At 64.7% G+C, this 52,150-nt stretch carries 62 protein-coding genes; 41 read left to right on the top strand and 21 right to left on the bottom strand.

The genetic code is table 11. The features are described from left to right. Positions 1-159 precede the first annotated feature (159 nt). On the bottom strand, positions 160-1,119 hold the full coding sequence (locus HYR72_15765; GenBank protein ID MBI1816435.1) for an ABC transporter permease: 960 nt from the start codon (positions 1,117-1,119) through the stop codon (positions 160-162). Next, positions 1,116-2,516, bottom strand: a complete 1,401-nt coding sequence (locus HYR72_15760) for a sugar ABC transporter ATP-binding protein (protein MBI1816434.1) — start codon at positions 2,514-2,516, stop codon at positions 1,116-1,118. The genes HYR72_15765 and HYR72_15760 overlap by 4 nt, the downstream gene beginning before the upstream one ends. Positions 2,517-2,604: 88 nt before the next feature. On the opposite strand from HYR72_15760, the gene HYR72_15755 reads away from it, so the two are divergent. From HYR72_15755 to HYR72_15735, 5 genes are all read left to right on the top strand, one after another. Continuing rightward, the gene (locus HYR72_15755; protein ID MBI1816433.1) at positions 2,605-3,537 is read left to right on the top strand and encodes a DUF2333 family protein; all 933 of its coding nucleotides are present in this window, start codon (positions 2,605-2,607) and stop codon (positions 3,535-3,537) included. Between the two features lie 275 nt (positions 3,538-3,812). After that, positions 3,813-5,165 carry a magnesium transporter gene (gene mgtE / locus HYR72_15750; GenBank protein ID MBI1816432.1) on the top strand — a complete coding sequence of 451 codons (1,353 nt, stop codon included), beginning with the start codon at positions 3,813-3,815 and terminating at the stop codon, positions 5,163-5,165. Then, on the top strand, positions 5,162-5,956 hold the full coding sequence (gene thiD / locus HYR72_15745; protein MBI1816431.1) for a bifunctional hydroxymethylpyrimidine kinase/phosphomethylpyrimidine kinase: 795 nt from the start codon (positions 5,162-5,164) through the stop codon (positions 5,954-5,956). Before mgtE ends, thiD begins: the two co-directional genes overlap by 4 nt. Before the next feature lie 7 nt (positions 5,957-5,963). Beyond that, entirely contained in the window at positions 5,964-6,284 is a 321-nt protein-coding gene (locus tag HYR72_15740) for a rhodanese (protein MBI1816430.1), read from the top strand. Positions 6,285-6,356: 72 nt separating this feature from the next. Further along, positions 6,357-6,533, top strand: coding sequence for a hypothetical protein (locus tag HYR72_15735; GenBank protein ID MBI1816429.1), 177 nt, complete (start codon positions 6,357-6,359; stop codon positions 6,531-6,533). A 31-nt stretch (positions 6,534-6,564) separates the two neighbouring features. Here the strand turns inward: HYR72_15735 and HYR72_15730 are convergent, their stop codons facing one another. After that, the gene (locus HYR72_15730) at positions 6,565-6,798 is read right to left on the bottom strand and encodes a hypothetical protein (GenBank protein ID MBI1816428.1); all 234 of its coding nucleotides are present in this window, start codon (positions 6,796-6,798) and stop codon (positions 6,565-6,567) included. A gap of 166 nt (positions 6,799-6,964) precedes the next feature. Here HYR72_15730 and HYR72_15725 point away from each other — a divergent pair, with 166 nt between their 5' ends. From HYR72_15725 to HYR72_15700, 6 genes are all read left to right on the top strand, one after another. Beyond that, complete coding sequence (locus HYR72_15725; protein MBI1816427.1) at positions 6,965-7,489, top strand: hypothetical protein; 525 nt, start codon at positions 6,965-6,967, stop codon at positions 7,487-7,489. Positions 7,490-7,532: 43 nt separating this feature from the next. Then, complete coding sequence (locus tag HYR72_15720; GenBank protein ID MBI1816426.1) at positions 7,533-9,122, top strand: AAA family ATPase; 1,590 nt, start codon at positions 7,533-7,535, stop codon at positions 9,120-9,122. Between the two features lie 90 nt (positions 9,123-9,212). After that, complete coding sequence (locus tag HYR72_15715) at positions 9,213-9,497, top strand: HU family DNA-binding protein (protein MBI1816425.1); 285 nt, start codon at positions 9,213-9,215, stop codon at positions 9,495-9,497. Between the two features lie 226 nt (positions 9,498-9,723). Continuing rightward, a complete protein-coding gene (locus HYR72_15710) occupies positions 9,724-10,116 on the top strand; it encodes a hypothetical protein (GenBank protein MBI1816424.1) in 393 nt (130 codons plus the stop codon). A 98-nt stretch (positions 10,117-10,214) separates the two neighbouring features. Beyond that, complete coding sequence (locus HYR72_15705; GenBank protein MBI1816423.1) at positions 10,215-10,814, top strand: dephospho-CoA kinase; 600 nt, start codon at positions 10,215-10,217, stop codon at positions 10,812-10,814. Further along, the gene (locus HYR72_15700; protein ID MBI1816422.1) at positions 10,811-11,452 is read left to right on the top strand and encodes an HAD family hydrolase; all 642 of its coding nucleotides are present in this window, start codon (positions 10,811-10,813) and stop codon (positions 11,450-11,452) included. The genes HYR72_15705 and HYR72_15700 overlap by 4 nt, the downstream gene beginning before the upstream one ends. 12 nt (positions 11,453-11,464) lie before the next feature. Here the strand turns inward: HYR72_15700 and HYR72_15695 are convergent, their stop codons facing one another. Next, complete coding sequence (locus HYR72_15695) at positions 11,465-11,761, bottom strand: hypothetical protein (GenBank protein ID MBI1816421.1); 297 nt, start codon at positions 11,759-11,761, stop codon at positions 11,465-11,467. 172 nt (positions 11,762-11,933) lie between these two features. After that, positions 11,934-12,920, bottom strand: coding sequence for a hypothetical protein (locus HYR72_15690; protein ID MBI1816420.1), 987 nt, complete (start codon positions 12,918-12,920; stop codon positions 11,934-11,936). Between the two features lie 48 nt (positions 12,921-12,968). Here HYR72_15690 and HYR72_15685 point away from each other — a divergent pair, with 48 nt between their 5' ends. The 6 genes from HYR72_15685 to HYR72_15660 all read left to right on the top strand — a co-directional run bounded on the left by HYR72_15685 (position 12,969) and on the right by HYR72_15660 (position 17,804). Next, complete coding sequence (locus HYR72_15685; protein MBI1816419.1) at positions 12,969-13,784, top strand: SDR family oxidoreductase; 816 nt, start codon at positions 12,969-12,971, stop codon at positions 13,782-13,784. 205 nt (positions 13,785-13,989) lie between these two features. After that, complete coding sequence (locus HYR72_15680; GenBank protein MBI1816418.1) at positions 13,990-14,193, top strand: hypothetical protein; 204 nt, start codon at positions 13,990-13,992, stop codon at positions 14,191-14,193. Between the two features lie 15 nt (positions 14,194-14,208). Then, entirely contained in the window at positions 14,209-15,426 is a 1,218-nt protein-coding gene (locus HYR72_15675) for a 2TM domain-containing protein (protein MBI1816417.1), read from the top strand. An 11-nt stretch (positions 15,427-15,437) separates the two neighbouring features. Continuing rightward, positions 15,438-16,838, top strand: coding sequence for a sigma-54-dependent Fis family transcriptional regulator (locus HYR72_15670; protein ID MBI1816416.1), 1,401 nt, complete (start codon positions 15,438-15,440; stop codon positions 16,836-16,838). Positions 16,839-16,856: 18 nt separating this feature from the next. Then, the gene (locus HYR72_15665) at positions 16,857-17,588 is read left to right on the top strand and encodes a PspA/IM30 family protein (protein ID MBI1816415.1); all 732 of its coding nucleotides are present in this window, start codon (positions 16,857-16,859) and stop codon (positions 17,586-17,588) included. Positions 17,589-17,657: 69 nt separating this feature from the next. Continuing rightward, the gene (locus HYR72_15660; protein ID MBI1816414.1) at positions 17,658-17,804 is read left to right on the top strand and encodes a hypothetical protein; all 147 of its coding nucleotides are present in this window, start codon (positions 17,658-17,660) and stop codon (positions 17,802-17,804) included. 59 nt (positions 17,805-17,863) lie between these two features. Here the strand turns inward: HYR72_15660 and HYR72_15655 are convergent, their stop codons facing one another. Beyond that, complete coding sequence (locus tag HYR72_15655) at positions 17,864-18,613, bottom strand: glutathione S-transferase family protein (GenBank protein ID MBI1816413.1); 750 nt, start codon at positions 18,611-18,613, stop codon at positions 17,864-17,866. 171 nt (positions 18,614-18,784) lie between these two features. Between HYR72_15655 and HYR72_15650 the strand changes: the two genes are divergently transcribed. Next, positions 18,785-19,444, top strand: a complete 660-nt coding sequence (locus HYR72_15650; protein ID MBI1816412.1) for a TVP38/TMEM64 family protein — start codon at positions 18,785-18,787, stop codon at positions 19,442-19,444. A 33-nt stretch (positions 19,445-19,477) separates the two neighbouring features. Here HYR72_15650 and HYR72_15645 read toward each other — a convergent pair whose 3' ends face one another. Further along, complete coding sequence (locus HYR72_15645) at positions 19,478-19,672, bottom strand: hypothetical protein (GenBank protein ID MBI1816411.1); 195 nt, start codon at positions 19,670-19,672, stop codon at positions 19,478-19,480. A gap of 91 nt (positions 19,673-19,763) precedes the next feature. On the opposite strand from HYR72_15645, the gene HYR72_15640 reads away from it, so the two are divergent. Further along, positions 19,764-20,054, top strand: a complete 291-nt coding sequence (locus HYR72_15640; GenBank protein MBI1816410.1) for a ribbon-helix-helix protein, CopG family — start codon at positions 19,764-19,766, stop codon at positions 20,052-20,054. Beyond that, the gene (locus HYR72_15635; protein MBI1816409.1) at positions 20,002-20,457 is read left to right on the top strand and encodes a PIN domain-containing protein; all 456 of its coding nucleotides are present in this window, start codon (positions 20,002-20,004) and stop codon (positions 20,455-20,457) included. The genes HYR72_15640 and HYR72_15635 overlap by 53 nt, the downstream gene beginning before the upstream one ends. Here the strand turns inward: HYR72_15635 and HYR72_15630 are convergent, their stop codons facing one another. After that, entirely contained in the window at positions 20,458-20,925 is a 468-nt protein-coding gene (locus HYR72_15630; GenBank protein ID MBI1816408.1) for a hypothetical protein, read from the bottom strand. Between the two features lie 12 nt (positions 20,926-20,937). Further along, positions 20,938-21,351 (bottom strand): prepilin-type N-terminal cleavage/methylation domain-containing protein, encoded by a 414-nt coding sequence (locus tag HYR72_15625; protein MBI1816407.1) that lies wholly within the window; start codon positions 21,349-21,351, stop codon positions 20,938-20,940. A 201-nt stretch (positions 21,352-21,552) separates the two neighbouring features. On the opposite strand from HYR72_15625, the gene rlmD reads away from it, so the two are divergent. Beyond that, positions 21,553-22,713 (top strand): 23S rRNA (uracil(1939)-C(5))-methyltransferase RlmD, encoded by a 1,161-nt coding sequence (gene rlmD / locus HYR72_15620; protein ID MBI1816406.1) that lies wholly within the window; start codon positions 21,553-21,555, stop codon positions 22,711-22,713. Positions 22,714-22,715: 2 nt separating this feature from the next. On the opposite strand, the gene HYR72_15615 is transcribed toward rlmD, so the two are convergent. Then, entirely contained in the window at positions 22,716-23,264 is a 549-nt protein-coding gene (locus tag HYR72_15615) for a carboxymuconolactone decarboxylase family protein (protein MBI1816405.1), read from the bottom strand. A 111-nt stretch (positions 23,265-23,375) separates the two neighbouring features. On the opposite strand from HYR72_15615, the gene HYR72_15610 reads away from it, so the two are divergent. The 5 genes from HYR72_15610 to HYR72_15590 all read left to right on the top strand — a co-directional run bounded on the left by HYR72_15610 (position 23,376) and on the right by HYR72_15590 (position 28,357). Beyond that, entirely contained in the window at positions 23,376-24,353 is a 978-nt protein-coding gene (locus HYR72_15610) for a hypothetical protein (protein ID MBI1816404.1), read from the top strand. Next, positions 24,350-25,684 (top strand): neutral/alkaline non-lysosomal ceramidase N-terminal domain-containing protein, encoded by a 1,335-nt coding sequence (locus HYR72_15605; GenBank protein ID MBI1816403.1) that lies wholly within the window; start codon positions 24,350-24,352, stop codon positions 25,682-25,684. The genes HYR72_15610 and HYR72_15605 overlap by 4 nt, the downstream gene beginning before the upstream one ends. Beyond that, positions 25,681-26,421: an SIS domain-containing protein gene (locus tag HYR72_15600; protein ID MBI1816402.1), complete on the top strand. Its 741-nt coding sequence runs from the start codon at positions 25,681-25,683 to the stop codon at positions 26,419-26,421. Before HYR72_15605 ends, HYR72_15600 begins: the two co-directional genes overlap by 4 nt. Before the next feature lie 7 nt (positions 26,422-26,428). Continuing rightward, entirely contained in the window at positions 26,429-27,610 is a 1,182-nt protein-coding gene (gene nagA / locus HYR72_15595; protein ID MBI1816401.1) for an N-acetylglucosamine-6-phosphate deacetylase, read from the top strand. 99 nt (positions 27,611-27,709) lie between these two features. After that, positions 27,710-28,357 carry a hypothetical protein gene (locus HYR72_15590; GenBank protein ID MBI1816400.1) on the top strand — a complete coding sequence of 216 codons (648 nt, stop codon included), beginning with the start codon at positions 27,710-27,712 and terminating at the stop codon, positions 28,355-28,357. A 13-nt stretch (positions 28,358-28,370) separates the two neighbouring features. Here HYR72_15590 and HYR72_15585 read toward each other — a convergent pair whose 3' ends face one another. Further along, positions 28,371-29,270 (bottom strand): serine protease, encoded by a 900-nt coding sequence (locus HYR72_15585; GenBank protein MBI1816399.1) that lies wholly within the window; start codon positions 29,268-29,270, stop codon positions 28,371-28,373. A 180-nt stretch (positions 29,271-29,450) separates the two neighbouring features. On the opposite strand from HYR72_15585, the gene pabB reads away from it, so the two are divergent. After that, the gene (pabB, locus tag HYR72_15580) at positions 29,451-30,818 is read left to right on the top strand and encodes an aminodeoxychorismate synthase component I (GenBank protein MBI1816398.1); all 1,368 of its coding nucleotides are present in this window, start codon (positions 29,451-29,453) and stop codon (positions 30,816-30,818) included. A gap of 5 nt (positions 30,819-30,823) precedes the next feature. Beyond that, positions 30,824-31,699 carry an aminotransferase class IV gene (locus tag HYR72_15575; protein ID MBI1816397.1) on the top strand — a complete coding sequence of 292 codons (876 nt, stop codon included), beginning with the start codon at positions 30,824-30,826 and terminating at the stop codon, positions 31,697-31,699. On the opposite strand, the gene HYR72_15570 is transcribed toward HYR72_15575, so the two are convergent. Further along, on the bottom strand, positions 31,696-32,910 hold the full coding sequence (locus HYR72_15570; GenBank protein ID MBI1816396.1) for a S8 family serine peptidase: 1,215 nt from the start codon (positions 32,908-32,910) through the stop codon (positions 31,696-31,698). The genes HYR72_15575 and HYR72_15570 overlap by 4 nt on opposite strands. A gap of 259 nt (positions 32,911-33,169) precedes the next feature. On the opposite strand from HYR72_15570, the gene HYR72_15565 reads away from it, so the two are divergent. The 6 genes from HYR72_15565 to HYR72_15540 all read left to right on the top strand — a co-directional run bounded on the left by HYR72_15565 (position 33,170) and on the right by HYR72_15540 (position 36,886). Continuing rightward, positions 33,170-33,367, top strand: a complete 198-nt coding sequence (locus HYR72_15565) for a DNA gyrase inhibitor YacG (GenBank protein ID MBI1816395.1) — start codon at positions 33,170-33,172, stop codon at positions 33,365-33,367. A gap of 30 nt (positions 33,368-33,397) precedes the next feature. Continuing rightward, a complete protein-coding gene (gene lpxA / locus HYR72_15560) occupies positions 33,398-34,213 on the top strand; it encodes an acyl-ACP--UDP-N-acetylglucosamine O-acyltransferase (protein ID MBI1816394.1) in 816 nt (271 codons plus the stop codon). A gap of 256 nt (positions 34,214-34,469) precedes the next feature. Beyond that, positions 34,470-34,670 (top strand): cold shock domain-containing protein, encoded by a 201-nt coding sequence (locus tag HYR72_15555; protein ID MBI1816393.1) that lies wholly within the window; start codon positions 34,470-34,472, stop codon positions 34,668-34,670. A gap of 229 nt (positions 34,671-34,899) precedes the next feature. Then, complete coding sequence (locus tag HYR72_15550) at positions 34,900-35,766, top strand: alpha/beta hydrolase (protein ID MBI1816392.1); 867 nt, start codon at positions 34,900-34,902, stop codon at positions 35,764-35,766. Next, positions 35,763-36,170 carry a VOC family protein gene (locus tag HYR72_15545; GenBank protein ID MBI1816391.1) on the top strand — a complete coding sequence of 136 codons (408 nt, stop codon included), beginning with the start codon at positions 35,763-35,765 and terminating at the stop codon, positions 36,168-36,170. Before HYR72_15550 ends, HYR72_15545 begins: the two co-directional genes overlap by 4 nt. Beyond that, entirely contained in the window at positions 36,167-36,886 is a 720-nt protein-coding gene (locus HYR72_15540) for a CDP-diacylglycerol O-phosphatidyltransferase (GenBank protein ID MBI1816390.1), read from the top strand. Before HYR72_15545 ends, HYR72_15540 begins: the two co-directional genes overlap by 4 nt. A gap of 7 nt (positions 36,887-36,893) precedes the next feature. Here HYR72_15540 and HYR72_15535 read toward each other — a convergent pair whose 3' ends face one another. Together HYR72_15535 and HYR72_15530 are read right to left on the bottom strand one after the other, a co-directional pair. Next, a complete protein-coding gene (locus tag HYR72_15535; GenBank protein MBI1816389.1) occupies positions 36,894-38,732 on the bottom strand; it encodes an exo-alpha-sialidase in 1,839 nt (612 codons plus the stop codon). Between the two features lie 14 nt (positions 38,733-38,746). Beyond that, a complete protein-coding gene (locus tag HYR72_15530) occupies positions 38,747-39,907 on the bottom strand; it encodes a M48 family metallopeptidase (GenBank protein MBI1816388.1) in 1,161 nt (386 codons plus the stop codon). Between the two features lie 110 nt (positions 39,908-40,017). On the opposite strand from HYR72_15530, the gene HYR72_15525 reads away from it, so the two are divergent. From HYR72_15525 to HYR72_15505, 5 genes are read left to right on the top strand one after another with little or no spacing between them, the layout of a single operon-like run. Continuing rightward, a complete protein-coding gene (locus HYR72_15525) occupies positions 40,018-41,034 on the top strand; it encodes an ABC transporter ATP-binding protein (GenBank protein MBI1816387.1) in 1,017 nt (338 codons plus the stop codon). Continuing rightward, positions 41,006-41,746: an ABC transporter permease subunit gene (locus tag HYR72_15520; protein ID MBI1816386.1), complete on the top strand. Its 741-nt coding sequence runs from the start codon at positions 41,006-41,008 to the stop codon at positions 41,744-41,746. Before HYR72_15525 ends, HYR72_15520 begins: the two co-directional genes overlap by 29 nt. A 21-nt stretch (positions 41,747-41,767) precedes the next feature. Then, positions 41,768-43,162, top strand: a complete 1,395-nt coding sequence (locus tag HYR72_15515) for a GldG family protein (GenBank protein ID MBI1816385.1) — start codon at positions 41,768-41,770, stop codon at positions 43,160-43,162. Further along, positions 43,162-43,710, top strand: coding sequence for a DUF4340 domain-containing protein (locus tag HYR72_15510; protein ID MBI1816384.1), 549 nt, complete (start codon positions 43,162-43,164; stop codon positions 43,708-43,710). The genes HYR72_15515 and HYR72_15510 overlap by 1 nt, the downstream gene beginning before the upstream one ends. Positions 43,711-43,759: 49 nt before the next feature. Further along, a complete protein-coding gene (locus tag HYR72_15505; protein ID MBI1816383.1) occupies positions 43,760-44,185 on the top strand; it encodes a hypothetical protein in 426 nt (141 codons plus the stop codon). Positions 44,186-44,258: 73 nt separating this feature from the next. Here the strand turns inward: HYR72_15505 and HYR72_15500 are convergent, their stop codons facing one another. From HYR72_15500 to HYR72_15485, 4 genes are read right to left on the bottom strand one after another with little or no spacing between them, the layout of a single operon-like run. Then, positions 44,259-44,615 (bottom strand): VOC family protein, encoded by a 357-nt coding sequence (locus HYR72_15500; protein ID MBI1816382.1) that lies wholly within the window; start codon positions 44,613-44,615, stop codon positions 44,259-44,261. 28 nt (positions 44,616-44,643) lie between these two features. Further along, positions 44,644-45,843 (bottom strand): MFS transporter, encoded by a 1,200-nt coding sequence (locus tag HYR72_15495; protein MBI1816381.1) that lies wholly within the window; start codon positions 45,841-45,843, stop codon positions 44,644-44,646. A 44-nt stretch (positions 45,844-45,887) separates the two neighbouring features. Beyond that, positions 45,888-46,193 (bottom strand): hypothetical protein, encoded by a 306-nt coding sequence (locus HYR72_15490; protein ID MBI1816380.1) that lies wholly within the window; start codon positions 46,191-46,193, stop codon positions 45,888-45,890. Then, positions 46,190-47,353: an acyl-CoA dehydrogenase gene (locus HYR72_15485; protein ID MBI1816379.1), complete on the bottom strand. Its 1,164-nt coding sequence runs from the start codon at positions 47,351-47,353 to the stop codon at positions 46,190-46,192. The genes HYR72_15490 and HYR72_15485 overlap by 4 nt, the downstream gene beginning before the upstream one ends. Positions 47,354-47,508: 155 nt before the next feature. On the opposite strand from HYR72_15485, the gene HYR72_15480 reads away from it, so the two are divergent. Together HYR72_15480 and HYR72_15475 are read left to right on the top strand one after the other, a co-directional pair. Beyond that, a complete protein-coding gene (locus tag HYR72_15480; protein ID MBI1816378.1) occupies positions 47,509-48,396 on the top strand; it encodes a LysR family transcriptional regulator in 888 nt (295 codons plus the stop codon). Positions 48,397-48,459: 63 nt separating this feature from the next. Continuing rightward, positions 48,460-49,515 carry a right-handed parallel beta-helix repeat-containing protein gene (locus HYR72_15475; GenBank protein MBI1816377.1) on the top strand — a complete coding sequence of 352 codons (1,056 nt, stop codon included), beginning with the start codon at positions 48,460-48,462 and terminating at the stop codon, positions 49,513-49,515. A gap of 155 nt (positions 49,516-49,670) precedes the next feature. Here HYR72_15475 and HYR72_15470 read toward each other — a convergent pair whose 3' ends face one another. The 3 genes from HYR72_15470 to HYR72_15460 all read right to left on the bottom strand — a co-directional run bounded on the left by HYR72_15470 (position 49,671) and on the right by HYR72_15460 (position 51,817). Next, positions 49,671-50,450, bottom strand: coding sequence for a PAC2 family protein (locus HYR72_15470; GenBank protein MBI1816376.1), 780 nt, complete (start codon positions 50,448-50,450; stop codon positions 49,671-49,673). Between the two features lie 73 nt (positions 50,451-50,523). Next, the gene (locus HYR72_15465; protein ID MBI1816375.1) at positions 50,524-51,405 is read right to left on the bottom strand and encodes a hypothetical protein; all 882 of its coding nucleotides are present in this window, start codon (positions 51,403-51,405) and stop codon (positions 50,524-50,526) included. A 133-nt stretch (positions 51,406-51,538) separates the two neighbouring features. Continuing rightward, the gene (locus tag HYR72_15460; protein MBI1816374.1) at positions 51,539-51,817 is read right to left on the bottom strand and encodes a hypothetical protein; all 279 of its coding nucleotides are present in this window, start codon (positions 51,815-51,817) and stop codon (positions 51,539-51,541) included. Positions 51,818-52,150 lie beyond the last annotated feature (333 nt).

Genomic DNA, 52,150 nt, shown 5'->3' with positions numbered 1-52,150 from the left:
TGCACTACCTTGGTCATGGGAGCCTCCCTTCTTGGTGCAACAATCTTGCGGCCACGTTTGGCGTGTCCCGCGTGCACAAGGTGAGGCTCCCATCTTTCTCAGCTCACTCCAACCGAACACATGGTAACTCTGCGGTGAAGCCCGATTCCGCTCTTCTCTTCAAGCGCCGCGCTTCGCCGCCACCCGATCCATCACTGCGATCACCAACACCGCGACGCCGATGATCAGCCGGTCGGCGTAGGTGCCGCCGGGGATCTGCGGCAACGCGTTGCGCAAGACGCCGAAGATCAGCGAGCCGAGCACAGCACCGACAACCGAGGCGCGACCGCCGCTCAACGATGCGCCGCCGATTACCGCGGCGGCGATGATATCGAGCTCGTAGCCAGTCGCGAGATCGGCCTTGCCCTGGCCCTGCACGACCGCGAGCACGACCCCAGCGAGTGCGGCGAGCGTACCGCCGGCAACGTAGACGAAGGTCTTGACTCGATTCACGCGCACCCCGGCGTAGCGCGCCGCGGTCTCGTTGCCGCCGACGGCGAGCAGATGGCGGCCGAGCGCGGTGTATTGCAGCACGATGTGGAACGCGATCGCGGCGACGAACATCAACATGCCCGGCCACGCCCCGAGCGGAATTGCGAGCGGTGCGAACTCGGCCGGCAGCCGCCCCGACAAATCGTAGAACCGTCCTTCGGTGACCAGGAAGCCGGCGCCGCGCGCCATGCCCATCGTGCCGAGGGTCGCGATGAACGGCGGCAATTGCGCTCGTACGATCAAGGCGGCGGCGACACTGCCAACCAGCGTGCCGGTGAGGAGCCCCGCGGCGATCGCCACGACCAACGGCCAACCTTCGACGACGAACAAATGTCCGGTGACCACAGAGGCAAGCGCAATCACCGATCCGGCGGCGAGATCGATGCCGCCGCTGCCGATGATCAGCGCCGCGCCGATCGCGCCGATGCCATAGATGCTGGAATACTTCAGGATCAGGCTGATGTTGCCGAGATTGGCGAAGGTGTTCGCGCGGCCGTCGTGCGGCGCTAAGACGACGGCGAACAACGCGAACTCGAGCGTGAGAATGAGCGCGGCACTGGCGCCGGAGACCAACCGCCAACGCCTCACGCCGCCCCCGTGATGAGCGCCGCGAGGCGCGGCTCATCCGCGTCGCCGATGGCGAGGGTGCCGACTTGCGCACCTTGGCGCAGCGCGATGACGCGATCGCACAACGCCAGCAGCTCGAGCAGCTCACTCGACGCGATCACGACTGCAGCACCCGTTTCGGCTTGCGCACGGATGATGGAGTGAATGTCGGCCTTCGCGCCGACGTCGACTCCGGCGGTGGGGTCGTCGAGCATCAGCACATCGGGTGCGCGGCGCAGCGCGCGGGCCAACAACACCTTCTGCTGATTGCCGCCCGAGAGCGCCGCCGGCAGCGCGTGCGCGCCTCGTGTACGAACGCGCAGGCGCTCGATCCACTGATCTGTTTCCATCTCTTCGCGGCGCGCCCGCAGCCAACGCGCGGGCGCGGGCAGAAAAATGTTTTCGCGCAACGACAGCGTCGGGATCAATCCGTTGCGCAGACGATCCTCCGGAACCAGCGCCATTGTGCCGCGGACTTCAACATCGCCAGCAGATCGCGGAGAGGCGCCGGCGATGCAATCGAGCAGTTCGCTGCGGCCGGCACCGACGAGTCCGGCGAGCCCGACGATCTCGCCCGCAGCGACCACGAAAGAGATGTCGCGCAGCGGCGGGGCGAACAATCCGCGCACCCGCAGTGCGACACCCGCTCCCTTTGGGACAGGGGACCTTTTCGCGCTCGCAGCCAGTGGCCGTCCCACCATCCGCGTCACGATCGTCGCCGCGTCGATGGCTGCGACCGGATCGGTCGACACATGCTGGCCATCGCGGAGGACAGTGACGGTGTTGGAGATCGCCAACACCTCGTCGATCTGATGCGACACGTAGACGATCGCGGTGCCGGCGTCGCGCGCCCGACGAATCGCAGCGAACAGCAGATCGGATTCCGCGCGGCCGAGCACGGCGGTCGGCTCGTCGAGCAGCAACACGTCGGCGGGTACTGCGAAGGCGCGCGCCAGTTGCACCTGCTTACGCACCGGTGCACTCAGCTCGCCGACGCGTGTGGTCGCCGACGCAGTGCAGCCGATCTGGGCAAGCGCCGCGCGCGCCTTGCGCTGCATCGCCGTGCGACGCAGCAGACGTGTTGCGTTCCGCAACTCGCGACCGAGGAAGATCGTCTCACTAACGGTCAGATCGAGTGCCAGCGCCAACTCTTGCGGCACCCACTCGATGCGCAGCGGCCGCGGCGACGCAATCGTGCCGCGATCGAGCGGCGTCACGCCGGCGATCGCCCGCAGCAGGGTCGACTTGCCCGCGCCGTTCTCGCCGATCAGCGCGTGGATCGTGCCGGCGCCAATCGCGAGCGAGACGCCGTCAACCGCGACGGTCTCGCCGTAGCGCACCAGGGCGTCTGAGATCGTAAGCACCGCCGCCTCCGGCATGCGTTGTCCTTACAATGAGAGATAGGAAGTTGACAGCCGAAAGCGCTTGGCGGTTCACTCGCCGTTGCGCTCGTGCTAGCCACACGGCATGGCTGACAACGGGACACTGCTTCCGCCTCCGCGCCGTGGCTTTCCGTTCGGCGTGATCATTGCGATCATCGTGGTGCTCGCGATTGCGGCCGGACCGCTGGTGCTGCACTTCGGACAGAAGCGCCACAATCAGCTGCCGTTCGATTTGGCGGCGCGCTTTCCGGACAGCGAGCCGCTGGTTGGTGGCGAGGCGTTTGCCACCACCGTCGCCGAGATCATGGATCACGAGCTGCACGGCGTCACCGGCTGGCGGCCGAACGACTTCATCCTTTGGGGCCCCAGCCTGTGGGCCGACAACAACGCCAATCGCCAGCTCGGCATCCTGCAAGCGCTGCGCGAGAGCGTGCGCGTGCTCAAAGACCATCTCACCAAAGTGTCGAGCGATCCGTACGATGACAACTTGGTGGCTGCGGACACGGCATTGCGCAACGACGCGTTCAAACTCTGGCTCCCGTCGGCCGAAAGCAAGTACGCCGAAGCCGTGCAGCGGCTGCGCGCCTATGTCGACGGTTTGCGGGCGAAGCCGCCGCGATCGAAGCCGATCAATCAGCGCAACATGGAACTGATTCGCCTCATTCAGGCGTGGACGGATTTGCTCGGCGATGCGCATGCGGCCTTGTACCGCAGCCCCGAGAGCGTGTGGCGCACCGACGACGACTTTTACCATGCCCAAGGCGTGGCGCATGTGATCTTCCATCTCGTGCGGGCGATCGAGCGCGAGTATCGTCACGGCGAGGAGACCAAGCCGATCATTCGCACCTTGTTCGACGAAGTGGCGACCGCGCTCGGCCAGGCGGCCGCGTTCAAGCCCTTCATCGTGTTCGACGGCAGCCCTAGCGGACTGTTCGCCAACCATCGCCGCAACCTCGATGCGTACATCAGCGAAGCGCGCCAGAAGCTCTACTCGGTGCGCGAGGAACTGGAGAAGTGACCGAGCGCACGCGCCGGCTGGTGCTGTGGCTGGCGCTCGGCGTGCTGCTGGCCGCTTTTGTCGGCATCGATTTGGTCTACACGCACGGGCATTAGCCGGAAGCCGCTGGTCCGCGGATTTCTCTGGCACCTTGGCGGAAACTACGCTAAGAGAAATTTCGCACTTGAGATGGGCATAGAAGGCGACCCGCGGCCCGAGCCGCACAGTAGATACTTGGTATTGGTTCTTCCCGCCTAGACCTCCGTGGAGGTCCCGGCGCGCTGAACGGGATCTTCATGGCGACGGCAAACGTTACAGTCGGAATTTTACGCAAGTTGCTCGCCGGTGGTGTCACCGGCCGCGCTGAACGCTTGCTTGCGCGCCTGCATCCCGCCGATCTCGCCCCCCTGCTCAGCGGGCTCGAACCGGACGAGATCCGCACCGTCGTCGATCTACTGTTCAGCAGCCAGCGCGCCGCGAACACGCTCAAAGAGCTACCGCCAGAGTTGCTGCCGCAAGTCATTGAATCGCTCAGTGACGAACGCCTGGCCGAGGTCATGGCCCGGCTCGAAATCGACGACTTGCTCGAACTGATCGGTGCGGTACCCGAAGAGCGTCGCGCCGCGGTGGTGGCACGCTTACCCGAACCCAAGCAGGCGGAGTTGCGCAAAGCGGAAATGTATCCGCCCGAGAGCGCAGGCCGCGTGATGACCACGCGCTTCGTGGCGCTCGAAGAGACCATGGCCGCGCAGGCCGCCATCGATCGCTTGCGCGCCGCCGGTGACGACAGCGAAGCCATCATGTACCTCTACGTCGTCAACGGCGAGAACCGCCTGCGCGGTGTAGTGCCGATCCGCCGCCTGGTATCGGCGCCGCCGAACAAGCTGTGCGGCGAGTTGATGATCCCCGATCCCGCGAGCGTCAACGTGCGCGCGGATCAGGAAGAAGCCGCGCGCTTGGTGGCGCGCTACAACTTGCTGGCGATTCCGGTCACCGACGACGACGGCCGCATGCTCGGTGTGATTACGGTCGACGATGTCATCGACGTGATCACCGAAGAGGCCACGGAAGACATGTATCAGATGGCCGGCTTGTCGGAGGAGGATCGTGTCTTCAGTCCGGCCGCGCAGTCCATCCGCAAGCGGCTGCCGTGGATGCTGATCAACCTGGCGACGGCATTCCTCGCCGCCTGGGTGGTGGGGTTGTTCGAGCATTCGATTGCGCAGATCGTCGCGCTGGCGACGTTCATGCCGATCGTCGCCGGCATGGGTGGCAACGGCGGCACGCAGGCGCTCACCGTGATCACGCGCGGCATCGCGCTGGGCGAAATAGAGTTCTCCAGCGGCCTGCGCGCGGTGGTGAAGGAGGTCATGGTTGGCTTCGCGATCGGCGCCGCAACGGGACTGGTCAGCGCGGTCGCCGCGTTCCTCTGGCGCGGCAATCCGTTTCTCGGCCTCGTGCTGTTCCTGGCGATGGTGATCAACATGGGCGTCGCCGGTCTGTCGGGTGCAGCGATTCCGATTCTGCTCAAGGCGGTCCGGCAAGATCCGGCCCTCGGTTCCGGCGTCATCGTCACCACCTTCACCGACGTGTTTGGCTTCCTGTCGTTTCTCGGCATCGGGACGCTGCTGATCGATCACTTGAAATGACTGCGCGCGCCTTGACCATCGCGGGGTCGGACTCCGGCGGCGGGGCGGGGATTCAAGCGGATCTCAAAACGTTCATCGTCTTCCGTGTCTACGGCATGACCGCGGTCACCGCGCTGACGGCGCAGAACACCACCGGCGTGAGCGGCATCGAGGCGGTTGCGCCGGCGTTCGTGCGGCAGCAGATCGATGCGGTGATGAGCGACATCGGCGCCGATGCGGTGAAGACTGGCATGCTGGCGAATGCAGCGATCATCGAGGTGGTCGCTGCCGCCGTGCGCGATTGGCGCATCGACAACCTCGTCGTCGATCCGGTGATGGTGGCGCAGAGCGGCGCACCCCTGTTGGAACCGTCCGCGCGCGACGCGCTGCTGGCGACGTTGATTCCGCTCGCTCGGTTGGTGACACCGAATACGCACGAGGCCGTGGCGCTTACTGGCCTCCCAGTCTCCAACGTACCCGAGATGAGGGCCGCGGCGCGGACGTTGATTCAGCGCGGCGCCCGTGCGGTTCTACTCAAGGGCGGCCATTTGATGGGCGACGAATCCGTCGACGTCTTCGACGACGGCAAAGCCGTACGCGAGTTGCGCGCCCCGCGCGTCGACATCCGACACACCCACGGCACCGGTTGCCAACTCTCCGCCGCGATCACCGCCAATCTTGCGCTTGGCCGTACGCTCGACGATGCGATCGATGTCGCCAAGCGCTTCATCACCGCCGCGATTCGCAGTGGTCTCGCTATTGGTCACGGCAACGGACCGGCGAATCCGCTGGCGTGGTTGGACGAGGCATAGGACGGCTATGCCGTCACAGATCACACCACGCGAACTCAAGCAGCGACTCGATCGTGGTGACGACTTGATTGTGCTCGACGTGCGCGAGGCCGAGGAGTTGGCGCTCGCGCGCCTCGTCGGTGCGGTCCACATTCCGATGGGCGAGATCGCGGGGCGATTGCACGAGATCGACTCCGACGCCGAGATCGTGGTGGTGTGTCACCACGGTGTGCGCAGCGCGCAGGTTGCGAGCCTTCTCGCGCAGCGTGCGTTCGTCCGCGTCGTCAATCTCACTGGCGGCATCGACGCGTGGTCGCAGACGGTCGATCCGACCGTGCCGCGGTACTGATGGCGGGCGGTACCGCCAATACTCGGCGACGAAACGGTTGCAGCGGACGGTAGCATCTGAGAGACTTTGCCCATGCGCGCGATTGCTTCGGTGCTGGCTGTGATCGGATTGCTGCTGGCGATCAGCGCGTGCAGCGGCGGCAGCGAATCGAGTACGCCGGAAATTTCGTCGAGTGGTGCGCAGCTTGCGGCCGCACAACAGACTCCCGTGTTTCGCAATCTGGGCAAGCGCGGCGACTCGAAGCTTTGAGCAAGAGATTTCCGTCTGATCGTCGACCCATCTAGCGGGGCCGGGGCGGAGTCCACTCGCCGCCCCATTGGTGAAATCGGCACGGTTCGCCGTCCCAGCGGGGATTGCCGACAATGCGCGAACAGCAGGGATAGCGATGGTGTGGATGGTGGCGATAGTAGTTGCGCGGCACAGACCACCAGGCGGCGGCGCTGGTAGTCGTCAAGGTGAGCGTCACTGCGCCGATTGCCAAGACGAGTGCGACCGCACGAACAATCTTCGACATGGAATTCTCCGATGACGGGGTGTTGAACGCGAGGGTGGTGCCGAAGTTGCGCCCGCGTCTCTTCGCGGACGGCACACTTCTGTGTTGACTTTCCCGTTCATCCCTTCGATACACTGTGGACGGAGCGCCACCGCGCTGTGAGTCTGGGTGAGGTTGGGGTGGGGCCATGCCGAACTTTCGCCATCGTCTGCCACGCAGTCAGCAGAAGGTCTACGACCGGAGCAATACGATTCCGGCCGTCCCGGTGCGGGTTAGCCCGCGCCTTGCGCGCGCGACCACACTGTTAATCGGCGCGCTCGAATCGGGCGAGCAGCCAGCGATCGAGCGGCTGGCACAAGCGATCAGCGACGAGATTTGCGGCGCGCTGCGCGTGCCGGTGGTGCGCGTGTTGGTGCGCGGAACGCGTCCGTCCGATACCCGGGGCGAATTGCACGGGCTGTACAGTCCGGGGCTGCGGCAGGACAAGATCGAAGTCTGGATGATCACCGCCAAGCGCGGCCAAGTGGTCGCGTTCAAGACGTTCCTGCGGACCTTGTTGCACGAGATTTGCCATCATCTCGACTACGAGCTGCTGCACCTTTCGGTTTCGTTGCACACCGACGGATTCTTCAAACGGGAGTCGAGTTTGTTCGCGCAGCTGACGCGGGCCGCGTCGCAGCGGCCGCCGGAGCCGGTGGCCGAATATGCATAGCGACCGTCGCGCGTGTGGTGCGCTCCCTTCGAGGTGAGGTTACATGGCCGAGTCGCGCATTGAAATCACCGATAACCTGGACCTGTTGCTGGCGGTGCTCCCGCCACGCGTGCGACAGCAACTCGAAGCCGCCCCGGTGCTCGATACGCTGATCGAGATCGTCCTCGACCTCGGCCGGCCGCCGGAAGCGCGCTTTCCCAGCGGTGTGATGCCGTTGAATCAAGGACAGGTCACGCGCGAGGACCTCGACTACATGGTCGCGCGCATCGGCGCCTTCACCAAGGACAACCGCGCCGGGATCGAGCGGACGCTGCACCGCATTTCGGCGCTGCGCAATCGCTTCGGCGAGATCATCGGGCTGACCTGCCGGGTGGGGCGTGCGGTGTATGGCACGGTGGAGATCGTGCGTGACGTGATCGAAGCGGGCAAGAGCGTGTTGATCCTCGGCCGGCCGGGCGTGGGGAAGACGACGCTGTTGCGCGAAGCGGCGCGCGTGCTTGCCGATGATCTGGGGCGGCGCGTAGTGATCGTCGACACCTCCAACGAGATCGCCGGCGATGGCGATATCCCGCACCCGGGCATCGGCCGGGCGCGTCGCATGCAGGTACCGACGCCGGACCTGCAGCACGCGGTGATGATCGAGGCGGTGGAGAATCACATGCCCGAAGTCGTCGTCATCGACGAGATCGGTACCGAAGCGGAAGCGCTCGCCGCCCGCACGATTGCCGAACGCGGCGTGCAGCTGATCGCGACGGCGCATGGCAATACGCTGGAGAACTTGATCACCAATCCGACGCTGGCCGATCTGATCGGGGGTATTCAGTCGGTCACATTGGGTGATGATGAGGCGCGCCGGCGTCGCACGCAGAAGACGGTGCTCGAACGCAAGGCGCCGCCGACCTTCGACATGCTGATCGAGATTCACAGCCAGGAACGCTTCGCGGTCCATTCGGACGTCGCCAAAGTCGTGGATGCCTTGCTGCGGCAGGCGCGCGCGCAACCGGAGCTGCGGCTGCGCCGGCCGGACGGCGGCTTCGATCGCGAAGCGCCACGAGTCGAGTCACCCACTCCGATGCGGCGGAACGTTGAAGAGACGGGTTCATCGCGCCGGCCCGTCCGGATCTTTCCGTACGCGATCAGCCGCGACCGGTTGGAGCGCGCCATCCATGAGTTGGATGCCGCGGCCACGGTCTGCAGCCATCCGCGTGACGCTGATCTCGTGCTGACGCTCCGCGCCTTGTCGCGCAAGCATCCGAAGAAGCTGCGCGAGTTGATGACGCACAACGTGCCGGTTCATGCGGTGAACGCCAATACGGTGGGCAAGTTGATGGATTTCTTACGCGAGCACCTCGAGATCAAGAACGAAGAACTCGATCCCGATCAGCAGGCTGCACTGCGCGAGGCCGAAGATGCGATCGCCTGCGCCATTGCGGAGCGCCGGCCCGTGGAGTTGGGACCGCAGAATGCCTACGTGCGCCGCCTGCAGCATCAACTCGTCGAGGCCTACGGCTTGGCATCGGAGAGTGTGGGGGCGCAACCCTTCCGCCGCCTGCTGATTCGGCCGACGCGGACGCCGGCCAGCGCGGTTGGTGAGCGGCAATTCACCGACCCGTCGCGGCAAGATTTTGCTTGACATCTTAGGGTCACTCGTTGCACTTATAGCGCGATTTTCAACGGTTCTGTGGCCGTTGAGCAACTTGTTTGAAAGAGGGGAGGACGGTTGATGACGAAGTCACAATTGGTGCAGAAGATAGCCGAATCGGCGGACTTGGCGAAGAAGCAAGCCGACTCGGTGTTGGATGGATTGGTGAAGATCATCGTCGGCTCACTCAAGAAGGGTGATCCGGTCAAGATCCCTGGTCTGGGAACTTTCAAGAAGGTACAGACCAAGGCCCGTATGGGCCGCAACCCGCAAACTGGCGAAGCGATCAAGATTCCGGCCCGCAAGAAGGTCCGCTTCTCGGTTGCCAAGCCGCTCAAGGAAGCCGTCCTCGGCGCGAAGAAATAGCTTGGTCCCGGCGCATGGCCGGGCCACGCGATGGACATAACTCCCTGCTCCGGTCAGAATCTGACCGGGGGAGGGAGTTGTGTATCATCTGATGACCTTGGCCGGCTTCGGCGCGACGGAGATAAGCGGCTATCACCACGGTGGACAGATTTTTTCATTTGGCTAATGGCGCGCGGTGCGGCATTTTCAGCGTCCGTAGCCTGTTTCACCGAAGGAGAGGCACACCATGAATGACCGCTCGTTTGGTCTCTTCGAGCCCGACGCGTTACTGCCCGCCCAGTTCTATGCCGCCTTTCGCGGCGGTTCCGGAGTTTCGGGGGAAAAGCGGTTGATGTTGGCGGTGCTTCAGGACGCGCTCGATTGCTTCCAGAAGTATGCCTTTGCCAAAGATGGGCAGGGGCAGCAGATGTTCTCCGATGCGAGCGACTGGATCTGCAACGAGGACCGCGCGTGGTATTTTTCTTACGAGAACATTTGCGAGATCCTGGAGATCAATCCCGAGTATCTGCGCCGCGGGGTGAAACTCTGGCGGCAGCGGGTGGGAAGCGCGGCCGGCCAGGCTGCACTTCAGACCCCAATCGCGGCCACCAGTGAAGCCCCGCTGCGCGCGGTAGGCTGAGCACTGGCGCCGCCGAAGCGGCCGGCTTCGGCAGGGCAACCGCGTCGCTTCCCTGACTTAAATTGGAAGTCACCGGGGGCGTCGGCTAAGCACGCGAAATGCTCATAATCGGACTAACCGGGGGCATCGGCTCGGGCAAGAGCACGGTGGCGAAGTTGCTCGCTCAACTCGGCGCCGAGGTCATCGATGCCGATATCGTTGGGCACGAAGTGTACCGGCCGGGGTCCGACGGCTGGCAGCAAGTGGTGGACGCGTTTGGGCGCGATATTGTCGCGGCAGACGGGTCGATCGATCGCAAGCGGCTCGGCGCCGTGGTGTTTGGCGATCCGACCGCGCTCAAGCGCTTGACGGCCATCGTCCATCCTTTGATCCACCGCGAAGTTGAGCGCCGTATCGCGGCGCGCCGCACCGCCGGATTTCGTCAGCCTATCGTGGTCGAGGCGGCTGTTCTCATCGAGGCCAATTGGCTCGATCTCGTCGACGAAGTGTGGCTTGTCGTGGCGAGCCGCCACTCGGTTTTGACTCGTCTGCAGGCCGATCGCGGCATGCAGGCCGCGCACATCGAGGCGCGCATCGCTGCCCAGCTCAGCGATGGCGAACGCCGGCAGCACGCCGACGTCGTGATCGAGAACGATGATTCGCTCGGCGACCTCGAAGCGCACGTACGCACCGCATGGGCGCGCGCAGTGGCGGCATGAAGGTTCGCGCCGTCATCTTCGACCTCGACGGCACGCTGGCCGACTCGGTGGAGTTGTTCTACGGCTTTGCTTGCGACGTGGCGGCGGATCTCCAGCTACCACAACCGGAACGTGAGGTAGTCTACGATTTGATGCGGACTGGACGATCGACGACGACGCATCTCGTACCAGCTTCCATTCCGCGTGATCGCGTGGCCGCCGTATTCGCCGAGCGCGGCCGGTACTGGTTGCGCCGCTACTATGAGGAGACCCAGCCGATATCCGGCGTCCTCGCGGCGGTGCGGTCGCTGCACTCTGCGGGCCTAATGCTCGGCATCGCCACCTCGTCAGGCCGCGATATCCAATTTCTGGCTCGCTGGGGAGTGCGTGAGCTGTTTGCGTCAGTGGTCGGGCGCGAGGATGTCGTCGCGCGTAAGCCGGCGCCGGACGTGATTGTGCAATGTTTGGCACGACTCGGGATGGCGCCACACGAAGCGGTCTACGTCGGCGACTCGCCGATCGACATTCAAGCCGGGAAAGCTGCCGGGGTAGCGACTATCGGCGTCCTCAGTGGCGCGAGCCCGGCGGCCATCCTGGCGGTGGAGGCACCGGACGCGATCGTATCCGGTGTGGCCGATGTGCCCGCGTTGTTGAGCTGAGGTGGTGTGCGGTTACGCTGCCTTGTTGACGAGCGCTGAAAGCCCGCGGCGCGGGCTGCGATCCTTACGCCGGATCTCGCGCCGGATGGCGGATTGCGAGAGGGCGAACTGACTACACACGGCTTCAAAACTGAACGCGCTCGACTCTGGGCTGTAGTTGAAGAAATACGCTTCGGCGTCTGCCCGTACCGCCGGGCAGTGGTTGTCTAGATCGGCTAGGGCTTGTTCGAGCACCGCGATCATCAGCAGCTCCTCCGACATCAACGTCCGCCCCTCAGTCTCCGGCCGCAATGGTTTGATTCGAATCATGCACTAACCCCTTTCGTCACTCGGACGGAAGGGGTGAGCAATGGCGATGCCAGGTGCCGCAATGCCGGACCGCTCCCTTCTCACCCCGCAACCGCGTGGGGGGATGCCATACCAACGTTCAGTTTCGTCAACGACGAGGCAAAAAAGTACGATGACCGCGCACCGTACCGCGCTAGCGATCGCGGCCCTCGGTGAGTGCGGCGGCGAGCTGGCGCGTCAGCTCGCCCGCCAAGTGACGGCGCAGGTCCGGCAGTTCGCACCCGGCGGCCGCGGCGTGCCCACCACCGCCGAAGGCGCGGGCCAGATGCGAAAGGTCGACATCGCAGTCTGGTGAACGCCGTAAGCTGACGGAGAGGCTCTTCGCATCGAATAGCGCGAACACCGTGCGCGACGCCTGCTTTCCCCACTTGTCGGCGATCTCGCTCGGGTAGCCATCGCACACGGCCGCAACCAGGGTCACGTCGCGCCCGGTGATTGGTTGCGCGACGCGGCTCGCGTCGGCGACGGCAAAGCTGTGCGTGAGTTCCGCCGTCAGCCGGGTCGCGGCGTCGCGCATGCGCGGCGTATAGGTCACGGCGCGATCGATCGTGAGCAGATCTTCGTACGCCGGCAGGCCGCCCATCGCCCGCACCGTCAGCGCCAACTCGCGCGACCCCGGCACTTGATGCAGCCAGCGATCGTTGTCGTCGGCCATCGCGATCACCGGGGCGAGGTCGTCGAAGGCGGCGTCGCGTACCCCGCGCGCTGCTTGCTGCGCGGACAGGTACTCGTAGGTGAGGCGCGATGCGGCGTAGTCATCACGCACGACGGAGTCGGCGAACGGGACGTTGACGCCGCCGGCGGCGACGCGTTCGATCGCGGTGCGATGGTGATCGATCCAGTAGACCTTCACTCCGCGCTCGGCCAAGTGGCGCAGGTGCGCATCGGCCTCGCGCGTAGTCCACGAGATGTCGGTGATCCAGATCTCATGGTCAGACTCCGCGGGCTCGCAGCGCAGCTCGAGAATTGTTTCGTCGATCTTCTGATTGCTCGCGAAGCACGGGATCACCGTTGCGTCTCGATGAAAGCGGGCGACGGCTACCGCAGCTGCAACCCCATCGAGGCAGTGCGGGCCATGGCTGACGACGTGGACAATCTTGCGCCTCTTCTCTACGCTCATGCGCCATTATAGACAGAGCGGCATGGCAGCGGGAAGGAGACAGGCAGTATGAAGTTGGCGGGACGAGTGGCGCTGATCACCGGCGCGGGGAGTGGTTTGGGGCGCGAGATCGCACTGACCTTCGCGGCTGAGGGCGCCTCCATCGCGATCAATGACGTCGACAAGCTGAACGCGGCGAAAGTGGTGAAGGAGATCGAGGCCACCGGCGGCAAGGCCCGCGCATACATCGCCGATGTTTCCGACAGCGTCGAAGTGGCGGCAATGTTCGAGCACCTGGTCGACGAACTCGGGACCATCGACATTCTCGTCAACAATGCCGGTGTAGCCATCATGAGTGACGAAGTGAAAGCCAACTTCAACACCGCGGTACAGGAAATGATGACTACGGGCAAAGCCACGACCTCGGCGGGAGCGACCCGCCTGATGTCCGATTCGCAGTGGCGGCGCACGCTGTCGATCCACCTTGACGGCACATTCTATTGCACGCGCGAAGCGCTCAAGGTGATGGAGCCCAAGGGCGCGGGAAAGATCATCAACATGGCCTCAGTGGCCGGCACGACCGGGCTGGCCGGCTCGCCGGACTACTCGGCGGCGAAGGGCGGCATCATCGCGCTGACCAAGTCAATCGCGCGTGAGGTGATCGGCCGCGGCATCTACGTCAACGCGATCGCGCCGGGCTACGTCGACACGCCGCTGCTCGATGTGATGGACGCGACCATGCGGCAGATGGCGATCATGCAAACCCCCATCGGACGCCTCGGCACGCCGGCCGAGATCGCAGCCGTTGCGCTCTATCTCGCTTCCGCCGACTCCAGCTACACCGTGGGGCAAGTGATCAGCCCGAACGGTGGGTATCATATGTAAGCCTCCGCAGTGGCCGGGCTGCACTGCGAGCGCGGCGATGCAGCACCGCTCATGCGCGCGGCCATCGATTTGGATGGGACCGGTAGCATTCCACGGCGGCTGCGCCTTGATTTTCCTGGCCCTTTTCCGCCCTTCCCGCGATTGCCTGGTTTCGAGTACAATTGGCATCCGACTTGCCTTCTCCCCTAAACAAGAGGAGGCACGAATGGATCTGTTCAACATGATCGCCATGAACGCAGCGTTGCCGCAGGGCATGTACGACGCATCGGTCGCGCCCGTACTACTCGGCCTGGTTGCCGTCGTGTTCGCCATCGGTTCCGCTCTGGCGTTGGTCGGGGCGCGTCCCACTGCAGCGCCCCGTCGCCGGCTTGCGATGGTCCAACCGCCCGCGTTTGGAGTCGCACGCTAACGAGGCTTTCGCTCCATGCCGTTCATTGGTCTTATCATCGCCGTGCTGCTGTTCATGCACTTCAAGCGGCAACATCGGCGTCTGCGCACGCGGTCGCGTTTCGGGCGGCACACCGCGATCGACGTGACCGCGCGCGATGCGACGCACGACTGGAAATCCGAACGCGAGCTGTGGCGCGAGCGCATGAGGGAAGAACGGCGACGGTGGCAGCAACTCGCCGACGAAGAGCGGCACCGCTGGCGCGACGCCGCGCGCGAATGGAAGCGCGGCCACTTCGTACCACCCAAGCGCGATCCCGAGCAGGAGGCGCTGCGGCGCGCGCGCCGGCGGGCTGCCGCGGTGGCCGGTTTCTACGCGCACCTGATGTGGTACCTCGCGGTCATCGCGCTGCTCGCTTTCATCAATCTCATGACTACCTCCTACCCGTGGTTCCTGTGGCCGGCGATGGGTTGGGGGATCGGACTGTTTTCGCACTACATGGCGGTGTTCGGTTCGCACTTCGTCCGCGAGCACTACTTCGATCCGGTGGTCGAGCGCGAGGTGCGCCGCGAGAAGCAGGCGATGACCACCGAGAAGCAGGCGTCGATCGAAGAGCTGTCGGCCACCATCGCGCACGAGATCCGCAATCCGATTGCGGCCGCCAAAAGTCTGGTGCAGCAGATGGGGGAGGACCCTCACTCGGTGGAAAACGTCGAGTATGCCAAGGTCGCAATCGATGAGCTCGATCGCGTTGAACGCCGCGTGTCGCACTTGCTCAAATACGCGAAGGAAGAAGAGTACACCTTCGCCCACGTCAACCTCGCCGGCGTGGTCGATGCCGCGCTGACGCAACTCAAGAGCAAGCTCGACGCGGCCAAGGTGCAGGTCGCGCGCAACTACATCGCCGGTCCGAGCGTGTGGGCCGATGCCGAGAAGCTGCAACAGGTGTTTGGCAACATCATCGACAACGCCATCGACTCGTTGGCCGCCGTGCCCGAGACGCGCCGCATCGATCTGTTCATCGAAAACGGCACGCCCAAGACCGCCACCGTGCGCGTGCACGACAACGGCTGCGGCATTCCCGAAGCCAAGGTTGCGAAGATCTTCAATCCGTTCTTCACCACCAAAGAGAAGGGTACCGGTCTGGGGATGGCGATCGCCAAGAAGATCGTCGATTCCCATCAAGGTCAGATCAGCGTCGACAGCGCGGAAGGGCGCGGTACCGAGTTTCGCGTCACCTTGCCGACGCCGTGAAGAGTCAGAACATGAAGGGTCGTATCCTAGTCGTGGACGATGAGCGCGCGATGCAGTTGGCACTGCGCGGGTTGCTCAGCAAGGAAGGCTACAGCGTCGACACCGCCAGCAGTGGCGAAGAGGCGGTGCGCAAGATCGAGGGCGGCGACTTCCATCTCGTCATCACTGACCTCAGCATGAGCGGGATGGACGGTCTCGGGGTACTCGCCCGCGCCCGCGCCTTCGATCCCGATCTCGCCGTGGTGATGATCACCGCCTACGGCTCGGAGAAAATCGCGGTCGAGGCGATGAAGACCGGTGCGGCGGACTACATCCCCAAGCCGTTCGACAACGACGAGATGCGCGTGCTGGTGGGCAAAGTGATGGAGAACACCGTGCTCCGCCGCGAGCACCGACGTCTGTTGGCGCAGGTGCAGGACAGCTACAGCTTCGACCAGATCATCGGCAAAAGCCCGGCGATGCAGCGCGTGTTCGAGACCGTGCGGCGGGTGGCCGATACGGATGTCACCGTGTTGATCCGCGGCGACAGCGGCACCGGCAAAGAGCTGGTCGCCAATGCGCTCCACTACCACAGTCCGCGCCGCACCAAGGCGCTGGTCAAAGTGAATTGCGCCGCCTTCAGCCGCGAATTGGTGGAGAGCGAACTGTTCGGTCACGAGAAGGGCGCGTTCACCGGCGCGATCGCGCAACGTGAGGGCAAGTTCGAGGCCGCCGACGGCGGCACGCTCTTCCTCGATGAAGTCGGCGACATGCCGCTCGAAACCCAAGCCAAGCTGTTGCGAGCGATTCAAGAGAAGGAAGTCGAACGCGTCGGCGGCAACACGCCGATCAAGGTGGACGTACGCCTGATCGCGGCGACCAATCACGACCTCGAGGCGCTCGTTCGGCAAGGTCGCTTCCGCGAGGACCTTTACTATCGCCTCAAGGTCGTCGAGCTGGTGATCCCACCACTGGCCGAGCGCCGCGAAGACATTCCCCTGCTGATCCAACGCTTCCTCACCGACGCCGCGCAACGGTTCAATCGACCGGTGAAGCCGTTGGCCGATGACGCGTTGCGCGCCTGCATGACGCATCCGTGGAAGGGCAATGTGCGCGAGTTGAAAAGTGTGGTCGAGCAAGCGCTGCTGCTAGCCGTGGGCGACGAGATCACGGCGGCCGATCTGTTGGGCGGTGTGGCCACAGCGCGCCCCGCCGATGGCCGTGCGACCGCCGCGCTGCCGGCCAATTTCAAGGACGCCAAGCAACAGATCGTCGAAGAATTCGAGCGCGGCTTTCTCACCAGCGCGCTCGCTCGTCACGGTGGCAACATCACCAAAGCCGCCGAAGAGGTCGGCATGTACCGCCAGAACCTGCAACAGAAAATGCGCGAGCTCGGTATCACCGTGTCTGACGACGGCGACGCCGCGGCCTGACGCACAAAGGAGATCCCCATGCGATTCTTTGCCCGCTTGACGAACCTGATCACCGGCACACTGCGCGAGTGGATGGGCACGCGCGAGCGCCGCAACCCCGCCGCGGTGTACGAAGCCGCCATCGGCGAGCGCGTGACGCAGTATGCCAAGCTCCGCGAGGCTGCCGCCAGCATCCTCTACTTGCGCAACAAGCTCGGCAAACAGCTCGACGACGCGACCCGCGAACTGGTCACGACGCAGGAGCAGATCGCGCTCGCGGTCGATCGCAATGATGATCCGGCGGCGCTGTTTCTCATCGGGCGCAAGGATCGTCTGACCGCCGACATCGAGCGTGTCACCGGCGAGTTGACGGAGTTGACCAACGAAGCCGAGGGCGCCAAGCGCAATCTCATTGCGTTCCAGAGCGACATCCAGCGCCTGCGCGAGGAGAAGGCCCGCATGCTGGCGCGGCTCGCCAACGCGCAGGCGCGTCTGCGCCTGCAACGCGCGATCAACGGCATCGCCGGCCTGACGCCAGACGCCGACATTCAGGCGCTCGAGTCGGTGCGGGAATACATTGAACGCAGCGTGACCGCCGTGGCCACGAGTCACGAAACCGGTGACGCGACCCTCGATGCACGCCTCGAAGCGATCCGCAGCGATCAGGCCGACCGCGCCGCGCGCGCGCAGCTCGACGAATTGAAGCGCAGCCGCCGGCGCGTGCTGTTGCCGATGGTCATGCCCAATGGTGCGGGTATCGCCGCTGGCTGAGGGCGTGAGTCATGACGCGTGATTCGTGACTCGTGAGTCGTCGAACTAGAACTGCGAGAGGAGGCAATCATGTTCTGGATGGGATTTGTTTTCGGGGCCGCGGCTAGTGCGTGGTTCATCTTGCATCGCAACGGCGATCTGCTGATTCGTCTGAGCGAGAAGACGCGCGAGGTCGCCCGCCGCTACCACGAGTGGGAAGAGTCGGGCCACGTCTAAGTCGCCGGTGAGTGCATACCCATTGACCGGCAAGGTCGCACTCGTGTCGAGAGTGATCTTCAGACCCGCATCACGCCGCGGCGCGGGGTCGTGGTGCCGCAGGTCTCGGCCGTCAATGGCGCGCCCATCTCGGCCAGCACGGCGCGGTGTTGCGCGACCGGCGTCCGCATCATCCGGTCTTCGAGTGGCTTGAGTTTAGCGAAACTATCAAGACGCAAGACGCGCTCCACGAACGCCGCGGTAGTCGGCCAGCGAGTGGGATCGACAGAAAAGTGGGCAAAGGCGGCGTTGCGGAAGAACACGGCAATGCTGATGTCGGCGATCGAGACGCTGCCGAACAGAAAGCCGTCGCGCGGCAGTTCCGCTTCGAGGTAGTCGAGCACGCGCGGGATCTCATCAGTCAGCGTCTTCTGGAGCGCCTCCTTGTCGGTCTTCTCGCCCCATATGAAGGGGTTGATTGCGACCTGGTTGAACAGTCGCCAGATGAAGACCTCGCCCATGCGGGTGTCGGCGAACTCTTCGAACCACCGCGCCCGCGCGCGATCGGCGATGTCGGCCGGATAGAGCGCTGGCCGGGGATAGCGATCCTCCAAGTACTGGCAGATCACCGACGAGTCGGCGAGCACCACGCGGTCGTCGCGCAACACGGGAATGCGGCGCACCGGGCTCAGTTGCGAGAACCGCTGGTCTCCCATGAACGGGATAATCGGGTCGATCTGGTAGGCGATGCCCTTGAGGTCGAGACACACGAGAACCTTGCGAACATAGGGCGAGATGTACGTGCCGATGATTTCAACTGGAGCGTTCATTCCATGATCTTTTCGCGATCCGCGACTCAACGATTTCGACTTGCTCGCGATCCTACTCTCCGTCCTGCGGGGAGTAAATTGCGCTCCGAACGCGAGGCGATGTCCGGCGTGCTCAAGTGATCGCTCAACGGATCGCTTGCCTCCGCGGCCGGGCACCGTTACTGATGAACGATGCCCGGTCCTTCGCGCATGCCCGCCAGCGTTCGCTTCGCGCTATTTCTCGGCCTCGTGGCCGCCACGGGCGGGTTCGCGCTGTGGCGCGCGCGTCACGGCATGCCGCTTACGCCGGAAGCGGTGCGCGCTGCGGTGGCCAGTTGGGGCCCGCTGGCACCGCTGATCTTCATCGGCGCGTGGTCCCTGCGGCCGCTGCTGTTCTTCCCGACCATCCTGCTGTTTGTCGGTGGCGGACTCGCCTTCGGTTCGTTGTGGGGAACGCTCTACTCGGTGATCGGTGGCACGCTCGGCGGGGTATTGACCTTTGCGCTGGCGCGCACGCTCGGGCGCGAGTTCGTGCAAGCGCGCATCCAAGACCGTTTTCCGCAATTGCACGAGGAGCGCTGGGGTCCTGGACTCGTCTTCATCCTCAACTTGATTCCGATCGTGCCGATCACCGCGATCAACTACGGGGCCGGCTTGTCGCGCATTGGTGTGGGCGAGTTCACGCTCGCGGTGATCGCTGGCTTGACGCCGCGTGCCTTTGCCTACAGTTTCTTCGGCAGCCGCATTCTCAACGCCCGCTCGCTCGACTTCGCCGGGGCGATCGCGCTGTTGGTCGCGCTGGTGGTGGTGCCGACGTTACTTCGCAAGCGGTTCTTGGCGGGCAGTGAGTAAACGATCAGCCTGCCGCTGACGGTGGATCCCTTCTTACAACGTCCCGCGCCGGATCACCGCGCGGAGATACACGGCGAACCCAGTTGCACCCGCTGCCGCCGCACTCGCGCGGGCCAACGCCCACACGTCACTGTCGCTCGCGTAGTGGCGCATCTCCCACAGCGCGTAGAACACGAAGAGCGCAACGGCGCTGGCGATCAGTATCTTGTGCGCGGTGAGGAGCGACATGGGCAGCGCGGATTCCCTACGTGGCCTGCTCGGGAGCGTCAAGGGGTTCGGGGGTTGAGCGGGCGATCATGATACGCTATGGTTCTTCATCATGAAGCCGTTGCAAGTCTATGTTGACGAAACCGACCTCAAGCAGCTGGAGGCATGGGCGCGCGAACGTCAATGGACCAAGTCGCAAGCGATTCGTGCGGCGATCCGCGCGCTGACCCGATCTGGAACCAAGAAAATCGACCCGCTCCTCGAGATGAGCGGCATGATCATCGATGACCTGCCAGCGGACGCCAGCGAAAAATTTGATCACTATCTCCAAAACACCTTTGTGGCTGAACGTGCGCCCATCTACCCCAAGCGTCGCCGCCCCCGCACGCGTCCTCGTCGATAGCGGGGCCTGGATCGCGCTGGTCCGCGCCAAGGATCAGTATCACGCGAGTGCCGAGCAGATGTTCCGCGATGCGATCCGCCACCGTATCCGGCTGGTGACGACCAACCTGATCCTCGCCGAGGTGCAGCGATTCATCCTCTTCCACGTCGGCATTCAGCCGGCGTTGCACGTGCTTGATCGCATTGAGGCCAGTCCGCTGTTGACGATCGAGTTTACAACCGCGGCGCACCATGCCGCCGCGCGCAAGTGGCTCGCGCAGTTCCCTGATCAGCGCATCAGCTACACCGACGCCGTCAGTTTCGCCGTGATGCGTGCGATGCGTTGCACGACCGCGATGGGCTTCGATCACGATTTCGAACTGGCCGGCTTCGCGCTGTGGCGGCCGGGTGATGCGAGAGGCTGATCAACCCGGGCCTGGAGGACCTTGCGTGTAGTGCGCGGGATTGGGGCAGGAGAGTGCGACCCCGTCGCCGACCCGCTCGTAGTGGTACGGCTGACCGGTGTCGGGATCGACCGGCGCAACGGTGAGATACGCGGGCCGAAGCGAATTGAGGTCGGGCGGCAGTTGGCCCATCGCGGTGGCGTACGCGGTGATGGCGTCGGTGATGGCCGCCATCCGCAACGCGCACGGAGTCTGGTACACTGCGAGCGCCGCGGCTGGGGTGGACTCGATGTCGGCGTCGGACTCCATCACGACGCTGATTTCAACGGCGGCGACGGCGAGCGCGACAATTGAACCGACCAGCCAATAGAGCTGGCGAGTACTCTTGGTGGCTGGGCCTTGCTCGACCGGCCGCTTCAGATCCTTGCGGATCTCGTCGGCCAGTTGCAGGGCGACGTTCCCGAAGTTGCGTGTGGGTTCAGAGGCCATCGAGGGCGCTCCTCACAGCTTGCCACTGCTCGCCGTGAGCCGGTTGTTTTGGAAGGTGAACGTCAGCGTCCCACGTTTGTTCGAGCCCTTCGCGGTCACGACGTAAGCGTTCTTGGTCAGTTGGCGCGTGACCGTGAGCGTGGTGCCCGCCGAGACGCGCGGACCCGGCAGGTTCGGAATGTTGGCGGGACCGATGACGGTGGTGCTGAACGTGGCCTTGCTGTCCAATCCTTCGAGCGCTTTACCGGCATTCAGCACATCGCTCAGCGCCGCGCGGTCGAACGCGCGCTGGCGCATGACGCTGTAGCTGAGCACGCTCATCTTGGCGAGAATGCCGACAATGGCGACGACCACCATCAGTTCAATCAGTGAGAAGCCCGCCTGTCGACGAGCATTGCGAAAGTTCAATGTGATGCCGCCCTGCATGTGCGTTTCCGACGACAGCTTGAAAAGCACGTCGCGTGCCGTGTGACGGTGCCTGTCTAGCGCAGACCTCAGCCCGCACGTCGCAAGCTGGGTGACCGGCCGTGATTCTGTCGCTTCATGTGGTTTCGCCAATTCCGTAGCGATCAGCGGCCTGAGGGTCTAGGTGTTCATTGGCGGCCATCTGTGGTTACCTACCCTGCTATGCGTCTGGAGAAACCGTGCCCGCACTTTCCAGACTGTGTCGGCTGCACGCTGATCGGCAACCCGTACGGTGTCCAACTGGAGCGCAAGCGTGAAACCGTACGCGCTGCGCTCGCGTCGCATGCCACGCTGTGCGCGATCGATGTGCCCGAAGTCGTCGGCTCGCCCAAGGCGTTCGGCTATCGCAATCAGGCCAAGCTGGTGGTGCGCGCGGGTCAGCAGGGCTTGCTGATCGGGATCTACCGCCCCGGCTCGCACGAGGTCGTCGACATTCGCCGTTGCCCGGTGCACCATCCGCTCGTCACCGAGGTGCTCGCGCGAGTCGCGGCGGAGATCGAGCGGCGCGCGCTGTCGATCTACGACGAACGGACGCAGCGCGGGCTGCTGCGTTACGTGATCGTACGCGTCAGCACCTGGACCAAGCGCGCGCAAGTGATCTTGGTGACGCGCGAGCGCGCGCTGCCCGATGGAGCGGGACTGAAACGCGCGCTGCGCCGCATTCACGGCGTGGCCAGTGTGGTGCAGAACGTCAACCCGGATCCGGGTAACGTGATCCTCGGCCCGACGTTTGTACGGCTCGACGGCGATCTCGATCTGGTGGAGCGGGTCGGCTTCTTGAAGCTGAAGAGTAGCGCCGGTGCGTTCTTGCAGGCGAACATTTCGGTTGCCCGCAAGATCTACGAGCGGGTGCTCGAATGGGCGGCGCCGCAGGCGGACGATACGGTGGCCGACCTCTACTGCGGCGTCGGCGCGACCAGCTTCCATCTGGCGACCGCTGCGCGTCACGTCGAAGGCATCGAAGCCTCTCCGGTGGCCGTGCTCGACGCCAAGATGAACACGCGCCTCAACGGCTTTCACAACGTGCGTTTCCACACGGGTGAAGCGGGGATCGTGCTGCCGGACGTGGCTGCGCGCTTAGGCCAGATCGATCTGGTCACCCTCAATCCACCGCGCAAGGGCGCCGACGAGGCCACCCGCCGCGCGATCGTTGCGTGCGCTCCCCGCCGCATCGTCTACGTGTCGTGCGATCCGACGACGCTGGCGCGGGACCTCGATTGGTTCGCGGCGAACCACTACGGCACGACCAAGCTTCAGCCCTACGACATGCTCCCGCAAACCGAGCACGTCGAATGCGTCGCGTTGCTGGAGAAAGAAGTCTAGATTCAATCCGCGCGCTCGATCTCCACCTGCAGCGGCATCAGGAAACGACTCATCATGTTCCAGTAGGCGATCACCATCGTCAGCTCGACGATCTGCTGATCGCTGAACTGATGCCGGATACGGGCGAAGAGTTCCTCAGGCACGGCGACGTCGCGCGTCACCACCTCGGCGTATTCCAACGCCAGCCGCTCGATCTCGGCGTAGTAGGGATACGTGCGGTAGGCACCGACGTTGGCGATTTGCTTGTCGTTCAAGCCGACCGCTTTGCCGATGGTGACGTGTTGCTGAAAGCCGTAGTCGCATCGGTTGATGCGAAAGAGTTGCAGGACGGCGAGCTCGCGCAGTTGCGGATCGAGGGTGAGATCGTTCAGCATGGCGTTGCCGAGTGAACTGACTCGACGCAGCAGCACCGGGGCGTGGGCCAGCGCGCGCATCACGTTGAGCACGAAAGGCCGCCCGAACACCGGCACCGCCGCGTGCTCCAACCGGTTGAAGATCGCCTGCACCTCGGCGGAGGCAGTCGCTGTGTCCACGTATGGAATGCGGGCCATGCGCTGCTTCTAGCAATGCGGTCGACTGAATCCAATGTGGTCGTGACTCGCGCGTGGCGCTCGTGCTAGTCGAAGGTTGAAGCGAGAACATCTACGACACACGCACCCGACATGCTCCTCGCTCTCGATGCCGGCGGCAGTTCGACCCGCTGCCTGGTCGCCCGCAGTGACGGCACGGTTCTCGGACGCGGTCTGGGCGGACCGGGCAATCACATTCTGTCGGGATGGGAGACGGCACGCGCCTCGATCATCGATGCGGTCGGCCAGGCGTGCGCCATGGCGCCGTGTGAAGCCACGAGCATCGGCTGCGCGGTGGCGGGTAGCGCCGGAGTCGGTCCCAACGGTGAAGGCCGCGAAGTCATCGAAGCGCTGTTGACCGAGCAACTGCCACTCGCTCGCGTGCAGGCGATCGGCGACATGGTGGCCGCTTTCTGGGGCGCACTCGCCACCGACTTCGGCGTCGTGGTGGCCGCCGGCACCGGCTCGGTGTGCTACGGCCGCAATGAGCGCGGCGAGAGCCGGCAAGTTGGCGGCTGGGGTCACATCATGGGTGACGAGGGCAGCGCGTATGACATCGCCGTGCGAGCGCTGCGTGCGGTGGCGCGGGCGACCGACGGCCGCGGCCCGCACACGACTCTGTGCGAGCGCATCGCCGCGGCGATGGAGGTCACCGACTTCATGGGCATCGCGGTCCGGGTGTATGGTGAGCCCATGAGCCGCGACGCGATCGCCCGACTGGCGATCACGGTAACAGCCGCCGCGGCCGCCGGTGATGCGGTCGCACAAACAATCCTCGCCGAAGCCGGCGCCGAACTCGGATTGGCGGCGGTGACCACTCTGCGCGCGCTCGAACTCGATCGGATCGCAGCGCCAGTTGCCTACACGGGCGCCGTCTTTGGTGCCGGCGACGCCGTGATCGTGCCATTCGCGACCGCCATCGCTGCGGCTTGTCCGCTCACCCGTATCGCCGCGCCCGAATTTCCGCCCACGGTCGGGGCCTTCAAACTCGCGCTGCGCGCGCTCGGGCTGCCGTTCACCGCGGCAACGTCCGCCGCGCTGCTCGCGACGATCGAGGGCGAAACGCGATGACGATGCTCCGCGTCGGATTCGGCCAGCGCGACATCACGCCGCCGCTCGGGTTGCCGCTGGGTGGCTACGGGGCACGGTTCGGTGGTGCCGACGCGGTGCTCGATCGCCTGCATGCACGCGCGATCGTCATTGACGACGGCGGCGCAGCGATCGCCATCGTTGCGCTCGATCTCGTCCACGTCTTCGCCGACTGGACGGTGCGCGTGCGCGAACGCATCACGCGGGCCTACGGCATCGCGTCGGAGCGCGTGCTGATGGCTGCCACGCATACGCACGCCGGGCCCGCGGTCTTTCGCTCCGGAATCGAACGCGACGAGCGGCTCGCGACCTACGAGCACGCGATGATCGAGCAAGTGGTCGCGAGTGTCGCTGACGCGCGGCAACGCGCTAAGCCCGCCGTGCTGCGGTTTGGCCGTGCCGCGGTCGCTGAGGTCGCCGCCAACCGTCGCGAGGCTGCAATGCCCGTCGATCACATGGTGCGTGTACTGAGTTCGCATGAACCCAATGGCACGCTGCTCGGTGTGCTCGCCAACTTCGGCTGTCATCCGACCGTACTGTCGGCTGCCAATCACGCCTACTCGGGCGATCTGCTGGGCGTTGCAGCGACGCAGGCGGCGCAAACGCTCGCTGCCCCCGTCGTGTTCACCAACGGCGCCGCCGGCGACGTCAGCACGCGCTTCACGCGCCGCGAGCAAACGGCCGACGAGGTGCAACGCCTCGCCCGCCTGCTGGCGGACGGCGTCGGCGCGGCCGTGAACGACGCCGTTGAAGTGGATCTCGGCGATACGTCGCTCGGAGCCGCGGTCGGCACAGTTCCCGTACGGTGGCGTGCGCTGCCCACCCGTGCAGCCGCGCAGGCAGAGGTGGAGGCGGCACTCGCCGACCTGGAGGCTGCGCACACGCGCGGCGACGATGCGCGCGCCCGGCGCGTCGCCGCGGCTCGCGTCGAAGGTGCGCAAGCGGCACTGTGGGTAGGCAGTTACGGTGGCTGGGCGGTTCTGTTCGGCGAGCGGCCGCCGGTGGCGCAACTGCAAGCGCTGCGCTGTGGAGACGTGTCGCTCGTCGCCGCGCCCGGCGAGTTGTTCAGCAGCGCCGGGACGCAGCTACGGCACGCTCTCGGCGAGCGGGTGCTGGTGATCGGCTATGCCAACGACTACCTCGGCTACTTCATCCCCGAGGCCGAGGCGGTTGCCGGCGGTTACGAGGCGTTAATCGCGATGGTCGATCCGCGCGACGAGTCCACGATTTGTAACGGACTGGTCGACGTTGCACTGGCTGCTGGCCACCTTCGCGTCACCTCTCCGCAGATGGAGCGGGAGAACGGTTTATGACCGGCTCTGAGCGCTTCCTCGACGCCGTGATCATGCTGCTCACTCGCCTGCGCGACAGCCAGCGCGCGGCGATCGCGGCGGCGGCGGACGTGATCGCCGCGTCACTCCGGGCAGGCGGTGTCGTCCACCTATTCGGCACCGGTCACTCGCACATGCTCGCCGAAGAGATCTTCTACCGTGCGGGTGGACTCATCGCGGTCGAGGCGATGCTCGATCCGAGCGTCGTCCTCAGCGGCGGCGCGCGGCGCAGCACGGTGACCGAGCGGACTCCGGGTGCCGCCGCCGAGATCGCCAGCCGCTACGATCTGCGCCGTGGGGACGTGGGCGTCGTGATCTCGAACTCGGGACGCAATCCGGCACCGATCGAAATGGCCGAGCTGATGAAGGCGCGTGGTCTGACCGTGATCGCCCTCACCAACGTTACCCACTCGTCAGCGGTCCCGCCGCTGCCGCCGCACACGCTGCGGTTGTTCGAGATCGCCGACCTCACCCTCGACAACGGCGGGGCCCTCGGCGATGCGGCCATTGCTCTCGCCAACGTTGGCAATCCCGTCGGCCCAACGTCGACGATCGCCGGCGCGGCGCTGCTGCATGCGGTGATGATCAGCGTGATGGAACGGCTGGCAACCGCGGGTTCGCCGGTGGTCAATTTTCCGAGCGGCAACGTCGAGGGCGCCGACCTGACCGCGGTGGCGGTCGAGGTCGAGCGGTATCGCGACCGCATTCGGCATTGGTAGACGCGCGATGGAAACTCCAACGACGAAACAGGATCTATTGCTCCGCGGCGGTGATGTCGTCACTCCAGCCGGCGTGCTGACGGGGGTCGATGTGCGTGTCGACGACGGAGTCATCACGAGCGCTGGATCGAGTCTCTCTGCAGCGAACGCGCACGTCATCGATGCGCGCGGGTCGCTCGTGGCGCCTGGGTTCATCGACATTCACATCCATGGAGCCGGTGGTGCGATGGTCGAGCAAGGGGATCCCGATCAGATCGACGTCATCTCCCGCACCCTCGCACGCTTTGGAACGACGGGGTTTCTGGCCACCATTGCTACGTTGGCGGCCGAACCGTTGCGCGCCGCCATGCGTGCCGTGGCCACCGCGGTGGGGCGGGAATCCGGCGCGCGCATTCTTGGCATCCACCTCGAAGGCCCGTTCCTCAATCCAAGTCGAGCTGGCGCGCAAGCCGTGCAATGGATGCGCGCGCCGTCGATCGAGGAGTTCGACACGCTGCAAGAACTCAGCGGCGACCTGATCCGGCTGGTCACTATCGCGCCCGAAATTGATGGCGCGATTCCGTTCATCCGCGCGCTGCACGACCGCGGCGTGGTGGTGTCGGCCGGGCACTCGAACGCGACCGCCGCGGAGATGGCGGTGGCGGTGGACGCCGGAGTCACGCACGTCACGCATCTGTTCAACGCGATGCGCGAACTCCATCACCGCGAGCCCGGCATCGCCGGCGTGGCGTTGACCGACGATCGGCTGTCGGCCGAGCTGATTTGCGACGGCCATCATCTGAGCCCGGCCGTCGTCGAACTCGCGTTGCGCAGCAAGCCGCCGCTGAAAGCCGTGTTGGTCAGCGACGCGGTCGGTGCCCTCGGTCTGCCCGACGGTGACTACGAGATGTTTGGTGTAACTTGCGTCGTGGCGGGCGGGGCCGTGCGGCTCAAGGCCGGTGGTCAACTTGCGGGGAGCTGCCTCACGCTCGATCGTGCGCTGCGCAACCTGCGGCAATGGCAGCCGCAGCGGCCATTGGCCGACCTCATTCACGCCGCGTCGTGGGCACCGGCGCGCGCGCTCGGCCTCGATCATCAGCGAGGAACCATCGAAGCCGGCAAGCAAGCGGATCTGGTGCTGCTCACCCCGGACCTCACCGTGCGGCGCACCTGGTGCGGCGGTGTCGAAGTGTGGCCGGGGTCAGCGTAGAATTTTTTGGGTAGAAAATAGCGCTTGACGACCTGCCGACCCTGCCGTAGCCTTCGCGCGATGAAGACGCGATGGGAGCGCGATGGGAATGGAGGGCGTATGAAACGTCTCGTGGCGATCATGTGGCTCGTTCTGGTGCCGGCCGCGGCACTGGCTATTGGTCCGGAAGTGCGCCGAGTCACGCCCCCGAATCGGCCGTATATCATCGAGATCGGTCAACCGAAGGTGATGGACTCGCGCGCGCTCGATCGAGAGCGCAAGCGCGACAGCGATCTCCGGTACTACATGGAGTACTACGGCTGGCCCGACTATGCCGAGGTGCAGGAGATCGAGCCGGACATCCCGTGGGAAGATTACGAAGTCCACATCTACTATCTTGAGCGCAATCTCGAAATCGCATTCGGCCGCGCCATCGTTTCGCCCGGCGTGCAAGATCTCGGCGTGCTCAAATATCAGGGATACATGGAACCCGAGACGCGCGATCGCATCGTGGCGCTAGTGACCCCCGCGCGTAGCCCAGAGGTGCAACCGGTGGAATTTAGACGGCCGGAACCGGAAGCGCCGATGGAGGCCAAGCCGGTTGCGGCAGCGGCCTCAGTTTCCGATAGCATCGAGTCCATCGTGTTGCGCATGGAAGCGGCGGCCGAGCGGGCGTCCGTGGCCGCCGATCAAGCCGCCGCGGCCAGCGACGCCGCCACGCGCTCGGCAGACCGTGCCGTCAACATCATGGAGAAGATGTCGCGGTAGCCCGACTCCGCACCTATCCAAAGAACGTCTCTGCATTGCCCGTTTCGACTCGCAAGTGTAGCGCTTTGCCGTCGCGGATGACGGTACATGCGAGGGTCTCGCCGGGGCGATGTGACCAGAGCTGTTCGTAGAGCGCGCGCCGGCTACCAATCAAGCGACCGTCGAGCGTAACCACGACATCGCCCGCGTTGAGGCCTGCGGCTTCGGCGGGTGTACCAGGTAAGATGCCGGCGATGACGATGTGCTCGCGCAGGCTGTAGCAAAACAAGCCGGCCCACGCGCGCGGCGGGCGGCTGACGCGACGGCCGTGCCGCAGCAGTTCTTCGCGGTGATCAAGGAAGTGCTCCGCGGGAATCGCCAGCGTGCTGCGCCCGATCTGATTCAACTCGAGCGAGACGACGCCGATCATGCGACCAAGGGCATCGAACATCGCACCACCACCGAGCCCCGGGCTGACCGCCGTGCTCAAAATGGCGTGATCGAGACAGTACTCCCAATAGGCGTCGAACGGTTCGATTGCCATCACGCTGCCCGTGCTGACGCGACGCGCGTTGTCGGTACCAGCGGCGACGAGAAAGATGTCGGCGCCTGGGCTCACGGTGGCCGATGGAGTGAGGGAGATCGCGGGTAACTGACTCGCGTCGACCTTCACCAATGCGATGCCGCTGGCGAAGTCATGTGCGGCCACGGCGCCGATGAGTGTGGTCCCGTCGGCCAGCGTAACCTCGATGCGCGCGGCGCCGAGGATGAGATAGTGCGCGGTGAGCACCAAGCCGCTCGCGTCGACGACCGTGCCCGATCCCGCCCGCTCGCTGCCGAGGATCGTCGCCGACGGATGGTCGGCGGGGATCTCCACGCGCAAATGGACCGAGGCGGGCAATACCCGCTCGAGCAATTTGACCGACGCGTTCATGCGCGCGCATTCATGCTAGGCACGTTTGCCGGACCGATCGCGTTTGCAACTTGCATTGATTGATGGAAGCGCGAGACACGAGACGACGCCACGGCCGATGCCACATCCGTCGCGCCGGCCGCTGTTGCAACCGCGCGACCCGGTGGCTAAGAACGTGGCTTCTGGAAAAGCAGGAATCGCATGCCGACGCAAGAACTCCGGCTCGCGTGTACGCCGCTCGATTTGTTGGCGGGCGGGCAGTCGCGGCCGTTTTTGTTTGACGGTGCCGGCCCGGACTCCTGGGGCAGTGGGTTCGCGATCTTCGGCCACAATCCGAGTGCAACCTTGCGTGTCGACGCGGCCGGTGTCGCGCAGTGGTCGGATGGCCAGCAACACCGCGACCTGCACAGCGATCCACTCGCGCAGCTGGAACGCTTTTGCGCCGCGCACGCGGCACGTACCCGTGATGCCCCGCCGTTGCCGTTTGCCGGTGGATTGGTCGCGATGCTGAGCTACGACCTCAAGGATCGCATCGAGCGTCTCCCCAGCCTCGCGCGGGATGATCAGCAGCTCCCGGTGCTCGACTGTGCCGCGTACGACTGGGCCCTGCTATACGACTACCGCACTCGGTCGTGGCTGCTCACGTCGGCATTCCTGAGCGACGACGCGTTGAACGCTGTCGGCCGCGCGATCACGCAGCAGACCCGCGTCGGTGCGCCGCCAGCCGCGGTGCCGACGGTCGTCACTTCGAACTTCACCCGCGCCGCCTACGTGGCGGCAGTGCGTCGCGCGCTCGCCTACATCGCGGCGGGGGATATCTATCAAGTCAACCTCGCGCAGCGGTTCATGGCCGCGGCTGCTATCCGCCTCGCGCCGCAATTGTTCGCGCGCCTGCAGGCGCAGCATCCGATGCCGTACGCCGCCTACCTCGACTGCGACGACTTCGCGGTGGTGAGCAATTCGCCGGAATGCTTTCTCCAACTGACGCCCGAATCGATTACGACATGGCCGATCAAGGGCACGCGCGCGCGCGGTTGCGACAACGTGGCCGACGTGGCGAGCGCGCAGGCGCTGCGGGCGTCGGTCAAAGACGGCGCCGAGCATGTGATGATCGTCGATCTCGAACGCAACGACCTCGGCCGGCTGTGTCAGGCGGGCTCGGTGACGGTTGGATCGTTCGCGGCGGTGCAGTCGTTCCCGACGCTGCATCATCTGGTGTCCGAGATCCACGGCCGGCTGCAACCGGGCACGAGCTTCGCCGACATTCTGCGCGCGACGTTTCCCGGCGGCTCGATCACTGGCGCGCCCAAGATTCGCGCCATGGAAATCATCGATGAGCTCGAACCGGTCCGGCGTGGCGTGTACACCGGCGCGATCGGGTTCCTCGACGCCCAGGGTCGTGGCACGTTCAACATCGCGATCCGCACGGCCGTTGCACGCGCCGGCCAGTTGACCTACCACGCCGGAGGCGCAGTGGTTGCCGACTCCGATCCTGACGGCGAGTACGAAGAGACGCTGCTTAAGGCGCGCGCGTTCTTCGCCGCCTGCGGCGTGAGTGGTCCCGCGTGAGCGGCGTGTCGGCACGTGCACCGGTCGGTTTTGTCTACGTGAACGGCCACGTCGTACCGGCGGCCGGTGCGCGTGTCAGCGTATTCGACCGCGGCTTCCTTTATGGCGACGGCTTGTTCGAAACCATGCGCTCGTATCGTGGCGCCCTGTTCGGTCTGAGCGAGCATCTTGCCCGACTGCGCGCGAGTGCGCGCTGGCTCCGTATTCCCGTGCCGTCGATCGACTGGTCGCGCGCGATCGAGCGCCTGTTGCGGCGCAATGACTTGCTCGATGGCGATGCCGCCGTGCGCATTACGCTGACGCGCGGACCGGGCCGCCCCGGCCTGCTGCCGCCCGCCGCCGTGACGCCCACGGTGCTGATCGTGGCGACGATGATTGGGCTCGAGGTCGCTCGCGCGCAACGGCGCGGTGCGCGCGTCACGCTGCTTCCGTTCGCGCGCGCCGGCGCGACGGCGGGGCACAAGACGCTCGACTACGTCCCGGCGATTCTCGGTCGCATGCAGGCCCAGCGCGTCAACGCGTTCGAGGCGTTGTACGTCACGCCGCGCGGTCATGTGACCGAAGGCACGACGAGCAACTTGTTTGTCGTGCGCCGCGGCGCGCTGCTCACGCCGCCGCTCGATAGCACCGCCGGGGTTCTACCCGGTGTGACCCGTCGACTTGTGATGGACCTCGCCCGCACACTGACGCTGCGGGTCCGCGAGTGCCGCGTACCGGTGCGCGAGCTGCTGGCCGCTGAGGAAGCCTTCTGTACGTCGTCGGTTGTCGAGATCGTGCCAATCGTTCGCGTCGACAATCGGCCGATCGCTGACGGGCGATGCGGCGCGCTGACACGGCAACTCCAGCTCGGGTATCGGGCGCGCGTCGGTCGGGCGAGCTAAAGCTCGCCATCACTGAGAGTCGTGTGTCGCTGGCGTAGGCGCCGCGACTTCGTTCGCACGCTGTCCTGTGGCGGGACCAGCGCGCGGGCGGCGGCTACGGCATTCAGCGCATCGACTCGACCCCATCCCGCGTGCGAATCGTAGCCGGCGTCGCCGACATCGACCGCGTTGGCCTTGAGCAGGTCGGTCACTTGCGTCGATGTCAGCGATGGATTCACGCTCCGCACCAATGCCGCGACACCGGCGGCCACTGGACTCGCGAACGACGTGCCCGATACGGTGGCGTAGCCACCGCCCATCGCCGTCGTGGCGATCATCACGCCCGGCGCGGCGAGATCGACGTACGCGCCCGAGCTGGAGAACGTCGCGATGCGATCAGATTGATCCGTCGCGGCAACCGAAATGACCCACGGGTTGGCCGCATCGTCGTGCGTGAAGCCGTCATTGCCAGCGGCGGCGAACGTGACGCCACCTTTGGCGGCAAAGTACTGCGCGGCCACGTTGATCGACTGCGCGCCGAATACGGCGAAGCTGAGGTTCGCCACCCGCGCGCCGTGATCGGCGGCCCACACCAGTCCGCTGGCGATGGTCGAGAGATAGGCGAGGCCGTCCTCGTCGGTGACGCGAATCGGCATGATCGGGTTCGCCCACGCCACACCGCTGACGCCGATCCCGTTGTTGCTCGCCGCGGCGGCGATCCCGGCCACCATCGTGCCGTGACCCGACACGTCGTGCGTGTCGCTGCTGTGATCGTAGAGATTGAAGCCCAGTACGAGTTTGCCCACGAGATCGGGATGGGTGGCGTCGACGCCGCTGTCGAGAATCGCGATGGGTGCGGTGGCCGAGCCAATCGTTATGTCCCACGCAGCGAGACAGTCGATGCGCGCGAGGTGATATTGCTGCGAAAAAACCGGATCGGTCGGCCGCATGGCCGGGGCGATGGCGCGATCGCGTTCGACGAACGCGATGCGAGGGTCGGCGTGTAACACGGCTTCGATCTCTGCCAGCCGTGCGGGTGCGGCGGCGAGCACGTGCAGACGAATCCGCCGAATGCGTTGGACGCGGCTCAACCCGTGCGCTCCGAACAACGCGTGTAGCTCGGTGGCGGACACGCCCGCTTTCGTTTGCACCAGCAACCGAGCAGATGATTGGGCGTGCGCGGCGCCGCCGCAGAACAGGGCCAGCATTGCGATGAATACGCGCCGACGCATACCCCTACGCAGAGCAGCGGACGTGCCGCGCCCGACCTCTGGGAGCGTTTCGTCATCGCGCTGGCGGTCTGTGCTCGGCGCGGAAAAGTTGACACTCACGAGTTGCGCGACACCGCATCGCACTTCGCATTCACGCGCGATGTCGTGTGCGAGCTGTGCTGTCAGGCTTCTGACGAAGTGCCCGCCTATTCGGATGCAGTTGACGGCAGATGCTTACCGGACGGCTACGCCCTTTGACCCCGCCGCCGCGCTGCGCTTTATAGACGCCATGCCGCGGAGCGTGCGCTGCCCGATTTGCCACCAGGAGTGTGCGTGGGACGACAACCCCGCGCGCCCGTTCTGCTCGGAGCGCTGTCGCATGATCGATCTGGGCAACTGGTTGGGCGAGCGCTATCGCGTTCCCGGTGCGCAGGCGGGCGACGAGTCGGAGGGCGGCTCCGGAACCGACGATGAGTGAAAGGGTTCGCCGGGAGGCAGGGCCTGAACGATCACTGCCGCGTGTGCGCTCGTGATCCATCCGACTGCGATCATCGATCCGCGCGCGCAGATCGACGCCAGCGCCGAGATTGGTCCCTACAGCGTCATCGACGGCCCGGTGGTCATCGGCCCGCGCACGCGGGTGATTGCGCAGGCGTACCTTACGGGGATGACGACCATTGGCGCCGACAACGTCATTCACCCCGGTGCGGCGCTCGGGGTCGAGCCGGAAGATCTCGCGTTCAGCGGGCAGGAGAGTTTCTTGCGCATCGGCGATCGCAATGTGGTGCGCGAGCACGTCCAAGTGCAACGAGGCACCAAGCCGGGTTCGGCGACGGAAATCGGCGACGACAACTTCCTCATGCACCACGCCCACGTCGCCCACAATTGCCGCGTCGGCCATCGCGTGATCTTGGCGGCAGGGGCCACATTGGCGGGCTACGTCGAGGTGGGCGACGGGGTGTTCATTTCGGGCAACTGCGTCGTTCACCAATTTGTGCGGATCGGCCGCTTGGCGCTGCTGCGCGGGCTGTCGCGTACCAGCCGCGATGTGCCACCATTCTGTCTGATGGATCACACCCACGTCGTGCGCACGCTCAATCGCGTCGGTTTGCGGCGCGCGGGCTTTAGCGCCGAGGAGATGCGCGCGCTGCAGCGCGCCTTCGTGCGTCTCTTTCGCACCCATGGCAACCTGCGCACGGCGGTGGCCGAACTCGCGGCCGCGCCCCAGTCGTCCGCAGTCGAGGAGCTGTTGGCGTTCATCCGCGCCTCGACCCGGGGTGTCTGTTTCGGTGCGCGCGCCGGCGCGGTCGAAGACTCGGACTGACGTAGAAAAAGGGCCGCCGGCGGCCCATCCGGCCCTGGAGATTTCGTCAAAGATTTCGGTTGCGACGGCGACAACGTGCATGCTATATGCGCCCGCGTTTCGAGGCGAATGTTCCTGAACACGAAGGTAAATGGGGTGGCGGTGCGGCTGTCGCCTGACTGTCCGATTGGGGCCGCTAAGACCTTTCGTCCGGGCTTTCCCTCAAACTAGGAAGATTGTGAGTAATCAGTCGGTAGTAGAAAGGAGGGAGGGCGCCATGCCGCAAGGTACGGTGAAGTGGTTCAACGGCCAGAAGGGCTACGGGTTCATCACCAAGGACGATGGCCAAGACGTGTTTGTGCACTACTCGGCTATTCAAGGCCAAGGATTCCGCACGCTCGACGAGGGGCAGCGCGTGGAGTTCGAGATCACGCAGGGTCCGAAGGGCCTGCAGGCCACCAATGTGAACAAGGTCTGAGCGCGTCGTAGCATCGCACAAAGCCCCGGCCCGGGTTTTCGGTCCGGGGCTTTGTTTTTTTCGCTGCCGGGTCGTTGCCTACCTTGCCGCACCGCCGACCGCTTGCTATCAGCAGATAGACGCTTCGCAGTGAATGAACGTGCGCACCATAGTTGCACCGGGGGCGCTCCGCTGCCACCACGGCAGCGAACCCGACTAGACGACAGGACAAGACAGGAATTGTTCCGCCATGATTGCTCGCCGTGACGCGCTGCTCGGCGCCGTCCCACAGCACCGATTCGTCAACTGCAACGGCATTCGGGTCCACTACCTCGAGTGGGAGAACAGCGGACCGCCGATCTTGCTGGTGCATGGTACGGGTTTCCACGCGTACGTATGGAAGCCGATCGCGCAGCTGCTCAGCCAAACGTTTCGCGTGATCGCCATCGATCAACGCGGCCACGGTGATAGCAGCAAGCCGGAATCGGGCTACAGCTGGGATCACTTCGGTGAGGATCTCCATCACTTCATCGAGACGCTCGGGCTGCAACACATTCCGGCCGTGGGGCATTCGGCCGGCGCGACCGCGATCGCCTATTGCGCCGCGCATCATCTCGGATCCATTTCGCGCGCCGTCTTGATCGATCCGATCCTGGTTCCGAAGCTGCCCGACGGACAGATCATTCAGAACCCGTTGGCGCATCGCGCGCGCAAACGCCGCATGGTGTGGGAGAGCCGCACCTCGATGTTTCACTCGTATCGGACGCGCGCTCCGTTCAACACTTGGCGCGAGGACGTGCTATGGGCGTACATCGAAGAGGGTACCGTGTTGCGGCCCGACGGCCACATCGAATTGAAATGTCCCGGAACCATTGAGGCGCAGATCTTTGATCACGCCGCGAGCATTGATGGCTTCGCGATCCTGCCGCAGGTCTCCATTCCCGTGTTGATCTTACGCGGGGAGAACAGCGATGCGTTTCCGGACAGCAGCTTCACCACCGCGACCAGCTTGCTGCCCAATGTTCACGCCAAAACGATTGCGCGCGCCTCGCACTTCGTGCCCATGGAACGACCCGACGCGGTGGAGCGCTCGATTCGGACGTTCTTGCGGCGATGAGTCTACCGATCCCTACGCTCGGCCTGCACCACGTCGCGCTCCGCGTCCGCGATCTCGCACGCGCCAAGGCGTTCTACACGGAGGTGTTCGGCTTCGACATCGTGTGGGAGCCGGATGCAGCGAATGCGTACCTGTCGTCCGGCAGCGACAACCTTGCGCTGCACGAAGTCCCCGACCCGTTGCCGACCGGCGTTGGCCAACCGCTCGACCATCTCGGGTTGTTGGTGGCCACACCGGAGATGGTCGATCGCGCCGAGGTCGAGTTGCGCGCGCGCGCACTGCCGATCGTTCACCAACCCAAGACCCACCGCGACGGCAGCCGCTCGCTGTACTGCGCGGATCCCGACGGCAACGTCGTGCAGATTCTCTACGAGCCCACCATCAGCCGGCGCGTGCGCCGATGAGCACATTCAGTCCGGCCCGCACGTGGGCGGCGTGGGGTGTGCACCTCTACACCGCCAGTGGCGCTCCGTTGGGGCTGGTGGCGCTGATCGCGTCGGGACGCGGCGACTTCGGTCTAGCGTTCGCGTGCATGACGTTGGCGACGTTCATTGACTCGACCGACGGTGCCTTGGCGCGACGAGTGGGTGTGAAGGAGGTGTTGCCGCGATTCGACGGCGCCAAACTCGACGACATCGTCGACTATTTGAACTACGCCGTGGTGCCGATCGTGCTGGCGTACCAAGCGAGCTTGCTCCCAGCGGGGCTACTCGGTCTGGTGGTCGGCAGCGCTCCACTGCTCGCGAGCGGCTACGGTTTCTCGCAGACCGAAGCGAAGACCGCGGATCATTTTTTCACCGGCTTCCCATCGTATTGGAACGTCGTCGTCTTCTACTTGTACACGCTGCAAACGCCGCTGTGGTTCAACGTCAGCGCACTACTCGGATTTTCCGTGCTGGTGTTCGTGCCGATCCGCTATCTCTACCCCAGCCGCAGTACCTCGGTGCGCACGCTGACCTACGTGCTCGCCACCGCGTGGGCCTTGGTGATGTTCGAACTGCTGCGCGAGTTCCCGCACCCGTCGCAACAGCTCGCGTTCATTTCGCTGTTTTTCCCCGCCTACTACATGGCGGCGTCGTTCCACATCCACCTGCGCACGGCGCGCGCGCCGCACGCCTAGCCGCCGCTCAGCCGGTGGGGAGGTGGAAGTACACGTCTTCCTCGACGGTGTTGTTGCGGCCGCGAGTATCGCTCCACACCACGTAGGGGCGGCCGTGCTTGTCCACCGTCACCCACATGTAGTCACCAAGGAAGCCGGCTTCGATCGGGTTGTTGGCCGGAGTGAGATTCGGCATCGATTCGGCGGTCAGCCGCGTGTAGCTGAGCGCGCGCGTTGCGGACGCCGGATTCTGCACCTTGGCCAATGTGATGTCGTTGCACCCGGTTTGCTCGCACAGACCATACGAGCGGTCGTAGTACGCAACCCACAGCTTGCCACCGCCTGGCGAAATAGAACTCCACGGTTGCCATTGCGCTGAATGACCGAAGCGCGACGAGGGCGTCACGTTGATCGCCGGGCTCCAGGTGCCCCCACCGTCGGTCGAGAAGGCATAGAACACATCGTTGTTGCACGGGCCGCTCACGCTCGCGGCGTCACCCAGCGGTGTGCAGCTGCCGCCGCCATGGCGGAAATCTGCCCAGGCGAAGTAGAGATTGCCCATCCGATCGATTGAGAGCGAGCCCGACGTGTCATCGTTGACGCGATAACCGTTCGGCGGCAAACACTGTGAGTCAGCTTCACACCCGGTGACGGGATCAGGCCCGATCGGCTGCAGCGCAAAGTCGTCGGCAATCTTCACCGGCGTGCTCCAGTTCGCCATCTGACTACAGTCGGCCGATGGCGGACACGAGACGATGGCAAATTGGTTGAGGCCGACATCGGGAGTGTTGCTGTTCGAGAACGTGACGTACACCGCTCCGTCCATCCCGACGATCGGATGTGGCCCCTGATCCTGATCACACGCGTCCATGTCGGTCTCGCCGCTGCCGACTGTGCAGATCGCACTGTTCGCGCCGCTGATTTCGATGCCCGCCGACCACGTCGCGCCGCCGTCGGTCGATTGGCTGAAGAAGATCGGACTATCCGCATCGACGCCGACGCCAGTCGCCGAACGAAAGCGGGTCCAGGCGGCGTAAACGTTGCCAACTTTCGGACTGCTCTTGCTCGCGTCGGCGACGATGAACTGCTTGTCGTTGAAGATCGCGGCATCGTTGTCGTTGACGACGATGCCCAACGGAAGCGTTTCGTACAGCTGAAACGGCGACGCCGCGGGGGAGTGGAAGAATCGACCGCCGATGTTCTTGCGCGATTTGGCGACCACGATCGCACTGACGGGTGTGCTGATGTCGAACAGGATACCGCTGATATAGGCGTTGCCATCGCGATCGAAGGTCGCCGACGGATCCGAGCACGCGTCGGCCGTATGCCCGTCGCCCATCACGAACTCATAGAACGGCGGCACCAGGTCTCCCCATGTGCGCCCCCCGTCGAAGGACCAATCGAAGCCGCAGTGATTGAACCCGAGGCGGCTGTCGTTCTGGCCGGCGACGAGATTCATCGCGTTCGTCGGGTTGATGGCGATCACTTCTTCGGCTTGCCGCCGGCGCGTGCAGTCTTGGTTCACGCGGACGTTCGTCGTGTCGAGCGTCTTCGCACAGCCCACCGTCGCGGGGCCGGACGGTGGCAGCAACAAGTCAGCCGTGACACTGAGCCCCTGGGCGGGGGCTTGCGCCGCGCGCCGCGTGAGGTCGCCGGCGGCCTGCAGCGCGGCGTAGCGCACGCCAGACGAGAGCGCGCGCAAGTGGTGCGGGCGCGCTTCGAGTCCGCGCGTCAGGCGCATTTCACGCGCGACCACGTTGTTGGCACTCGGGGTCGAACTCAGGTGGCGAGGCCCTACGCTCAGGGCACTCACCACGAGCAGCACCAGCACGACCACCAATCTCAGGATACGCGCGATGGTCTTCATAACTCTCCTTCCGCTCAACCTCGGAGGTTACGTGCGAGGCTGCGGGCTTCGACCAGCGCGGAACGCAACAGGCCGAGTGCATCTTTGATGATCTGGTCGTTGTCCTTGGCCACAGCCGACCACTTTTGTCCCTGTTTGCGCGCGGCGATCACGTCGTCAAACGCGCCGCCCCCCGCCTTGGACAACGCGCTGGCGACCGCCACGTCGCCGAAGCTCAATCCGGACTCGCGCTGGCGCTGCTCGATGATCACCGGATCAACCTCCATCGTCTTCGCCACGGCCACGGTTAGCACCCGTTCGCCCCGCACTCCGCGCGCTTTCTCATTGATGGTGCGAGCATAGCGCGTGAACGCCGCTTCACCGCGATCGGTGCTGGCTTCCAGTTCGGCGACTGACGGCAGCTTCGCGATGACGAGGTTCGGATCAGCGTGATAGTAGCCCTGCGCTTCCGGCAACCAGCGCCGGATGTCTTGTTGTCGCGTGCCGGGACTCGGATGGGTTGAAAGAAATTCCACCGGCGCCTTTTCGTTCAAGTTCTCCATGCGCTGCCACAATCCGAGAGCCGCCTCCGGATCGTAGCCGGCTTTCGCCATCAAAATGAGGCCAATGTGATCGGCTTCGGACTCTTGCGCGCGGCTGTAGGGCAGCAGGATGCCGACCTGCGCGCCCAACCCGTAGGCTTGCATCGCCATGTCGCCGGTGAACCGGCCGGCGCCGGCGGCACCGAGACCAATCGCGAGCGCGACGCCGCCGAGTTGCGCCAATTGCCCCTGGCTCATCCGCTCCGCACCGTGATGCGCGAGCGCATGCGCCACTTCGTGTCCCATCACCGCAGCCAGACCCGCCTCGTCTTGGGCGACGGGGAAGAGGCCCGTATACACCGCCACCTTGCCGCCGGGCAGCGCAAAGGCGTTGATCATGCTGTCATCGTCGATAACGGCGAACTCCCACTGGTACTTCGGCTTGTCGGCGGCCTGGGCTATGCGCTCGCCGACGCGGCGCACGAGGCCGACCACCGCCGGATCCTGCACCAATACCTCCTTGCGCAGCACTTCCTTATAGGCACCGATGCCGAGCTGCGTTTCCTCCGCTTCCGATACCGTCAGCAACTGCGAGCGGTTGGTGTACGGGACGGTCGCGCAGCCGAACGCGGTGGCTATCAATAGCGAGACCATCCAGAGAGGGTTGGGCTTGCGTATCCGCATGGGGACCATTGTATGCAGTCTGCGAACATTGACAACGCCGACCATGGGCAATAGTTCTGGGCGTCGTTGGGACACCATTGATGATCCAAGCCGAAGGGTTGACCAAGCAGTTCGGTGCGTTCACCGCCATCGCCGACGTGTCGTTCGAAGTCGCGCGCGGCGAGATCGTCGGCTTCCTCGGTCCCAATGGTGCCGGCAAGAGCACCACGATGCGCATCCTGGCGGGCGTCTTCCCTCCCACCAGCGGTCGCGCCACGGTGGCGGGCTATAACGTTGTGGCCGACGCGCGGCGGGCGCGTAGCGTGGTCGGCTACTTCCCCGAGCGCGTGTCGATCTACACCGACATGACCGTGCGCGGATATCTGGCGTACGTGGCCGAGATGAAGGATCTGCCGCGCGCCGAGTCGCGCCGGCAGTGCGACGCGGTGATGCAGAGCTGCGCGGTCGCTCACATGCAGCATCGCCTCATCGGCACCTTGTCGAAGGGGTATCGCCAACGCGTTGGCATCGCGCAGGCGCTCATCGGTTCGCCCAGAGTGTTGATCCTCGACGAGCCGACCTCGGGACTCGATCCCGAGCAAGTCGCCGAGATGCGCACGCTGATTCGCGGTCTGCATGGCGAACGAACGGTCATCCTGTCGACCCACATCCTGTCGGAGGTGGAAGCCACCTGCGACCGCGTCATCATCATCAACAAGGGCCGCGTACTCGCCGTCGACACGCCGCGCAATCTCAACCAACGGCTGCGGCAGACTTCAGAAATCCATCTCGAAGCGATCGGCCCCGAAGCCGCAATCACCAGTCGTCTGCAGAAAATCCCGGGAGTTCTGCGCATCGATTCGGCGGTTCCGGCGCTGCACCCGAGCGACGGGGCCACAGCACTGCGCATCAGCACAGCGAAGGATCGCGATCTGCGCGCGGATATCGCTGCTGCCGTCACCGCTGGCGGCTGGGGGCTGCGCGAACTCCGGCCGCTGACGCTCTCGCTCGAGGACATCTTCCTGACCATGGTAGCCAACCCTGGCGGCAACTCGGCGCCGCCTCCCACCGCCAATCCGTCTGCCCCCGATGAAAGCCTTCGTCATCTGTCGGCGTGAGCTGCGCTCGTACTTCGGCTCGTTCATCGCCTACGCATTGTTGGCGGTGTTTCTGCTGTTGAGCGGGTACTTCTTCTACAGCGACCTGATCTACTTCATCCTGTTTGGCGGCTACGTCCTGCCCACCGGGCTGTGGCAGTTCGTCTTCCTCGACATGCGCCTGTGCACGATGCTGGTCCTGCCGCTGGTGACCATGCGGCTGTTTGCGGAGGAAAAGAAACTCGGCACGATCGAGTTGCTGTGGACCTATCCGATCAGCGACAGTGCGATCGTGATGGGCAAGTTCCTCGCGGCCTGGGTGTTCTTTCTGATCATGCTGCTGCCGACGATGATCAATCCGTTGATCTTCTACCAATTCTACCAGTTCGATCTCGGTCCGCTGGCGTCGGCGTATCTCGGCATCTTCCTGCTTGGCAGCGCGTTCATCGCCTGCGGCTTGTTCGTCTCGTCGCTCACGGAGAATCAAGTGGTGAGCGCGATGGTCACCTATGGCATCCTGGTATTTTTCTGGTTCGTCACCTGGAACGAGGAAGTGGCCGATCAACAAATCGTGCGCGCGCTGTTGCGGCTGTCGCTGTTCGATCGGTTTTTCAACTTCTCGCGCGGGGTCATCGACACCCGCGACGTGGTGTTCTTCGGGCTCTTCACCGCGCTGTTTCTGTTTCTCACCTTGCAATCGCTCGGCGCGCGCGCCTGGCGCGGAGTGAACTGAGCGGCGTGAACTGAGATGGCAATGCCGCGTCTGTTTGGTCACGCTTCGCGCCACGCGGCACTCGTCGTGCTGCAGGTGGCGCTCGCCCTGACCTTCTGCGGCATTGTCGTGGTCCTGGCCGAACGCCACAATCAGCGTTTCGATCTCACCCCGACGCAAAGCTTCGTGCTCTCCGATCAGGCGATTAAGATCGCTCGCAAGGTGACGCAGCCGGTCAAAGTCTACGGCTTCTACAACACCCAAGAAGGCGGCATGCGACGGCAGGTCGAAGACGTGCTCGAACAGTTCAATCGCGTCAATCCGAGCATCGGCTACAGTCTGCATGATCTCGATCGCAGCCCGGGATTGGCCAAGAAGTACAACGTGGCCAGCTACAACACCGGCGTGATCGAGGCCGACGGCCGCACGGTGCCGCTCAGCAACCTCGATGAGATGGAGTTGACCAACGCGCTCCTCAAGATGACCGTGCAGGGGCAACGGACGCTGTGTTTCCTCACCGGCCACGGCGAACACTCGGTGAGCCAAGCCACCGAGCGGCGCGGCTACAGCGAAGTGGCGAAGGCGCTCGAACGCGAGAACTATTCGATCCGCGCGATCGAACGGCTCCCCCCCACCGGTGTGCCACCGGATTGCACCATCGTCATTTCTCCCGGCCCGACTCGAGAGTTGTTCGCAGGTGAAGCCGATCAGTTGGACGCCTACGTGCACGCGGGTGGACACCTGTTCGTGCTGGTCGATCCCGACGCCTCGGCGTCGTTCGTCGCGATGCTGGCCCGCTTCAACGTCAAGCCGGGCAACGATCTGATTGTCGACGAACGCAATCGCTTCTATGGTTCTGACAGCTTCATGCCGCGCGTGCCGATCTTCGATGAAGCGACCTTCCGTCGCAATCTCGAAACCGCCGCGGTGTTCCCACTCACGCGGACGGTCGAACCGGTGGACGAACATCGCGACGGGGTTGTCGTGTCGTTGATCGCCATGTCCGGGCCCGATAGCTGGGCGCGCGAAGGTACCGAGCAGCCACCGGCCGGCGCGGTCCACTTCCGCCCCGATGTCGACAAGAACGGCCCGCTGCCGGTCGCCGTGATCGCGAACGTGCAGGGCAAACCCGACGGCGAAACCCCCGCGACCGGCCGCGTCGCGGTCTTCGGCGACTCCGACTTCGCCAGCAACTTCTACCTCAACCTGATGGGCAACAAGGATCTCTTCATGAGCACGATCGCCGTGCTTGCTGAAGACGAAGATCTCGTCGCGGTGCGCCGCAAGGGCCTCCAGAAGGGGAGCATCTCGCCGATTTATCTGACCGCCGAGCAGGGACGGCAGATCTTCACCAGCGCGGTGCTGGTGCAACCCGGTGTGTTGCTGCTCGCCGGTGTCCTCGTCACCATGCGCCGCCGGCGGCGCGGCGGAACCTGATGATGGGTGCGCGCGGCACGATTGCCCTGGCGCTGTTGGTTGCGCTCGGCGCTGCCTGGCTGGTGTATGAAGGCGCGCCGCCCGACGACCCGCGCGCTTCGGCAGGGACGCTGCTCGGTGAGCCGCGCGAAATTGATCCGAACAATCCCACGGCGCGTTTGGTGAACTTCATCCCGGCCGACATTCAAATGGTGACGCTGGTGCGCGGCGGCAAGCGCTTGATCACCACGCGCATCGGCACCATTTGGTCGGGGGCGCCGACGCCGAATCTGATTCCCGACTTTCTCGATAGCTTGGCGCAGCTCGGCGAGTTGATGCGCCTCGAAGCGGGCCCCGCCCAACTGCACGAGTACGGCCTCGACTCCCCGCAAGGCGAGATCGAGCTGCGCCCAATCACGGGCGAGCCGGTGTTGGTGCTGCTCGGCGATCGCAATCCGCCCGCCACTGGTGCGTACGTCCGCATTGGCCGCAGTGGCGATGTCGTCCTCGCCGGCGCGCTCATCCTCTGGGAGTTCGACAAGGCGTTCAAGGCGCTCGGCGGATCGTGAAGTCGTGGTCGTGACTCGTGAGTCGTGACTCGTGAAGCGGAGGGGCAAGATGCGCTTCACACGCTGCGCGGTCGGCATCGCGGTGTTGATCGCGTTGGGCGGCATTGGTCGCGCGGCCGATGAGATTCAGATTGTCGAGCAGAACGGGAAATGGGAGTCAGGTTACGGTTCGACGTTCTTCAACATTGTCGGCAAGGTGAAGAACGCGAGCAGCACACCGGCGCGGGTCGTGCGCCTCAGAGCCGAGCTGCTCGACAAGACCGGCACGGTCGTCACGAGCACCGATCTGTACAACTACCAAGCCGACAAGCTCTCCGACGACACGCTCACCGGCACGCTCGACGAGAAACTCGCCAAGCTGAAGCCCGCCCCGATCGCGCCGGGCGCGACCGACAACTTTCGTTGCAGTTTTGTCAAAGAGGAAACCCCCGAGTTCGTCAGCCACCGAGTTGTGGTGGTGGAGATGAAGTGGTGAGGTCGTGCTCGTGGCTCGTGCTCGTGAGTCGTGGTCGGTTGAGAATCCTACGAGCACGAGCCACGAGCACGACTCACGACGTCGGGTCTTGCCGCAGCTCGACGGTGTTGCCGTCGGGGTCGAGCACCCACATCTGATCGCCGGCGTCGAGCACGTCGAGGCCCAAGTCCTTCAGCTTCGCGCGCATCCCGGGCACGTCGACGGTGACGGCGAAATGTGGATCGCTCGGATTGATGCGCGCCGGCGCTGGTGATCGCTGGTCGCGCTGGATCAAGTGTAGTTGTCCCTCGCCGAGTCCATACCACATTCCGGGAAAGCCAAAGTCCGGCCGCGGAATCGGCGCAAAGCCGAGAACCGTCTCGTAGAACTCGCGCGCGCGCGCGACATCGGCAACGCAGATCGAGGCGTGGTGCAGTACGGGGTTCTTCATGCGTTAGTTCCTACCACAGCAACACTTCTCACGAGAAATCCGCACTGGGCGCGGCACCAAACTCCACCCCGCGCCGCTCGCGCCCGAGCGCGGCGACAATCGCGCCGAGGACAAAGACCGTCACCGCGGTGAGGGCCATCGACGTCGCGTAGCTGGTGCGCGCGGCGTACAGCGCTTCGATGTAGACGATGCCACTCGCGAGCAGCACCCCGCATTGATAGGCGAAGCCAGGCAGGAAGCCGCGTACGCTGTCGGGCGACAACTCCGTGAGCTGAGCCGGAATCACCCCCCACGCCCCTTGCACCATGAACTGCATCGCGAAGGCCCCCGCGACCAGCAGCGGCAACGACGGCGCGAAGGCCCACAGCGGCGTGATCAGCACCGCGCCGATCAACGCCATCACGATCGCGCGCCGCCGCCCGATGCGATCGGAGAAGTGCCCGAACAGCACGCCGCCAATTATGGCGCCGACCATCGAGAACGCCGTCAGCGCCGCCCGCCCGGTCGGCGTGAAGCCCCACTCGCGTTGCAAAAAAGTCGGGTACATGTCCTGCGTGCCGTGCGACACACAGCTCATGATCGCGATGAACATCGTGATGTAGCCAAACAGCTTCCAATTCGACGCGATCGCGCGGGCGAGTTGGTTCCAACTTTCGTGGCGCGTCCGCTCCCACACCTCCGACTCCTTCACGCGCGCGCGCACGAACAACGCCAGCAGCGCGGGCAAGCCGCCGATGAAAAACAGCGGACGCCAGCCCCAACGCGGAAACACCGTGAAGTACGCGATCGCCGCCAGCAGATAGCCCGCGGCGTAGCCCTCCTGCAGCAACCCCGACAGCATGCCGCGGCGGCGCGACGGCGCCTTCTCCATCGCCAACGACGCGCCCACGCCCCACTCGCCACCCATGCCGATGCCGAACAGCGCGCGCAGCACCAGGAACGTCGCGTAGTTCGGCGCCAGCCCCGAGAGCACTTCGATCACCGAGTAGAAGACGAGATCGATCATCAACGGGATGCGCCGCCCATAGCGATCGGCCATCAGCCCGAAGATGAACGCACCCACCGGCCGAAACGCCAGCGTTAGCGTGATCGAGAGCGCGATGTCGGCGTCGGACTTGTTGAACTCCTTCGCGATTGCGGTGAGCGAAAAGACGACGAGAAAAAAATCGAATGCATCGAGCGTCCAGCCGAGGAAGCCGGCCAGCAGCGCATTGCGGTGTCCGTCGATAGCGAGCGGAGCGGCCGCCGTCGATTCGCGCCGCGAGCCAGGGGTCACGCGCCCAGCTCCCGGTGCCGTTTCAGCCAGCGTTCGTAGTAGCCCAGCGTGCGGGCGCTGAACGGCTCGGACTCCACCATCACCCACTCGCCTTCGTCGACGGCGTAGCCGACGCAGAGGCGCGCTTCGTCGTCGCGAATGAACGCGAGCGTGGCGAGTTGTCCATCGCGCAACCGATACGTGCGGCCGACCGGAACGATCGTGTCGCCGGCGGCGAGCGCTTTTTCGATTCCAGCCGCTTGCAGCCAGCGCTGCGACTTCACGGACAGCAACGCCGTCTGGGTCCGCCCCGCGCGCTTCATCGCACCGCGTCGTGCCCGGTGATGTCGCGGCCGATGATCAGCGTGTGCATGTCGTAGGTCCCCTCGTAGGTATTGACGGTTTCGAGGTTCATCATATGGCGGATCACCGGATACTCGTTGACGATGCCGTTGGCGCCAAGGATATCGCGGGCGAGGCGGGCGATGTCGAGTGCGTTGCCAACGTTGTTACGCTTGGCGAGCGAGACCTGCTCGGGACGAAATGTTCCGGCGTCCTTGAGTTGCCCCAGCCGCAGCGCCAGCAGTTGGCCCTTGGTAATCTCCGTCACCATGTGGACGAGCTTCTGCTGCACCAACTGGAAGCCGGCCAGCGGGCGATCGAATTGCGTGCGCGACTGCGCGTAGTCGAGTGCGGTGTGATAGCAGGCCATGGCCGCACCCATCGCGCCCCAGACGATGCCGTAGCGCGCCTGGTTGAGGCACGAAAACGGACCCTTCAGTCCGGTGACGTTCAGCAGACTGTCGCGCGGCACCCGCACATCGTCGAGCACCAACTCGGAAGTGATCGAGGCACGCAGCGAAAATTTTCCCTTGATGTCGGACGTGGTGTAGCCGGGCATGCCCTTCTCGACCAAGAAGCCGCGAATGCCGTCGGTGGTCTTCGCCCACACGATGGCGACGTCGGCGATGCTGCCGTTGGTGATCCAGCGCTTCACGCCCGAGAGGATGAAGTGATTGCCATCGGCGCGCGCGCGCGTGGTCATGCCGCCCGGATCAGACCCGTGGTCGGGCTCGGTCAAACCGAAGCAGCCGATCGCCGTGCCGGCGGCCATCTGCGGCAGCCAGCGTTCCTTCTGCGCCTCAGAGCCGAACGCGTGGATGCCGTGCATGGCGAGCGAACCTTGCACCGACACCATCGAGCGCAGCCCACTGTCGCAGCGTTCCATCTCTTGGCAGATCAAACCGTACGCGATGTTGCTGAGACCGGCGCAGCCGTAGCCCTTGATATTGGCGCCGAACATCCCGAGCTCGCCCATGCGCGGAATCAGATGGCGCGGAAATTCCTCGCGCGCGTGGTGTTCCTCGATGATCGGTTGCGCTTCGCGCTCGACGAAGTCGCGCACGCTCTGACGAATCATCTTCGCTTCATCGCTGAGCAGCGCGTCCACGTCGTAGTAGTCCACGCCGACAAATGGCTTCATGCAACGGCTCCCCTTCTTCCTTCGAGAATGCGCCGCATGTTACTGGCCGGCCGGTAGACACACAATGGTGGCGTGCGGTTGCGGTCCTCGCGCGCACAGCGTGAGGATTAGTAACCCTTCTTGACTTCGCTTCGTGCTGCTCTAACCTGTGATCCATGCACATCGAAACCTTGCGTGTGTTCTGCGACGTCGTGGAGACCGGCAGCTTCTCCGCCGCAGCGTCGCAGAACTACATCACGCAGTCGGCGGTGAGCCAGCAGCTCCGCGCGCTGGAGTCACGCTACCAGTGTACGCTGCTCGAACGCAGCCGCCATGGCGCCAAGCCGACGCCCGCGGGAGAAATTCTGTACCGCGTCAGCCGCGAGATTCTGGAGAAGTACCAAGAGATCGAAGCGCAACTCCAAGAGACCGGGAACGTGGTCGCCGGCAATCTGCGGGTGGCCATCGTCTACAGCGTTGGCCTGCACGAACTGCCGCCGCATCTGAAGGAGTACATGCGCACGTACCCGCAGGTGAACGTCCACGTCGAGTACGCGCGGCCGAACAAGATCTACGACAGCGTGATCGCGGGCCAGATCGACCTTGGCATCGTGGCCTACCCGCAGAAGCATCCGCAGGTCACCAACCTGCCGTGGCGCGAGGACCGGATGGTGCTCGCCTGCCCGCCGGATCACGCTTTCGCTACGCTCAAGAAGGTCAGCATCAGCAAGCTGAACGGGCAAAACTTCGTGGCCTACGAGCAGGACATTCCGACGCGCAAGGCCACCGATCAGCTGCTGCGCGAGCATCAAGTCACGGTGAACCTCACCGGTGAGTTCGACAACATCGAAACCATCAAGCGGGCGGTCGAGATCGGCCAAGGCGCTGCGATCATTCCGCTCGCGGCCATCCGGCACGAACTCGAGCACGGCACGCTCAAAGCGGTGCAGTTGAACGAAGCGACGCTGCTACGGCCGGTCGGCATCATTCACAAGAAGAACCGCCACCTTTCTCCGGCGGCGGTCAAGTTCATCGAAATCCTGCATCGACAAGATTTGCGCTAGCGCCAACTGGTGTCGTCGCATTTCTCGCTGGTCAAACCGCGGAGGCGATGTTAGGGACCACGCATGAAGCGCTCTCTGGCTGCGTTGATGGGCTCGCTGATGGTTGGCTGCGGTGGCGGCGGCAGTAGCGCCCCGCCGACCCCACCACCGCCAAATCCACTTTACGTTCGCGTCAGCGGCAACGACACCAACACCGGCACCGATCCCACCACCGCGCTGCGCACCATTTCGAAAGCCGCACTCATCGCTCGCGACGGCTACACGATCATCGTCGGCACCGGCACCTATCGCGAAGGCGTCACCACCGATCGCACCGGCAACCCGGCACAGGCGCTCAGGTTCATTGCCGACGAGTCGGGCGCCCAGACCGGCGATGGTCCCGGCCCCGTCGTCATCGATGCGGCCGGGTCGCGCGTCGGCGCCGGGTTTCGCATCTCGAAATCGCCGGGGACGTTGATCGACGGCTTCACCATCACGCACGGCAGCGACGGTGGCATCGTCATCAAGAGCGGCAGCCATGATCTGACGATCGAGCACTGTACGGTCTTCAACAACTCCGGCGACGGCATCCGCGTGCAAGACTCGCGGAGTGTGCTGATTCTGAACAACCTCATCTACGCCAACGGCGGGCTCGGCCTCGGGATCGTGGGTCAGGGGTCGGGGTCGCACGACGTGCGCATCTTCAACAACACCGTCGTCGACAACGGCACCCGCGGCATCACCATCGGCAACACGCAGGCCGGGTCGCCCGGCGCCATGTTGCGCAATAACATCGTGCAGAACAATGGCGGCGATTCCAACATCCGCGTCTACACCCCGCCGCCGGCGAGTGTGCCGCGCAGCGAAGTGGGCTACGACGAAGACTTCGACCTGGTGTTTCCGCCAACGTTCCGCCCGGACAACTTGCCGCATGGCGGACATGTCTTGGTCACCGACGCGCAGTTCGTCAACCAAGGCGGCGGCGACTACCACGTCAGCGGATCGAGCCCGACCATCGATAAGGGCTTCGATCTGAATCTTCCGTCCGGCGAACTGGATCGCCTGCACGAGCGCACGACCACTCGGGTCGACGCCGACATCGGTCCGCTCGATCTCGGTTACCACTTCTTGCCGCAATAGCGCGGAGAAGAAGAGTACAGCGGATTTAGCGGATTCGACGGATTAAGCGAATTTTCCGGGGAATGTTTCTGAACTTCTGACTTCTCTCCAATTCGCTCAATCTGTCTAATCCGTTCAATCCGTCGTAACCTCTTCCATCCTTCCTCGCAGCACGATCAGTTCGCGAACTCGCGCTTCTTGAGTTCACGGATGTAGGCGGAGAGTTTGGGATCGTCGGCGACGGCTTCGTTCACTTTTTCTTCGAATGCCGCCGCCGTCGCCTGCAGTGGGGCGAGATCGGCGGGGATGCTGAGAAACGACGTGAGCCGCATCAGCAGCGCGAGCGCGCCGCGCGGATTGGGTATGGCCGCGATGTAATGCGGCAGCGCCGCCCACAGGCTGACGTGCGGGAGTCCGTCGCGGCGACAGGCGTCACCGAGAACGCCAACGATTCCAGTGGGACCCTCGTATCGGGTCGACGTCACGTCGAGTTTTTTCAATAGCACCGGATCGGAGGCGAAGCCCGACACCGGCACCGGGCGCGAGTACAGGACCTCGGCAAGAAAGCCGCCGAGCGTCACCACCATTTCGGCACCGCACTCGCGGGCGAGGCGCAGCACCGTGACGCAGAACGTTTTCCATTTGAGGTGCGGCTCGGGGCCCCAGCCGAAGATCAGGTCCCGTTCGAGCGCGGCATTCGCGGTGAAGTGAAACTCGTTCGTGGTCCAGTTCACCTCGCGATGTATACCTTCGATCAGACGCACCTGCGGCCGCATCACGGTGAAGTCGTAAAATTCGTCGGGATCGATGGTGGCGAGCGGGTGGGCATCGAACTGCTCGGCGAGATAGCGGAGCGCAGCGGTCGCCGCCTGCCCGGCATCGTTCCAACCCGCGAATGCCAAGATCAGCGCGGGCTGACGCAACGTCGGCCGAGTCGTGAAACTCAACGCATCCACGACCCGAAGCTTCGCACAAACCGAGTGCGGAGCAAAGCGCGCCGTCGTTGCCGCGTTTACACGCGAGCGGAGGTCACCGTCGGCGCCGTGCGGTGGGATTCGCGATGACCTCGGGTTTTGATGGAGGCGGTTCGTACTCTTCGTCGAGATAGTAGACGCCGACCACGACGCGCCGCCGGGCGCCGCCCGGCGCGGTCGGATTGCGGTCGCGATCGAAGGTAGCCAACAGCGTGTTGATCGTCTGGGTGAACTCCCCGCCGGCGCTGCGCACGTGTTGGCGCAGTTCGGGCAGCGCCGCGGCGCCGATGTTGTCGTAGTAGACTTTGCGCTGCAGGAACGCGTCGGCCGGGGCGTGTTCGATGTTGTGGGTGATCGCCGCGATCAACTCGGCGACATCGGCACCGAGGATGGCCAACTTCTCCTCGGTGCCTTGCGCCGGAATATAGCCGGGCTGCACCAGGCGGATGGTGCCGCCGGCCAGCAGCTCAACGGCCCCGACTCGGATCAACTCATCGAGCACGGCGCGCGGCGGAATGTCGCCCCCGATCTCGGCGACGAGACCGGTAAACGACACGCCCGTGCCCGGGTTGTCCCAGGGGAGATCGCGCGGTGCGCGATCGGCCGCGAGGTAAGGGGGCTCCGCCACCCAGCGCCCTATCACGCGGGTGGCAAGCCCGTAGCTCAATTGCGCCGTTTCGCTCGGCAACGGCGTCTGACCGCGGCGAATCTGGCCGATCTCCTTGCGGGTGATGCCGGTCACCAGCGCCACGCGACTGTCCGTCTGCTTCTTGAAGGGCAGCGCGAAGTGCTGCGTGCCAACCTCGATGTAGACTTCCTTAGCGATGCGGCCGAAGGCGGGAAACGTCAGGCCGTGCGCGACGAGTTGGCGCACCAGCGGCAAGAGGATGGTCCGCAGCGCGCGGATCAGCGCCCGTTTGGCGCGGTCCTCGTCCATCGGCGTGCGGGCTCCGGCAGGCTGGGCATGGCGACGGGTATTGTGCCGAAACCGACGCCGAGAACAAGGGCCGAGGCGAGATTCGTGTTCGTGACTCGCGTTCGCTGCGAACCGCGTCCCGACAGTCCTTCGATCAGATGGCGTTGCGGCGCGCGCAATAGAGGCACAGCTCGCGCCCGCCAAGCGCGTAGGTGAGCGTATCGAGCGGATGCGCGCACACCGCGCACAGGCGGCGCGCGCCGTCGTTCACCGAATTGATGGTGAACTGCTTGCGATCCAAGTCCAACCGCGCCGTACCGTGGCGACGCGCGTAGGTGGTCGCGTGCTCGAAAGCGATCTCATGGTCGTAGCGGGTTCGAGCTGGAACCAGGAGCGCGCCGCCCTGAAACGAAATTCGCGCCACTCCCTTCATGCCGAACTCCCCAGTGTTGCTGCACCCGCCTCCTCTCCTCTCCGCCGCGCACGTGCAATTGATCGTGTGATTTGCGACGATTGTCCGCCCGCCCGACACGCACGTCAATACCCACTTCCAAGGAACATCGCCGCCAATTGTGTTGGTCGGCGGTTCGTGATCGCGCTCAACGGAACGAAGGCAATGCCGTCGTGTTGTCTTCAGAAGTCGTTGTGATCGCTCACTTCGAGAGTGAGGGTGGTGGCGTGATGCGCGCCGGTGTCGGTGCCGGCCGCCGTGGCGGTGACCACCACGGTGCAGCGCGTCGGCGCCGCGCCGCTCGCTGTCGTGACC

It is taken from the genome of Deltaproteobacteria bacterium (genome assembly GCA_016178705.1).
Classification (GTDB): domain Bacteria; phylum Desulfobacterota; class Binatia; order HRBIN30; family JACQVA1; genus JACOST01.
The sequence above is the reverse complement of the archived record's forward strand: the minus strand, read 5'-3'. Positions and strand labels throughout refer to the sequence as shown.

Bases quoted from the DNA above. Each gene is read 5' to 3' on its own strand.
- HYR72_15695 (MBI1816421.1), bottom strand. From the start codon at position 11,761: ATGATTCGAATCAAACCATTGCGGCCGGAGACTGAGGGGCGGACGTTG.
- HYR72_15605 (MBI1816403.1), top strand. From the start codon at position 24,350: ATGACGATGCTCCGCGTCGGATTCGGCCAGCGCGACATCACGCCGCCG.
- HYR72_15550 (MBI1816392.1), top strand. From the start codon at position 34,900: ATGATTGCTCGCCGTGACGCGCTGCTCGGCGCCGTCCCACAGCACCGA.
- nagA (MBI1816401.1), top strand. From the start codon at position 26,429: ATGGAAACTCCAACGACGAAACAGGATCTATTGCTCCGCGGCGGTGAT.
- HYR72_15740 (MBI1816430.1), top strand. From the start codon at position 5,964: ATGCCGTCACAGATCACACCACGCGAACTCAAGCAGCGACTCGATCGT.
- HYR72_15645 (MBI1816411.1), bottom strand. From the start codon at position 19,672: ATGTCGCTCCTCACCGCGCACAAGATACTGATCGCCAGCGCCGTTGCG.
- rlmD (MBI1816406.1), top strand. From the start codon at position 21,553: ATGCGTCTGGAGAAACCGTGCCCGCACTTTCCAGACTGTGTCGGCTGC.
- HYR72_15685 (MBI1816419.1), top strand. From the start codon at position 12,969: ATGAAGTTGGCGGGACGAGTGGCGCTGATCACCGGCGCGGGGAGTGGT.
- HYR72_15640 (MBI1816410.1), top strand. From the start codon at position 19,764: ATGAAGCCGTTGCAAGTCTATGTTGACGAAACCGACCTCAAGCAGCTG.
- HYR72_15480 (MBI1816378.1), top strand. From the start codon at position 47,509: ATGCACATCGAAACCTTGCGTGTGTTCTGCGACGTCGTGGAGACCGGC.
- HYR72_15655 (MBI1816413.1), bottom strand. From the start codon at position 18,613: ATGAACGCTCCAGTTGAAATCATCGGCACGTACATCTCGCCCTATGTT.
- HYR72_15530 (MBI1816388.1), bottom strand. From the start codon at position 39,907: ATGGTCTCGCTATTGATAGCCACCGCGTTCGGCTGCGCGACCGTCCCG.
- HYR72_15465 (MBI1816375.1), bottom strand. From the start codon at position 51,405: ATGGACGAGGACCGCGCCAAACGGGCGCTGATCCGCGCGCTGCGGACC.
- HYR72_15540 (MBI1816390.1), top strand. From the start codon at position 36,167: ATGAGCACATTCAGTCCGGCCCGCACGTGGGCGGCGTGGGGTGTGCAC.
- HYR72_15735 (MBI1816429.1), top strand. From the start codon at position 6,357: ATGCGCGCGATTGCTTCGGTGCTGGCTGTGATCGGATTGCTGCTGGCG.
- HYR72_15460 (MBI1816374.1), bottom strand. From the start codon at position 51,817: ATGAAGGGAGTGGCGCGAATTTCGTTTCAGGGCGGCGCGCTCCTGGTT.
- HYR72_15725 (MBI1816427.1), top strand. From the start codon at position 6,965: ATGCCGAACTTTCGCCATCGTCTGCCACGCAGTCAGCAGAAGGTCTAC.
- pabB (MBI1816398.1), top strand. From the start codon at position 29,451: ATGCCGACGCAAGAACTCCGGCTCGCGTGTACGCCGCTCGATTTGTTG.
- HYR72_15485 (MBI1816379.1), bottom strand. From the start codon at position 47,353: ATGAAGCCATTTGTCGGCGTGGACTACTACGACGTGGACGCGCTGCTC.
- HYR72_15555 (MBI1816393.1), top strand. From the start codon at position 34,470: ATGCCGCAAGGTACGGTGAAGTGGTTCAACGGCCAGAAGGGCTACGGG.
- HYR72_15585 (MBI1816399.1), bottom strand. From the start codon at position 29,270: ATGAACGCGTCGGTCAAATTGCTCGAGCGGGTATTGCCCGCCTCGGTC.
- HYR72_15730 (MBI1816428.1), bottom strand. From the start codon at position 6,798: ATGTCGAAGATTGTTCGTGCGGTCGCACTCGTCTTGGCAATCGGCGCA.
- HYR72_15700 (MBI1816422.1), top strand. From the start codon at position 10,811: ATGAAGGTTCGCGCCGTCATCTTCGACCTCGACGGCACGCTGGCCGAC.
- HYR72_15535 (MBI1816389.1), bottom strand. From the start codon at position 38,732: ATGAAGACCATCGCGCGTATCCTGAGATTGGTGGTCGTGCTGGTGCTG.
- HYR72_15625 (MBI1816407.1), bottom strand. From the start codon at position 21,351: ATGCAGGGCGGCATCACATTGAACTTTCGCAATGCTCGTCGACAGGCG.
- HYR72_15680 (MBI1816418.1), top strand. From the start codon at position 13,990: ATGGATCTGTTCAACATGATCGCCATGAACGCAGCGTTGCCGCAGGGC.
- HYR72_15665 (MBI1816415.1), top strand. From the start codon at position 16,857: ATGCGATTCTTTGCCCGCTTGACGAACCTGATCACCGGCACACTGCGC.
- HYR72_15710 (MBI1816424.1), top strand. From the start codon at position 9,724: ATGAATGACCGCTCGTTTGGTCTCTTCGAGCCCGACGCGTTACTGCCC.
- HYR72_15670 (MBI1816416.1), top strand. From the start codon at position 15,438: ATGAAGGGTCGTATCCTAGTCGTGGACGATGAGCGCGCGATGCAGTTG.
- HYR72_15600 (MBI1816402.1), top strand. From the start codon at position 25,681: ATGACCGGCTCTGAGCGCTTCCTCGACGCCGTGATCATGCTGCTCACT.
- HYR72_15515 (MBI1816385.1), top strand. From the start codon at position 41,768: ATGCCGCGTCTGTTTGGTCACGCTTCGCGCCACGCGGCACTCGTCGTG.
- HYR72_15650 (MBI1816412.1), top strand. From the start codon at position 18,785: ATGCCCGGTCCTTCGCGCATGCCCGCCAGCGTTCGCTTCGCGCTATTT.
- HYR72_15510 (MBI1816384.1), top strand. From the start codon at position 43,162: ATGATGGGTGCGCGCGGCACGATTGCCCTGGCGCTGTTGGTTGCGCTC.
- HYR72_15755 (MBI1816433.1), top strand. From the start codon at position 2,605: ATGGCTGACAACGGGACACTGCTTCCGCCTCCGCGCCGTGGCTTTCCG.
- HYR72_15505 (MBI1816383.1), top strand. From the start codon at position 43,760: ATGCGCTTCACACGCTGCGCGGTCGGCATCGCGGTGTTGATCGCGTTG.
- HYR72_15705 (MBI1816423.1), top strand. From the start codon at position 10,215: ATGCTCATAATCGGACTAACCGGGGGCATCGGCTCGGGCAAGAGCACG.
- HYR72_15520 (MBI1816386.1), top strand. From the start codon at position 41,006: ATGAAAGCCTTCGTCATCTGTCGGCGTGAGCTGCGCTCGTACTTCGGC.
- HYR72_15610 (MBI1816404.1), top strand. From the start codon at position 23,376: ATGCTCCTCGCTCTCGATGCCGGCGGCAGTTCGACCCGCTGCCTGGTC.
- HYR72_15720 (MBI1816426.1), top strand. From the start codon at position 7,533: ATGGCCGAGTCGCGCATTGAAATCACCGATAACCTGGACCTGTTGCTG.
- HYR72_15570 (MBI1816396.1), bottom strand. From the start codon at position 32,910: ATGCGTCGGCGCGTATTCATCGCAATGCTGGCCCTGTTCTGCGGCGGC.
- HYR72_15660 (MBI1816414.1), top strand. From the start codon at position 17,658: ATGTTCTGGATGGGATTTGTTTTCGGGGCCGCGGCTAGTGCGTGGTTC.
- HYR72_15715 (MBI1816425.1), top strand. From the start codon at position 9,213: ATGACGAAGTCACAATTGGTGCAGAAGATAGCCGAATCGGCGGACTTG.
- HYR72_15630 (MBI1816408.1), bottom strand. From the start codon at position 20,925: ATGGCCTCTGAACCCACACGCAACTTCGGGAACGTCGCCCTGCAACTG.
- HYR72_15590 (MBI1816400.1), top strand. From the start codon at position 27,710: ATGAAACGTCTCGTGGCGATCATGTGGCTCGTTCTGGTGCCGGCCGCG.
- HYR72_15545 (MBI1816391.1), top strand. From the start codon at position 35,763: ATGAGTCTACCGATCCCTACGCTCGGCCTGCACCACGTCGCGCTCCGC.
- HYR72_15490 (MBI1816380.1), bottom strand. From the start codon at position 46,193: ATGAAGCGCGCGGGGCGGACCCAGACGGCGTTGCTGTCCGTGAAGTCG.
- HYR72_15475 (MBI1816377.1), top strand. From the start codon at position 48,460: ATGAAGCGCTCTCTGGCTGCGTTGATGGGCTCGCTGATGGTTGGCTGC.
- HYR72_15525 (MBI1816387.1), top strand. From the start codon at position 40,018: ATGATCCAAGCCGAAGGGTTGACCAAGCAGTTCGGTGCGTTCACCGCC.
- HYR72_15675 (MBI1816417.1), top strand. From the start codon at position 14,209: ATGCCGTTCATTGGTCTTATCATCGCCGTGCTGCTGTTCATGCACTTC.
- thiD (MBI1816431.1), top strand. From the start codon at position 5,162: ATGACTGCGCGCGCCTTGACCATCGCGGGGTCGGACTCCGGCGGCGGG.
- HYR72_15760 (MBI1816434.1), bottom strand. From the start codon at position 2,516: ATGCCGGAGGCGGCGGTGCTTACGATCTCAGACGCCCTGGTGCGCTAC.
- HYR72_15500 (MBI1816382.1), bottom strand. From the start codon at position 44,615: ATGAAGAACCCCGTACTGCACCACGCCTCGATCTGCGTTGCCGATGTC.
- HYR72_15690 (MBI1816420.1), bottom strand. From the start codon at position 12,920: ATGAGCGTAGAGAAGAGGCGCAAGATTGTCCACGTCGTCAGCCATGGC.
- HYR72_15615 (MBI1816405.1), bottom strand. From the start codon at position 23,264: ATGGCCCGCATTCCATACGTGGACACAGCGACTGCCTCCGCCGAGGTG.
- mgtE (MBI1816432.1), top strand. From the start codon at position 3,813: ATGGCGACGGCAAACGTTACAGTCGGAATTTTACGCAAGTTGCTCGCC.